Annotated in this window: 55 protein-coding genes and 1 pseudogene; 20 read left to right on the forward strand and 36 right to left on the reverse strand. The window is 72.8% G+C overall.

Annotated elements, in window-relative coordinates; genetic code table 11:
* Positions 1-390 precede the first annotated feature (390 nt).
* Together OP18_RS41965 and OP18_RS53865 are read right to left on the reverse strand one after the other, a co-directional pair.
* The gene (locus OP18_RS41965) at positions 391-630 is read right to left on the reverse strand and encodes a hypothetical protein (protein WP_033364874.1); all 240 of its coding nucleotides are present in this window, start codon (positions 628-630) and stop codon (positions 391-393) included.
* A gap of 139 nt (positions 631-769) precedes the next feature.
* A complete protein-coding gene (locus tag OP18_RS53865; protein WP_162189903.1) occupies positions 770-2,605 on the reverse strand; it encodes a CHASE3 domain-containing protein in 1,836 nt (611 codons plus the stop codon).
* A 131-nt stretch (positions 2,606-2,736) separates the two neighbouring features.
* Between OP18_RS53865 and OP18_RS41975 the strand changes: the two genes are divergently transcribed.
* Positions 2,737-3,396 (forward strand): response regulator transcription factor, encoded by a 660-nt coding sequence (locus OP18_RS41975; RefSeq protein ID WP_081971576.1) that lies wholly within the window; start codon positions 2,737-2,739, stop codon positions 3,394-3,396.
* Here the strand turns inward: OP18_RS41975 and OP18_RS41980 are convergent.
* The 7 genes from OP18_RS41980 to OP18_RS42010 all read right to left on the reverse strand — a co-directional run bounded on the left by OP18_RS41980 (position 3,382) and on the right by OP18_RS42010 (position 10,731).
* On the reverse strand, positions 3,382-3,747 hold the full coding sequence (locus OP18_RS41980; protein ID WP_033364876.1) for a response regulator: 366 nt from the start codon (positions 3,745-3,747) through the stop codon (positions 3,382-3,384). The genes OP18_RS41975 and OP18_RS41980 overlap by 15 nt on opposite strands.
* Positions 3,748-4,333: 586 nt before the next feature.
* Positions 4,334-5,344 (reverse strand): hypothetical protein, encoded by a 1,011-nt coding sequence (locus tag OP18_RS41985; RefSeq protein ID WP_033364877.1) that lies wholly within the window; start codon positions 5,342-5,344, stop codon positions 4,334-4,336.
* Between the two features lie 63 nt (positions 5,345-5,407).
* Positions 5,408-7,444, reverse strand: a complete 2,037-nt coding sequence (locus OP18_RS41990; RefSeq protein ID WP_052388155.1) for an ATP-binding protein — start codon at positions 7,442-7,444, stop codon at positions 5,408-5,410.
* Positions 7,441-7,803, reverse strand: a complete 363-nt coding sequence (locus tag OP18_RS41995; RefSeq protein ID WP_033364878.1) for a response regulator — start codon at positions 7,801-7,803, stop codon at positions 7,441-7,443. Before OP18_RS41995 ends, OP18_RS41990 begins: the two co-directional genes overlap by 4 nt.
* 59 nt (positions 7,804-7,862) lie before the next feature.
* A complete protein-coding gene (locus OP18_RS53870) occupies positions 7,863-9,218 on the reverse strand; it encodes a hypothetical protein (RefSeq protein WP_156090160.1) in 1,356 nt (451 codons plus the stop codon).
* Complete coding sequence (locus OP18_RS42005) at positions 9,215-9,436, reverse strand: hypothetical protein (RefSeq protein WP_156090161.1); 222 nt, start codon at positions 9,434-9,436, stop codon at positions 9,215-9,217. Before OP18_RS42005 ends, OP18_RS53870 begins: the two co-directional genes overlap by 4 nt.
* 59 nt (positions 9,437-9,495) lie before the next feature.
* Positions 9,496-10,731: an MFS transporter gene (locus OP18_RS42010; RefSeq protein ID WP_052388157.1), complete on the reverse strand. Its 1,236-nt coding sequence runs from the start codon at positions 10,729-10,731 to the stop codon at positions 9,496-9,498.
* 12 nt (positions 10,732-10,743) lie between these two features.
* On the opposite strand from OP18_RS42010, the gene OP18_RS42015 reads away from it, so the two are divergent.
* Positions 10,744-11,340, forward strand: coding sequence for a DedA family protein (locus OP18_RS42015; RefSeq protein WP_033364880.1), 597 nt, complete (start codon positions 10,744-10,746; stop codon positions 11,338-11,340).
* Positions 11,341-11,419: 79 nt separating this feature from the next.
* Entirely contained in the window at positions 11,420-12,427 is a 1,008-nt protein-coding gene (locus OP18_RS42020) for a coiled-coil domain-containing protein (RefSeq protein ID WP_245635712.1), read from the forward strand.
* Here the strand turns inward: OP18_RS42020 and OP18_RS42025 are convergent.
* Both OP18_RS42025 and OP18_RS42030 read right to left on the reverse strand, forming a co-directional pair.
* A complete protein-coding gene (locus OP18_RS42025) occupies positions 12,421-13,497 on the reverse strand; it encodes a branched-chain amino acid aminotransferase (protein ID WP_033364881.1) in 1,077 nt (358 codons plus the stop codon). The genes OP18_RS42020 and OP18_RS42025 overlap by 7 nt on opposite strands.
* 68 nt (positions 13,498-13,565) lie before the next feature.
* A complete protein-coding gene (locus OP18_RS42030; protein WP_033364882.1) occupies positions 13,566-14,411 on the reverse strand; it encodes a spermidine synthase in 846 nt (281 codons plus the stop codon).
* 120 nt (positions 14,412-14,531) lie between these two features.
* Here OP18_RS42030 and OP18_RS42035 point away from each other — a divergent pair, with 120 nt between their 5' ends.
* The 7 genes from OP18_RS42035 to OP18_RS42065 are packed head-to-tail and all read left to right on the forward strand — an operon-like array spanning position 14,532 to position 22,110.
* Positions 14,532-15,422 carry an FAD binding domain-containing protein gene (locus tag OP18_RS42035; protein WP_033364883.1) on the forward strand — a complete coding sequence of 297 codons (891 nt, stop codon included), beginning with the start codon at positions 14,532-14,534 and terminating at the stop codon, positions 15,420-15,422.
* A gap of 2 nt (positions 15,423-15,424) precedes the next feature.
* Positions 15,425-15,901, forward strand: a complete 477-nt coding sequence (locus tag OP18_RS42040) for a (2Fe-2S)-binding protein (protein WP_033364884.1) — start codon at positions 15,425-15,427, stop codon at positions 15,899-15,901.
* Positions 15,898-18,267 carry an aerobic carbon-monoxide dehydrogenase large subunit gene (locus OP18_RS42045; protein ID WP_033364885.1) on the forward strand — a complete coding sequence of 790 codons (2,370 nt, stop codon included), beginning with the start codon at positions 15,898-15,900 and terminating at the stop codon, positions 18,265-18,267. Before OP18_RS42040 ends, OP18_RS42045 begins: the two co-directional genes overlap by 4 nt.
* A complete protein-coding gene (locus OP18_RS42050) occupies positions 18,264-19,175 on the forward strand; it encodes an XdhC family protein (RefSeq protein ID WP_033364886.1) in 912 nt (303 codons plus the stop codon). Before OP18_RS42045 ends, OP18_RS42050 begins: the two co-directional genes overlap by 4 nt.
* Positions 19,172-20,038: an AAA family ATPase gene (locus tag OP18_RS42055; RefSeq protein ID WP_033364887.1), complete on the forward strand. Its 867-nt coding sequence runs from the start codon at positions 19,172-19,174 to the stop codon at positions 20,036-20,038. The genes OP18_RS42050 and OP18_RS42055 overlap by 4 nt, the downstream gene beginning before the upstream one ends.
* Positions 20,025-21,188, forward strand: coding sequence for a vWA domain-containing protein (locus OP18_RS42060; protein ID WP_033364889.1), 1,164 nt, complete (start codon positions 20,025-20,027; stop codon positions 21,186-21,188). Before OP18_RS42055 ends, OP18_RS42060 begins: the two co-directional genes overlap by 14 nt.
* Entirely contained in the window at positions 21,172-22,110 is a 939-nt protein-coding gene (locus OP18_RS42065; RefSeq protein WP_033365021.1) for an SRPBCC family protein, read from the forward strand. Before OP18_RS42060 ends, OP18_RS42065 begins: the two co-directional genes overlap by 17 nt.
* 82 nt (positions 22,111-22,192) lie before the next feature.
* Here the strand turns inward: OP18_RS42065 and OP18_RS42070 are convergent, their stop codons facing one another.
* Together OP18_RS42070 and OP18_RS42075 are read right to left on the reverse strand one after the other, a co-directional pair.
* The gene (locus tag OP18_RS42070) at positions 22,193-24,688 is read right to left on the reverse strand and encodes a glycoside hydrolase family 9 protein (RefSeq protein ID WP_052388181.1); all 2,496 of its coding nucleotides are present in this window, start codon (positions 24,686-24,688) and stop codon (positions 22,193-22,195) included.
* 161 nt (positions 24,689-24,849) lie between these two features.
* Positions 24,850-25,299: a DUF6328 family protein gene (locus tag OP18_RS42075; RefSeq protein ID WP_033364890.1), complete on the reverse strand. Its 450-nt coding sequence runs from the start codon at positions 25,297-25,299 to the stop codon at positions 24,850-24,852.
* Between the two features lie 105 nt (positions 25,300-25,404).
* Between OP18_RS42075 and OP18_RS42080 the strand changes: the two genes are divergently transcribed.
* The gene (locus OP18_RS42080; RefSeq protein WP_245635714.1) at positions 25,405-25,728 is read left to right on the forward strand and encodes a DUF6401 family natural product biosynthesis protein; all 324 of its coding nucleotides are present in this window, start codon (positions 25,405-25,407) and stop codon (positions 25,726-25,728) included.
* Between the two features lie 11 nt (positions 25,729-25,739).
* On the opposite strand, the gene OP18_RS42085 is transcribed toward OP18_RS42080, so the two are convergent.
* From OP18_RS42085 to OP18_RS56120, 3 genes are read right to left on the reverse strand one after another with little or no spacing between them, the layout of a single operon-like run.
* Positions 25,740-26,930 (reverse strand): esterase-like activity of phytase family protein, encoded by a 1,191-nt coding sequence (locus OP18_RS42085; protein ID WP_033364891.1) that lies wholly within the window; start codon positions 26,928-26,930, stop codon positions 25,740-25,742.
* Positions 26,931-26,963: 33 nt separating this feature from the next.
* Positions 26,964-27,482: a hypothetical protein gene (locus OP18_RS42090; protein WP_156090162.1), complete on the reverse strand. Its 519-nt coding sequence runs from the start codon at positions 27,480-27,482 to the stop codon at positions 26,964-26,966.
* Between the two features lie 20 nt (positions 27,483-27,502).
* Positions 27,503-28,174, reverse strand: coding sequence for a CAP domain-containing protein (locus tag OP18_RS56120; protein ID WP_245635715.1), 672 nt, complete (start codon positions 28,172-28,174; stop codon positions 27,503-27,505).
* 218 nt (positions 28,175-28,392) lie between these two features.
* On the opposite strand from OP18_RS56120, the gene OP18_RS42100 reads away from it, so the two are divergent.
* Both OP18_RS42100 and OP18_RS42105 read left to right on the forward strand, forming a co-directional pair.
* Positions 28,393-28,593, forward strand: a complete 201-nt coding sequence (locus OP18_RS42100; RefSeq protein ID WP_033364893.1) for a PspC domain-containing protein — start codon at positions 28,393-28,395, stop codon at positions 28,591-28,593.
* A 65-nt stretch (positions 28,594-28,658) separates the two neighbouring features.
* Positions 28,659-29,006 carry a DUF6401 family natural product biosynthesis protein gene (locus OP18_RS42105; protein WP_052388182.1) on the forward strand — a complete coding sequence of 116 codons (348 nt, stop codon included), beginning with the start codon at positions 28,659-28,661 and terminating at the stop codon, positions 29,004-29,006.
* 774 nt (positions 29,007-29,780) lie between these two features.
* Here OP18_RS42105 and OP18_RS42110 read toward each other — a convergent pair.
* The 13 genes from OP18_RS42110 to pdxH form a co-directional block, all read right to left on the reverse strand.
* On the reverse strand, positions 29,781-31,346 hold the full coding sequence (locus tag OP18_RS42110; protein ID WP_052388160.1) for an MFS transporter: 1,566 nt from the start codon (positions 31,344-31,346) through the stop codon (positions 29,781-29,783).
* Positions 31,347-31,350: 4 nt separating this feature from the next.
* Complete coding sequence (locus tag OP18_RS42115) at positions 31,351-32,070, reverse strand: LppX_LprAFG lipoprotein (protein WP_052388161.1); 720 nt, start codon at positions 32,068-32,070, stop codon at positions 31,351-31,353.
* 62 nt (positions 32,071-32,132) lie between these two features.
* Positions 32,133-33,608 (reverse strand): glycoside hydrolase family 3 protein, encoded by a 1,476-nt coding sequence (locus OP18_RS42120; protein ID WP_033364894.1) that lies wholly within the window; start codon positions 33,606-33,608, stop codon positions 32,133-32,135.
* An 86-nt stretch (positions 33,609-33,694) separates the two neighbouring features.
* Positions 33,695-34,159, reverse strand: coding sequence for a DUF4442 domain-containing protein (locus OP18_RS42125; RefSeq protein ID WP_033364895.1), 465 nt, complete (start codon positions 34,157-34,159; stop codon positions 33,695-33,697).
* The gene (locus OP18_RS42130) at positions 34,156-34,626 is read right to left on the reverse strand and encodes a hypothetical protein (RefSeq protein WP_156090163.1); all 471 of its coding nucleotides are present in this window, start codon (positions 34,624-34,626) and stop codon (positions 34,156-34,158) included. The genes OP18_RS42125 and OP18_RS42130 overlap by 4 nt, the downstream gene beginning before the upstream one ends.
* 43 nt (positions 34,627-34,669) lie before the next feature.
* Positions 34,670-35,998, reverse strand: a complete 1,329-nt coding sequence (locus OP18_RS42135; RefSeq protein ID WP_033365028.1) for an ABC transporter ATP-binding protein — start codon at positions 35,996-35,998, stop codon at positions 34,670-34,672.
* 164 nt (positions 35,999-36,162) lie between these two features.
* Positions 36,163-37,023, reverse strand: a complete 861-nt coding sequence (locus OP18_RS42140) for a DUF4230 domain-containing protein (RefSeq protein WP_081971578.1) — start codon at positions 37,021-37,023, stop codon at positions 36,163-36,165.
* A 68-nt stretch (positions 37,024-37,091) separates the two neighbouring features.
* Positions 37,092-38,258 carry an acyl-CoA dehydrogenase family protein gene (locus OP18_RS42145; RefSeq protein ID WP_033364897.1) on the reverse strand — a complete coding sequence of 389 codons (1,167 nt, stop codon included), beginning with the start codon at positions 38,256-38,258 and terminating at the stop codon, positions 37,092-37,094.
* 250 nt (positions 38,259-38,508) lie between these two features.
* Positions 38,509-38,799 carry a type II toxin-antitoxin system VapB family antitoxin gene (locus tag OP18_RS42150; protein WP_033364898.1) on the reverse strand — a complete coding sequence of 97 codons (291 nt, stop codon included), beginning with the start codon at positions 38,797-38,799 and terminating at the stop codon, positions 38,509-38,511.
* 67 nt (positions 38,800-38,866) lie between these two features.
* Complete coding sequence (locus tag OP18_RS42155) at positions 38,867-39,484, reverse strand: nitroreductase family protein (RefSeq protein ID WP_033364899.1); 618 nt, start codon at positions 39,482-39,484, stop codon at positions 38,867-38,869.
* Entirely contained in the window at positions 39,471-40,409 is a 939-nt protein-coding gene (locus OP18_RS42160; protein ID WP_033364900.1) for an aldose 1-epimerase family protein, read from the reverse strand. The genes OP18_RS42155 and OP18_RS42160 overlap by 14 nt, the downstream gene beginning before the upstream one ends.
* 16 nt (positions 40,410-40,425) lie before the next feature.
* Positions 40,426-41,661 carry an MFS transporter gene (locus OP18_RS42165; RefSeq protein ID WP_033364901.1) on the reverse strand — a complete coding sequence of 412 codons (1,236 nt, stop codon included), beginning with the start codon at positions 41,659-41,661 and terminating at the stop codon, positions 40,426-40,428.
* Positions 41,658-42,257 (reverse strand): pyridoxamine 5'-phosphate oxidase, encoded by a 600-nt coding sequence (pdxH, locus tag OP18_RS42170; RefSeq protein WP_033365030.1) that lies wholly within the window; start codon positions 42,255-42,257, stop codon positions 41,658-41,660. Before pdxH ends, OP18_RS42165 begins: the two co-directional genes overlap by 4 nt.
* A 204-nt stretch (positions 42,258-42,461) precedes the next feature.
* On the opposite strand from pdxH, the gene OP18_RS42175 reads away from it, so the two are divergent.
* From OP18_RS42175 to OP18_RS42190, 4 genes are all read left to right on the forward strand, one after another.
* The gene (locus OP18_RS42175; protein ID WP_033364902.1) at positions 42,462-43,559 is read left to right on the forward strand and encodes a citrate synthase 2; all 1,098 of its coding nucleotides are present in this window, start codon (positions 42,462-42,464) and stop codon (positions 43,557-43,559) included.
* Between the two features lie 106 nt (positions 43,560-43,665).
* Positions 43,666-44,784 (forward strand): phosphoserine transaminase, encoded by a 1,119-nt coding sequence (gene serC / locus OP18_RS42180; protein ID WP_033364903.1) that lies wholly within the window; start codon positions 43,666-43,668, stop codon positions 44,782-44,784.
* Between the two features lie 161 nt (positions 44,785-44,945).
* Positions 44,946-46,058, forward strand: coding sequence for a septation protein SepH (sepH, locus tag OP18_RS42185; protein WP_033364904.1), 1,113 nt, complete (start codon positions 44,946-44,948; stop codon positions 46,056-46,058).
* 21 nt (positions 46,059-46,079) lie between these two features.
* Entirely contained in the window at positions 46,080-47,066 is a 987-nt protein-coding gene (locus tag OP18_RS42190) for an aldo/keto reductase (RefSeq protein ID WP_033364905.1), read from the forward strand.
* Between the two features lie 9 nt (positions 47,067-47,075).
* Here the strand turns inward: OP18_RS42190 and thpR are convergent, their stop codons facing one another.
* The 5 genes from thpR to OP18_RS42215 all read right to left on the reverse strand — a co-directional run bounded on the left by thpR (position 47,076) and on the right by OP18_RS42215 (position 51,929).
* Positions 47,076-47,630, reverse strand: a complete 555-nt coding sequence (gene thpR / locus OP18_RS42195) for an RNA 2',3'-cyclic phosphodiesterase (protein ID WP_033364906.1) — start codon at positions 47,628-47,630, stop codon at positions 47,076-47,078.
* Positions 47,627-48,214, reverse strand: coding sequence for a hypothetical protein (locus OP18_RS53875; protein ID WP_052388163.1), 588 nt, complete (start codon positions 48,212-48,214; stop codon positions 47,627-47,629). Before OP18_RS53875 ends, thpR begins: the two co-directional genes overlap by 4 nt.
* Before the next feature lie 1,150 nt (positions 48,215-49,364).
* Positions 49,365-50,141: a maleylpyruvate isomerase family mycothiol-dependent enzyme gene (locus tag OP18_RS42205; RefSeq protein WP_033364907.1), complete on the reverse strand. Its 777-nt coding sequence runs from the start codon at positions 50,139-50,141 to the stop codon at positions 49,365-49,367.
* A 34-nt stretch (positions 50,142-50,175) separates the two neighbouring features.
* The gene (locus OP18_RS42210; protein ID WP_052388164.1) at positions 50,176-51,489 is read right to left on the reverse strand and encodes an MFS transporter; all 1,314 of its coding nucleotides are present in this window, start codon (positions 51,487-51,489) and stop codon (positions 50,176-50,178) included.
* Positions 51,486-51,929: a MarR family winged helix-turn-helix transcriptional regulator gene (locus OP18_RS42215; protein WP_211273848.1), complete on the reverse strand. Its 444-nt coding sequence runs from the start codon at positions 51,927-51,929 to the stop codon at positions 51,486-51,488. Before OP18_RS42215 ends, OP18_RS42210 begins: the two co-directional genes overlap by 4 nt.
* Positions 51,930-52,034: 105 nt before the next feature.
* On the opposite strand from OP18_RS42215, the gene OP18_RS42220 reads away from it, so the two are divergent.
* Both OP18_RS42220 and OP18_RS42225 read left to right on the forward strand, forming a co-directional pair.
* A complete protein-coding gene (locus OP18_RS42220) occupies positions 52,035-52,268 on the forward strand; it encodes a hypothetical protein (protein WP_052388183.1) in 234 nt (77 codons plus the stop codon).
* Positions 52,269-52,278: 10 nt separating this feature from the next.
* On the forward strand, positions 52,279-52,671 hold the full coding sequence (locus tag OP18_RS42225) for a VOC family protein (protein ID WP_033364910.1): 393 nt from the start codon (positions 52,279-52,281) through the stop codon (positions 52,669-52,671).
* Here OP18_RS42225 and OP18_RS42230 read toward each other — a convergent pair.
* Both OP18_RS42230 and OP18_RS42235 read right to left on the reverse strand, forming a co-directional pair.
* Entirely contained in the window at positions 52,661-53,353 is a 693-nt protein-coding gene (locus tag OP18_RS42230; RefSeq protein WP_052388165.1) for a helix-turn-helix domain-containing protein, read from the reverse strand. The two genes, OP18_RS42225 and OP18_RS42230, sit on opposite strands and share 11 nt — an antisense overlap.
* Positions 53,340-54,191 carry a DUF3027 domain-containing protein gene (locus OP18_RS42235; RefSeq protein WP_033364911.1) on the reverse strand — a complete coding sequence of 284 codons (852 nt, stop codon included), beginning with the start codon at positions 54,189-54,191 and terminating at the stop codon, positions 53,340-53,342. The genes OP18_RS42230 and OP18_RS42235 overlap by 14 nt, the downstream gene beginning before the upstream one ends.
* Before the next feature lie 71 nt (positions 54,192-54,262).
* Between OP18_RS42235 and OP18_RS42240 the strand changes: the two are divergent.
* Positions 54,263-55,777: pseudogene (locus OP18_RS42240) on the forward strand (MFS transporter); the annotation flags it as partial.
* Positions 55,778-55,985: the final 208 nt, after the last annotated feature.

Below are 55,985 nucleotides of genomic sequence, written 5' to 3' on the forward strand. Positions count from 1 at the left end.
ACTGGTGTGGTAACCGAATCCAACCCCGACGAGGCCAACTCATTGGTACGCCGATCAATCCGGGCGAGTTACGGACATAACTATTGGACAGGCGCTTAGCCCAGCCCGCCACGCCTCGCAGGGGCCCGCCCGCCGCCACGGGTGGGCCCCTGCGCGTGCTTCCCAGGCGGTTGCCGACGTCGCCGGACCGCGCTGCCAGGCACGGCCACGATCGTCGCTGCCCGCGACCCATCGGGAGCGGGGCGACCGGTAGCAGGGGCGACAGCGTGAGCAGCGGCTCGACGCCCGATCAGCCCGACGGCGGACAGCAGGACGGCCAGCCGCCGTCGAACTGACGGGAGCTGGCCGGCGCGGTGTTGGGCGGGCGGGCGACTGACGGGCGGGTATCGGTCAGACCTCGGCAAGGGCCCGGCTGCACAGGGTGCGGGCCCACTGGATGCGGTCGAGCGCCACCTCGGGGCGGTCACCGAAGACCTCGGCGGCACGGGCGTAGCACTCGTCCGGGCCGAGCTGGTCGAGAGTCCGGTCGACGGTGTCACGGACGGTCGCGTCGTCCAGGTCGGCGTGGTTCGGCGCGTCGGAGACGAACAGGGCCATGCACAGGACCGGGTCGACCAGGCAGGTCGTCATGGTGGCTCACCTCTCACAGAGGTTCATCTGGTGTCCTGTCCACCGTCGCTCGGGTGAGGGGGCAGGGCATCTGCGCCAGCATGCGTCCGGCCCTGCGGGTTTTCCGACCCGGACATACCCGTTGGCCGCCACCGGCGTCTCAACTGGCATCACCCCCATCGGGTGCGTCCTCGAGAGGGATCTTGATCTCCAGTTTGGTGCCCTTGCCGGGCCGGCTGACGATGTGCAGCGCGCCGCCGAGCGCGGCCACCCGGTCGCCCAGGCCGATCAGGCCGCTCCCGCCGTGCGGGTCGGCGCCGCCGATCCCGTCGTCCTCGACCGAGAGGTCCAGCACCCGGCCACCGTCGTCGCCGTCGACGATCGAGGCGCGGATGCAGATGAGCGTCGCCTGCGCGTGCCGGATCGCGTTGGTGAGCGCCTCCGCCACCACGTAGTAGGCGCCGACCTCGACCTTCGTGTCGAGCCGGGTCGGCAGCGCGAGGCGCAGCTCCACCGGCACCGGCGACCGGCGGCCGAGCGACTTGACGGCCGGCACGAGACCGCCCTCGGACAGAATCGCCGGGTGGATGCCGCGGGCCAGCTCGCGCAGCTCGTCGATGGCCTCCGCGAGGTCGGTCCCGATCGTGTGCAGCCGCTCCCGTACCCCGTCGTCGACCTGGGGCTCGGTCGCCCGCAGCTGCAGCAGCAGCGCGATGAGCCGCTGCTGGGTGCCGTCGTGCAGGTCGCGTTCGATCCTGCGGCGGCCCTCGTCGGTCGCGGCGACGATCCTCGCCCGGGAGGCGGTCAGGTCGGCGCGGGCCTGCGAGTTGGCGATCGCGCTGGCGACCAGGTCGGTGAACTCGGCGGCGCGGGTGGCGTCGTGCTGCAGCAGCGGCCGGGCACTGGTCGACAGGGCCTTCAGCACGCCCCAGGTCCGGCCGGCCACGAGGACCGGCGCGCCGACCGCGGAGCGGATCGTGCTGTCGCCGAACTCGCGGCCGAGGAAGCCGGCGCTCTCCGCCCCCTCGAGCCGGACCGGCTTGCCGGAGCGCCGGACCCGCCGGCTGACGCTGCCGTGCTCCAGGCTGACCTTGCCCAGCGCGATGCGGTGCGCGGCGTCCCAGCTCCAGCTCGCCACGACGGTGGCGCCGCCGTCGGGTTCGAAGCGCAGCAGGGCGGTGGCGTCGGCGCCGAAGAGCTTGCCGGCCTCCTCGGTGACGGCGCCGAACACGGCCTCCGCCGGCCTGCCCTTCGCCGCGACGGTGGCCACCCGGCGCAACGCCGCCTGCTCGGCGGCCACCGACCGCAGCGTGGCACGGCTCTCCTCCAGCACGCTGACCATCGAGTTGAACGTGCGCTGCATGATGCCGATCTCCACCGGGCCGTCGGTGGCGACGCGGACGCTCAGGTCGCCGCGGGCCACCTTGTCTGCGGCGGCCACCAGCCGGTGCAGCGGGCGGACCACCATCACCGCCAGCGATCTGGTGAGGATGGCGACGCCGAACAGCGAGGTGGCGAACCCGGCGATCCCGGCGATGAGGGCCCGCTGGCCGGCGATCATCGCCTCCTGCCGCCCGCGCTCGACGATCGTGCGCTGCGCGGCGGCGAAGTCGTCGAACTGCTGCCGCAGCGCGGAGATCTGCCGCTGTCCGGCGAGGATCGACTCGGCGTTGATGTTCCTCGGCACCGCCCCCTCCTGCATGGCGATCGACGGGTCCGCGTAGTCATCGAGGTAGGAGGTGATGTCCTCATTGATCTGGGCGATCCGGGCGACCTGGGCGGGATCGCCGGCGACGGCCGCCTCCAGCTCCTCCTGCCGGGCGGGGACCTGCTCCTGCGCCGCCTTCCACGGCACCAGCAGCGCCGGATCGCGGGTGAGCGCGAACCCGCGCCGGCCCGCCTCCACGTCCAGCAGCAGCCGCTCCAGGGTCGTCGCCGCCGAGACCGCGCGTTCGGCCCGGCTGACCGCGAGCACGGACTCACGGAGCTGGAACACCGACAGCAGGATGGCCGCGAACGCCGTACTGATCAACAGTGTGAACAGCGCGCATATCACCCCCAGGCGGAGCGTCAACCCCCCGTGCATAAGGGTGTCCTACCCCCTTCTGCGGGGATATGTTGGCTTTAATGACATCTGTGGTGGTCGCTGACGACGACGTACTGCTCCGCGAGGGACTGGCCAGCCTGCTCGACCGGCACGGCTACACCGTGGCCGGCGTCGCTGACGACGGGACGCACCTGCTGCAGCTGGTCGAGGAGGTAGGTCCCGACCTGGCGGTGGTGGACATCCGCATGCCCCCGACACATACCACCGAGGGGCTGGCCGCGGCGCGGGAGATCAGGCTGCGGTTCCCGTCCGTGGCGATCCTCGTGCTGTCGGCGTTCGTCGAGGTGGAGCACGCGATCGAGCTGCTGGCCAGCGGCGAGCGCATCGGCTATCTGCTCAAGACCCGGGTGACGGACGTCGAGGAGTTCCTGGAGACCCTGCACCGGGTCCAGGACGGCGGGACCGTGGTCGACCCGGCCGTCGTGCAGGAACTGGTCGCCGCGCACCGGCGCAAGGATCCGCTCGACGTGCTCAGCCCCCGCGAGCGGGAGGTGCTCGCGCTGATGGCGGAGGGCCGCTCCAACGCGGGGGTGGCCAAGCAGCTGTGGGTGACGGAGGGCACCGTCGAGAAGCACGTCCGGTCGATCCTGACCAAGCTCGACCTGCCGGAGACCGACGAGACGCACCGCCGGGTCCTCGCCGTGCTCACCTTCCTGGAGGCCGCGTCAGCAGGTGCCTGATCCCTGCAGCCGGGACAGCAGGCACTTGATCGCGGCCGCGGACAGGTGCTCCTTCGGCAGGAAGCCGATGGCCCGGCTCTCCGCGAGCAGGTCCGCGATCTCCTCCGCGCCGAACGCCGACACCATGATCACCGGGCTGGAGTCGATGCGCGCCGCGAGGTCGAACCCGCTCTCCTCACCCAGGCCGACGTCCACCAGGACCACGTCGGGGTCCTGCTCGTCCACCGCGCGCATCGCCTGCTCGCTGTTCGCCGCGTCGGCGACGACCGCGATGCCCTGGGCGGTGAGCAGGCGCTTGGCGCCCGCTCGGAAGCGCTCCGAGTCGTCGACGATGACGCAGCGGATCGTCATACCGTGAACGCTGCCAGATTGTTCGCCCGCCGGCCTTGCGGCTAGCCGGAAAGAGCAGACCTCACCCGCTCGCGACCGCCCGGCGGGTCACCCCGCGGCGACGATCGGCGGGCGGTCCGCTCCTGCCGAGCGCCCGGCGGGCCGCCGCTGGCGGCGCCCCTCGGGGGCGGCCCGCGCCGCCGGGCGTCCGTCGCGCGCCACCGCGCCGCCGGGCGTCCGTCGCGCGCCGCGATGCCCGGACGGCCGGGTCGGCTCGGCCGGGACCGGGTGGCGCGCGCTTCCCGCCGGAACCGCGAGGACCGGGCCGAGCGCGGCCGTTGTCGTCGTGGCACGGCGCTCGCCGGCGATGGCCCCGGTCGCCCGCGACGCCGCCCGGACGGCTGGCCCGCGCGTCGCGCCGGACGCCCGGACGGCTGGCCCGCGCGTCGCGCCGGACGCCCGGGCGGGGCCGGGTCAGCCGGTGACCCGTGCGGCGGCCGGGCGGCCGGGCCAGACGGTGACCCGCGTGGCGACCGGGCGACCGGGCGACCGGGCGGCCGGTGACCCCCGCAGCGGCCAGGCAGCCGGTGACCCCCGCGGCGGCCGGTCAGACGGTGACCGGCTCAGCGGACGGCGCGGCGGCCGGCTCAGCCGCGGCGGGGCGGCGCGTGGCGCGCACCCCCGCCAGGCCCGCGAGGACCAGGCCGAGGGCCACCCAGCCGAGCAGCACCCAGGCGTGCGGCGCCGCGGCGTGGCCGTCGAAGAACGCGGTGCTGCGCAGCAGCGAGCCCGCCGCCCCCGGCGGGAGGTACTGCCCGAGGGTGCCCCAGCCCGACGGCAGCATCTGCGGGGCGCTGGCCAGCCCCGACAGCGGGTTTCCCAGCAGCATCATGGTCGCCGCGCCGAGGCCCAGGCCAGCCGCGCCGAGCAGCGACTCCAGGCCGAGGATGGTCAGCGCGGTGGCGGCGATGCCCAGGGCGACCGCGCCGGCGTTGAGCCAGTACGAGCCCTCCAGGGAGCCGAGCCAGAACTGCAGGATCGCGGTGAGGGCGAGCCCGCCGGTGACGCTGAAGGCGACCGCCCCGGCGAGTCGGCGGGCGAGGCCGACGACGAGGCTGGTGAGCAGCCCGGCGGCGGCGATCCCGCCGAGGACGAGCGGCAGCGCCCCGGCGGCCAGGCCGGCGCCGCGCGGGTCGTCGGCGGGCAGGGGGACCAGGTCGCGGACCGGCACGCCGGCGTCGGTGCCGCCGAGCGCCTGGGCCACCTGCTGGAGCGCCTGCGCGACGACGGGGCTGGCGGCCGAGGCGACGATCAGCTGCGGGCGGCCGGTGGAGAGGTCGATCGCGCCGTACACCTCCCGGTCGAGGATGAGCCGCTCGGCCGCGGCGGTGCCGTCCACGACGGTCACGTCGAACGTGCCGGGACGCTTGGCCGCCAGCTGCTGGGTGACCTGCGCGGTGGCCGCGGGCGGTCCGGCGACGGCGATCGGGATGTCGTGCACGCTCGAGCGGGCGGCCGGCCAGGCGAACGCGACCATGATGACGCTCAGCAGCGCGGTGAGCAGGAGGACGATCGCGCCGACGCGGGGCCATGGCGACCGTGGTGCGGTGGGAGCCATCGGAGTCTCCTAAAAAGAACGTTCGTTCACTGAGATCGAGCATGCGACCCGGCCGGCACGGCGTCAAGAACGAACGTTCGCTTTTACCGCGTGGTGTACGACACGTCCCGCCGCCGGCATCGTGAAGACGAACCGGGAGCCGCCGCCCGGGTTGTCCACCACGGCGATCGAACCGCCGTGCCGCTCCACGATCCGCTTGCAGATCGCCAGGCCGAGGCCGGTGCCGGCGTACCCGGCGGAGCGGTGCGCCCGGTGGAAGTTGTTGAAGATCGCCTCGTGCTGCCCGGCCGGGATCCCGATGCCGTTGTCGGAGATCTCCACCCGGACGAAGCCGTCGCCGGCCGGCGCGGAGCCGATCTCGATGCGGGGGACGACACCCGGCGCGGTGTACTTCACCGCGTTGCCGACGAGGTTGTCGACGAGCTGCCGCAGCAGCACCGGGTCGGCGTGCACGTCGTGCAGCCGGCCGAGCACGAACACCGGCGCCGGGGTGCCGGCCGCCGCCGCAAGGTCGGCCCGGGCCGCCGTCACGTCGCCGACCAGATCGCGCAACGGCAGGTCCACGGGCGCGATGACGGCGTTGCGGGTGGTGGTGTACGCGAGCAGGTCGTTGATGAGGTGCCGCATGCGCCCGGAGGCGCGCACGATCCTGCTGAGGCTGTCGGCGGCGTCGCGCTGCTCGGCGGTGTCCGGCATGCCGCGCAGCGTCTCCTCCAGGTTCTCGGCCCATCCGTCGATCGTGGTGAGCGGGTTGAGCAGGTCGTGCGCGACGACCCCGGCGAAGGACGCGAGCTCGTCGCGCTGCCGCCGCTCGGCCGTGATGTCGTGGAAGACGACCACCACCCCGTCGTCGCCGTGCAGCCGCCGCGCGCTGACGCTGAGGATCCGGCCCTCCGGCGTGCCGCCGTTGCGCACCAGCAGCTCCATGCCGTCCACGTCCTCGCCCGCGAAGGCCCGGGCGTGCGCCATCTCCGGCACCGTCAGCTCGGTGCCGTCCGGGTGGAACAGCCCGTAGTGGCGGGCGCCGGCGACGGCGCCGGTGCCGCTGGTCACGCCGCCGAGCAGGGCGACCGACGCGGGGTTGCGCATCGCCCAGGTGCCGTCGGCCCGGATCACCGCCACCCCGTCGTTCATCGAGTCGACGATCGTGGTGAGCAGCCGGGCCTGCGCGGCGGCCGCCCGGCCGGTCTCGGTGAGCCGGCGCAGCAGCTCGGCCCGCTCGTCGCGGCCCAGCGCGATCGACAGCCCGACGATGGCGACCATGCCGACGAACGCCTGCGCGACCAGCGCCCGTGCCTGGTGCGACGCGATGGTGGCGAACGGCCCGTCGCCGTGCAGCGTGAAGAGCACCGCGATGGTGCCCAGGCACAGGTCGTGCACCGCCACGAACGTGGTGTGCAGCCGCAGCGCCGCCCATACCGTCACCGCGAGCAGCGGGAACGCCAGCGGCAGGCCGTGGTTGAGGGCGAAGCCGACGGTGTACGCGCTGATCGAGCCGGCGATCAGCGCCACGTACTCGGCGAGCCGCAGCGGCGCCGGCCACCGAGGCCGCCCGCCCTCCCGCCAGTGGTGGCCGACGCGCAGCCCGACGGCCATGATCAGCAGGATGCTCACCACGTTGCGGGTGAACCAGATCGCCGCGTCCAGCCACTCGACGTGCCCGGAGACCAGCCACACCGCCGGCGGCCCGATCGCGCCGCCGGCCAGGGCACCGGCCGTCGTGGCGAGCAGCAGCCGCCACAGGTCGGCGGCGCGGGTCAGCGGCGCGTCACCGCCGGCGCCCCACAGGTGCGGGCTGATCCGGGCGTGCACCTTCAGGAACACCGCCAGCTGCGTCAGGTTGGCCGCGACGAACCACAGCGCCAGCACCAGCGGGGCGCCGGTCGCCGTGTTCACCGCCACGGTGATCGCGGCCAGCACGACCGGGTCCACCCAGCGCAGCCGGGCCCGGCGCTGCATGCTGAACCACAGCACGGTGACCCCGGCGGCCGGCCAGACGAGGCTCAGGCTGGTGCCGTCCATGATCGTCAGCCGGCCCGCGAACGTGGCGAGGACGCAGAGGGCGGACCAGGCCGCGGTCCGCGCGAGGGAGCGCGTCATCCAGGCACCAGCACGAGGTCGAGCGCGGTGCGCAGGCTCTGCGTGGTGAACGGTTTGCGCATGTACAGCGCCCCGGTGTCGCGCACCCGCGCCACCGCCGTGCCGTCCCACAGCACGGTCAGGAACATGGCGGGCAGATCGGCCCGGATCCGGCGCAGCTGGTCCAGCAGCTCGACGCCGTCCATCCCGGGCAGGTCCACGTCGAGGATCGCCGCCTCCGGCAGCCCGTGCCGGGCCACCGCGGCGAGGGCCTCCGCCCCGCTGGCCGCGGCCAGGACCTCGTGCCCGTCGGCCCGCAGCCGCTTGACGAGCAGCTCCAGGACGTCCTGCTCGTCGTCCACGACCAGAATCCGCGCCATGCCGGCCCCCTCGCCTGTCCTCCTTGCTGATCGACAGGCGAGGGACCGTGTTGAGCGAGTTACCGCTTCGTGGGCACGACGTCCTGCAGGTGGCGGCCGTTCACCGAGGACCGGCGGCCGGCGTCGACCTCGCGCTTCCAGGTGCGCACGTAGTTGGAGGCGGTCAGCCGCTCCACGTCGTTGAGCTCCAGGAGGTCGCCGACGAACGTGGTGAGGGCCATCGTGTCGCGGGGATCGTTGTCCGGCACGTGCTCGTGCAGCGCGGCGTGCACCTGGCTGCGCAGGGAACCCTCGCGAATGGCCCGGGTCGGGGTCAGGGTCGGCTCGTCGCCCAGGTCGGCGGCGGCGGCCGTCTGCTCGGGGCTGACCACCTTCGACTGCCCGCGGGCCCGGCGCGGCGCCGGCGGCGGCAGGATCTCCGCGATCTCGCCGCGCCACTCGCCCAGCGGCGACACGACCGGCTCCGGTGCGGGCGCCGGGACCGGCCCGGCGGCCGGGACCGGGGCGGGCGCCGGGGCCTCGGCGGCCTCGGGCAGGGTCAGCTGCTCCTCGACCGGCTCCTGGGCCGTCTCGGTGATCGCGGGCCGCGGCGCCGGCTCGTCGACGACCGAGATGACCCGCGCGTCGGAGGCGAGGCGGGCCGGGGCCAGGTCGGCGGCGATGAGGGCGGTGAGACCGTCGTAGTCGGCGCCGTCGGCGAGGCGGACGGCGATCTCGTCGAGGTCGTACACGGCGACCGCGATGTCGGCCGTCGTCGGGTCGACCGCGGCGCGGATCTTGCGATGCAGCACCTTGGCGATCGCCTTGGTGCGCACCTCCTTGCGCTTCTCGGCGCGGGCCGCGGCGAGGGAGCTGTAGAGGCCCAGGCGGGCGTCGGCCTTCGCCAGGTTCTTCGCGCGCAGGGTGATCCACGGGTGCCGGATCCAGTGCCCGACCACCTCGTACGCCGGGGTGGTCGGCGGCAGGTCGCCGGTGGCCCGCAGCCGGTCGCGGCGCTGGTTCTCCGTGTGCATCAGCCACACCAGGTAACCCAGCGCGGACATGCCGGCGAAGAAACCGGCCATGAGCTTGTTCTCGTGCGCCATCCAGTTGAACGCGACCGCGAAACCGGCGATGGCCGCGGACAGGACCCGCGACGCGGTCGCCCGCTCGCCGAGCCGGCGCCGGACGTCGGCGTTGGCCAGGACCACGATGCCGCCCAGCTCCAGGGCGCCGACGGCGGGCACCGCCCACAGCAGCGGGATGCCGAGCGCCTCGACCGCGCCGGAGACCTGCCCGGCGAGGGCGACCAGCAGCACGACGAAGTAGAACAGCTGGCGCATGTACGAGGTGCGGCGGACGGTCCGTTGCAGGTCCGCGTCGAGTTGGCCGATTCCAGGTTGTCCGTTGCTGTGCGCACTGCCCGGCGAGGTCACCGGCTTCTCCTGTCATCCGTTGCGGGCAACGGGTAGCCCCGTGCCGCGAGGAACTCGGCCAGCGCGAGGTCCACCGAGCTCTGCACCGTGGTGTTGTGGTCTTCGACGAAGCGCTGGAGCGTCTGCTCGATCTCCACCCGGACCCGCGTGTTGAGCTGCACCCGCTCGAACCGTGGCCGCTGCGGCGGCATCGCCACCGCGTTGTCTGTCGCTTCCAACCCACACTCCTGCTAGCCGTTTGCTAGCGGGGACGCTAGCAAAGGACGCGTCGATGTCGTCAATCGACGCGCCGGGCACGCAGTGCCGCACCGGTGAGCAGGGCGCAGACCACCCCGCCGGCGCCGGCGGCGACCAGGGTGGCGGGGGCGCCGGCGGCGTCCAGCAGCAGGCCGCCGAGCACGTAGGAGAGCGCGGCGGCCGCCCCGACCGCGCCGTACAGGTTGGCGAACACCCGGCCGAGCAGCCCGTCCGGGACGAGCCGCTGCAGCAGGGTGTTGCTGGCCACGTCGATCGCGGCGATGCCGAGCCCCCGGCCGGCCTGCATCGTGAAGACGACGGCGGCGGCCCAGGCGACGTGCGCGACGGCGCCGGTGAGCAGGTTGCCGGCCGAGCTGACCGCGAGCCCGGCGGCGAACAGCACCGGCATGCCGAGCCGGTCGCCGAGCCGGTCGCCGCGCCGCGACAGCAGCGCGTAGCCGGCGGTGAGGCCGAGGCCGACCGCGCCGAGCAGCAGCGCCGCCACCGCATCGCCCGTGCGCAGGTCCTGCTGCGCCAGCACGACCAGGGCCACGTCGTCGACGCCGGTACACAGGACGACCGCGCAGAACCCGAGCGCGACGACCCGGACCGTCCGGTGCCCGGCCAGATAGCCGAGGCCGGTCCGGGCGCCCTTCCAGAGCGACTCGACGGACAGCGCCGCGGGTGCCAGTCGCGGCAGGCCGGTGAGCAGCGCCGCGGACACCACGAACGAGGCCGCGTCCACGGCCAGCACGCCGCGGGTGCCGAGCCACGGCAGCAGGGCGGCGGCCAGCAGCGGCCCGGCCAGCTCCGCGACGTTGGTGACCAGCCCGAGCCGGGCGTTGCCGGCGGCGAGCCCGGCGGCCGGCACCAGCGACGGCACCGCCGCCCGCGATGCCGGCTGGAAGACCTGGCCGGCGACGGCCCGCACGGCGACCAGCCCGAGCAGCGGCCACAACGGCGGCAGGGCCAGCGCGATGACGGCGACGGTGAGGGCCTGGACGAGCTCGCAGCCGATCATCAGCCGGCGCCGGTCGAAGCGGTCGGCCAGGGCCCCGGCGAACGGCGCGACGAGCGACGGCACGAAGTCCCCGGCGAGCAGCAGCGCGGACACCGCCAGGGCCTGCCCGGTCGAGGAGGCCACGTGCAGCATCAACGCGACCATGCTCAGCGCGTCGCCGGCGTACGAGATGCCGCGAGCCCCGAGCAGCAGCCGGAACCCCCTCGGGGTTGTCTCGGGGTCGCTCCCTGATGCGTCTCTTACGCGCTCGGCCATAGCTTCAACGTCATGACCGAGTGGCTCGAACCGCTGTACAGCCTGCCCGCCGCCCTGCTGGGGCTGGCGCTGGGGCTCGTCATGCTGCTCGACTCCATCCCGCTGCTCGGCATCCTGATCCCGGCCGACGTCGCCATCCTGACGACGGCCGGCGCGACCGACCCGTTCAGCAGCCTCGGCTGGATCGTCGCAGGTTGCCTGGCCGGTTGGTCACTGAGTTTCCTGGCCGGCCGGGCGTTCGGGCAGCGGCTGCGGGAGGGCCGGTTCGGCCGCTGGATCGGCGAGGCGCGCTGGGCGAAGGCCGACCACGTGGTGCGCACCGGCGGCAGCCGCATCCTGGTGACGGCGCCGTTCCTGCCGTTGCTCAACACGCTGGTGCCGCTCGCGGCCGGCGGGCTGCGGATGCCGTACCTGCGGTTCCTGCGCTCGGCCGCGCTCGGCTCGGTGCTGTGGGGCGGGCTCTACGTCGGGCTGGGCGTGCTCGCGACCCGGCTGTCGGGGCTGCTGCCGACGGGTGACCTGACGACGGTCGCGACGGTCGGCCTGGGCCTGACGTTCGGCTGGGTGGCGCTCTTCACGACCCGCCGCGTGGCTACGGTCCGTAGCTGACCGGACGCGTTCTCGGTCCTGTGCATCCGGGTGACAGTCGGTAATCTGACGGCTGGTCCGCCTCCCGGAAGGGACTCCGTTGCGCAAGCGCCTCATCGCCTCGCTCCTCGCGGCACTCGTCGTGCTCGGCGCCTGGGCGGTGCCGGCCGGCGCGGCGCCCGGCGACCCGACGGCCGCACCGGACGAGGGCTCGGCCAACATGACCCTCGGTGAGCTGCTGGACAAGGCCAACGGTGAGTTCCTGGACGCGCAGGGCATCCTGGAGGTCTCCAAGCAGCGCCAGGCCGAGCTGACCACGAAGATCGCCGGGATGCAGCGCCAGCTGGACGTGATCCTGGCCGAGGTCAACGTCATCGCCGGCGCGGCCTACCGCACCGGCGGGGTGCGCACCGCGGCGGCGCTGATCCAGAGCGAATCGACGGAGGCGTTCATCGAGCGCACCATGATGGTCAACACCGTCGCCCGCTACAACGACCGGCAGATCGGGCAGCTGACGAAGCTGCAGAAGGAGCTCGGCGAGGCGAAGAAGGCCGTCGACGCGGAGGTCGCCCAGCAGCAGGCGCAGGCCGACATCATGGCCAAGAAGAAGAAGGACGCCGAGGCGGCGCTGGTGAGGATGGGTGGCCGGGCCAACGGCTACGTCAACGCCAACTCGCCCCTGGCGACCCCGGCGCCGCGCAACGCCAACGGTTCGTGGCCGAAAGAGAACTGCATCATCGACGACCCGACCACCACCGGCTGCGTCACGCCGCGCATGCTGCACGCGGTGAAGGAGGCCCAGAAGGCCGGCTTCACGCGCTACTACTCGTGCTTCCGGCCCTCCGGACCGTATGAGCATCCGAAGGGCCGTGCGTGTGACTTCGCCGCCCAGGCCAACGGCTTCGGCGGGGTGGCGACCGGCGGGGACAAGACCTACGGCGGCAACCTGGCGGCGTTCTTCGTGCGCAACGCGAGCGCCCTGGGCGTGCTCTACGTCATCTGGTTCCGCCAGGTGTGGACGCCGGCCGCCGGTTGGCACGCCTACAGCGGCGGCAACGGCGACCCCTCCAGCGACCACACCAACCACGTGCACCTGTCCGTCTACTGAACGGGCACCCGCCAGCCGAACGGGTCCTCCACCGTGCCGCGCTGGATGCCGACGAGCTGGTCGCGGATGCGGCCGGTGACCGGCCCCTCGACCGCGCCGGCGATGCTGAACCCGCCGTCGGCGGTGCGGGCGGTGCCGATGGAGCTGATGACCACGCCGGTGCCGGTCGCGAAGGTCTCCTTGAGCCGGCCGGAGCGGGCGTCGTCGCGCCACTCGTCGAGGCTGTAGGGGCGCTCGGTGACGGTGAGCCCGAGGTGGGCGCCGAGGCGCAGCACCGAGTCGCGGGTGACGCCGGGCAGGATCGAGCCGTTGAGCGGCGGGGTCACCAGCTCGCCGTCGTAGACGAAGAAGAGGTTGTTGCTGCCGGACTCCTCGATGTAGCGCCGCTGCACCGCGTCGAGGAAGACGACCTGGTCGCAGCCCGCCTCCTGGGCCTGGGCCTGGGCGCGGAGGCTGGCGGCGTAGTTGGCCGCGGTCTTCACCGCGCCGGTGCCGCCGGGCGCGGCCCGCGAGTACTCCTGGGACACCCACATGGTGACCGGCTTCGCGCCGCCGGCGAAGTAGGCGCCGGCCGGGGAGGCGATGACGGCGAACAGGTACTCCGAGGACGGCCGCACGCCCAGGAACGGGTCGGTGGCGATCATGAACGGGCGCAGGTAGAGGCTCTGCCCCTCGCGGGTCGGCACCCAGTCCCGGTCGGCGCCGACGAGGACCTCCAGGGCGCGCAGGAACAGCTCCTCGGGCAGCCGCGGCATGGCCATGCGGTCGGCGGTGGCATTGAGCCGGCGGGCGTTGGCGTCCGGCCGGAACAGGGCGATGCCGCCGTCGGGCTGGGCATACGCCTTGAGCCCTTCGAAGATCTCCTGGCCGTAGTGCAGGGCGGCGGTGGCCGGGGACAGGCTCAGCGGGCCGAAGGGCTCGAGCCGGGCGTCATACCAGCCCTTGCCGTCGGCGTAGCGGATCGTGACCATGTGGTCGGTGAAGACGCGACCGAAGCCGGGGTCGCTCATCAGGGCCGCACGCTCCGCCGCCGGGCGGCGCGGCGCGGAGACGGTTGCAAAATCGAGCATCCCGCGACTCTAAGCGCACCCTGAACGATCCCTAAGCTCCTTCCCGAGAACTGGGCGGTAGCAAGGGTTCAGAACAGCTCGCGCGGCGGGGCGGGCGACTCGGTGGCGGTCGCGTCCGTGACGATCCGGGCGCCGGCGACCAGGCGGTCCAGGTCGCCGCCGTGCACCAGCCGGGCCGGGAACGGGTCCGCGGCGCCGGCCCGGGCGAACCCGGCGACCGGCAGCGGCACCGCCGACGCGGCCAGGATGACGTTGCCGAACCGGCGGCCGCGCAGGACGGCGGGCTCGGCGAGCAGGCACACGTCGGCGTACAGCTCGCGCAGCGTCGCGACCTGCCCGCGGGCGAAGGCCAACCCGGCGCCGTCGGCGAGGTTCGCCGCGTAGATGCCGTCGGGGCGCAGCAGGCCGGCCGCGGCGGTCAGGAACTCCAGCGACGCCAGGTGCGCCGGCACGCGGGCCCCCCGGTACACGTCGGCGATGACGAGGTCGAAACGGGCGCCGGACATCGACTCGACGGCGGCGCGGGCGTCCATCGCGCGGACCCGGATGTCGGCGTTGCGCGGCAGCGGCAGCACCCGGCGCACCAGCGCGATGAGCGCCGCGTCGAGCTCCACCACCCGCTGCGAGGAGCCGGGCCGGGTCGCGGCGACGTAGCGGGCCATCGTCAGCGCGCCGCCGCCGAGGTGCAGCACCGACAGCGGCGCGCCCGGCGGGGCGGCGCCGTCGACGATCGAGGCCAGGCGGCGCATGTACTCGAAGTCCAGCCGCCGGGGATCGGCGAGGTCGACGGCGGACTGCGGGTACCCGTCGACCAGCAGCGTCCACCGGCCCGGCCGCCCGTCGTCGGGGCACAGCTCGGCGACCCCACCGTCGATCTGCTCGACGATCCCGGCGACACGCTTCTGACGACCCATGACCCCAACCGTAGTGACACGGTGTGTGAAGAATTTTTGTCAACGGGTGTTGTCCAATGTCGCCTTTAGGACGAACATTCTCCCGTTGGAGACCGAACGAACTCCTCACGCGGAGGCGCGATGCAAGTACCCGCCGCATTCGAATATGCAAAGGCGACGACGGTGAGCCAGACGCTGGACCTGCTGGCCCAGTGGGGCGAGGACGCCCGCGTCATCGCCGGCGGTCACAGCCTGATCCCGATGATGAAGCTGCGTCTGGCCAGGCCGACCGCGCTGATCGACATCAACGACGTCAGCGAGCTGTCCTACATCAGGGTCGAGGGCGGTGAGCTGCGCATCGGTGCGCTGACGCGGCACGCGGAGCTGCTCGAGTCGGCCCTCGTGGAGGAGCACTACCGCATCTTCCGCGACGCCGAGCGGGTGATCGCCGACCCGATCGTGCGCAACCGCGGCACCGTCGGCGGCTCGCTCTGCCAGGCGGACCCGGCCGAGGACCTCTCCGCCGCGTTCGCCGCCGTCGACGCCTCGGTGGTCATCCAGGGTGCGCGGGGGTCGCGCACCGTGCCGCTCACCGAGTTCCACGTCGGCCCGTACGAGACGGTCGTCGAGCCCGGCGAGCTGCTCACCGAGGTGCGGGTGCCGATCCGCCCGGGCGGCGGCTCCGCGTACACGAAGGTCGAGCGCCGCGTCGGCGACTGGGCGGTGGCCGCCGCCGGCGCCGCGATCTGGATCGACCCCGCGGGCACCATCACCAACGTCGGCATCGGCCTGGCGGCCGTCGGCGCCGAGCACTTCCGGGCGGCGCAGGCCGAGGCGTACCTCGTCGGGCGGCCCGCCACCGAGGAGAGCTTCGCCGAGGCGGGGCGCATCGCCGCCGAGCACAGCAACCCGGTCGCCGACCAGCGCGGACCGGTCGACTACAAGCGGCACCTCGCCGGGGAGCTGACCGTGCGCGCGCTGCGCGCCGCGGCCGCCCGCGGGCGTGGGCTCGACGCGAGCGGAGAGGCCTGATCATGCAGATCACCGTGACGGTGAACGGCGAGAGCCACACCCGCGACGTGGAGCCCCGGCTGCTGCTGGTGCACTTCCTGCGCAACGAGCTCGGCCTCACCGGGACGCACTGGGGCTGCGACACGTCCAACTGCGGCGTGTGTACGGTGACGCTCGACGGCGTGCCGGTGAAGTCCTGCACCGTGCTGGCCGTGATGGCCGACGGCAAGCAGGTCGGCACGGTCGAAGGGCTCGAGCGCGCCGACGGTCTCGACCCGGTCCAGCAGGGCTTCGTGCAGTGCCACGGCCTGCAGTGCGGCTTCTGCACGCCGGGCATGATGATCACCGCCCGCTGCCTGCTGGACAAGAACCCCGACCCGTCGGAGCAGGAGATCCGTGAGGCGATCTCCGGTCAGCTCTGCCGGTGCACGGGCTACGAGAACATCGTGCGCTCGGTGCGCTGGGCGGCCGAACACGAAGCGGCGGAGGCGAAGGCATGACCGTGACTGAGACGCCCATGGGCTTCGGCCGCATGCACCGCAAGGAGGACGCGCGGTTCGTCCGGGGTCAGGGCAACTACGTCGACGACGTGAACCTGCCGGGCATGCTGCACGGGTCGTTCCTGCGCAGCCCGTACGCCCACGCGAAGATCGTCTCGATCGACACCAGCGCGGCGGAGGCGCTGCCCGGCGTCAAGGCCGTCATCACCGGGGCGGTCCTGGAGACGCTGAAGCTGGCGTGGATGCCGACGCTGTCCTACGACACGCAGGCCGTGCTGGCGACCGACAAGGTGCGCTTCCAGAACCAGGAGGTCGCGTTCGTCGTCGCGGAGAGCCACTACATCGCGCGCGACGCCCTGGAGCTCATCGAGGTCGAGTACGAGCCGCTGCCCGTCGTCGCCGACGCCAAGCAGGCGCTCGCCCCCGGCGCCCCGGTCATCCGGGACGACAAGGAGGGCAAGACCGACAACCACATCTTCGACTGGTCCGCCGGTGACAAGGAGAAGACCGACCGGATCTTCGCCGAGTCCGAGGTCGTCGTCGCGGAGGACATCCTGTACCCCCGGGTGCACCCGTCCCCGCTGGAGACGTGCGGCGCGGTCGCCGACTTCGACAAGGTCAGCGGCAAGCTGACGATCTACTCGACCACCCAGGCGCCGCACGCGCACCGGACGGTCTACGCGCTCGTCGCGGGCCTGCCGGAGCACAAGATCCGGGTCATCTCCCCCGACATCGGCGGCGGCTTCGGCGGCAAGGTCGGCATCTACCCCGGCTACGTCCTGGCGATCGTCGGCTCCATCGTCACCGGCAAGCCGGTGAAGTGGATGGAGGACCGCAACGAGCACCTGACCGCCACCGCGTTCGCCCGCGACTACCACATGCGCGGCGAGATCGCGGCGACGAAGGACGGCAGGATCCGGGCGCTGCGGGTCGACGTGCTCGCCGACCACGGCGCGTTCAACGGCACCGCCCAGCCGACCAAGTTCCCGGCCGGCTTCTTCCACATCTTCACCGGGTCCTACGACCTGGAGGCGGCGTCCTGCAACGTCACCGGCGTCTACACCAACAAGGCGCCCGGTGGTGTCGCGTACGCCTGCTCGTTCCGCATCACCGAGGCCTCGTACCTGGTCGAGCGCATGATCGACGTGCTGGCGTTCGAGCTGAAGATGGACCCGGCCGAGCTGCGGCTGAAGAACCTGCTCAAGCCGGAGCAGTTCCCGTACACCACGCCGACCGGCTGGGAGTACGACTCGGGCGACTACCCGAAGGCGCTGCGCCTGGCCATGGACATGGTCGGGTACGAGAAGCTGCGCGTCGAGCAGGCCGAGAAGCTGCAGCGCGGCGAGTACATGGGCATCGGCATCAGCTTCTTCACCGAGGGTGTCGGGGCCGGGCCGCGCAAGCACATGGACATCCTCGGCCTGGGCATGGCCGACGGCGCCGAGCTGCGGGTGCACCCGACCGGCAAGGCGGTGCTGCGCCTGTCGGTGCAGACCCAGGGGCAGGGGCACGAGACGACCTTCGCGCAGATCGTCGCGGAGGAGCTCGGCATCTCCCCCGACGACATCGACGTCGTGCACGGCGACACCGACAACACGCCGTTCGGCCTCGGCACCTACGGCTCCCGCTCGACCCCGGTGTCGGGTGCGGCGACCGCGATCGTGGCCCGCAAGGTCCGCGACCGGGCGAGGATCGTGGCGTCGGCGATGCTCGAGGTGTCCCCGGACGACCTGGAGTGGGAGAAGGGCAAGTTCTTCGTCAAGGGCGACCCCGACCAGGCCAAGACGATCCAGGAGATCGCCATGGCCGCGCACTCCAGCCTGGAGCTGCCCGAGGGCGTCGAGGGCCACCTGGACGCGACGACGGTCTACAACCCGCCGAACCTGACCTACCCGTTCGGCGCGTACATCTGCGTCGTCGACGTCGACCCGGCCACCGGCCAGGTCAAGGTCCGCCGGTTCATCGCGGTCGACGACTGCGGCGTGCGGATCAACCCGATGATCGTCGAGGGCCAGGTCCACGGCGGTCTCGCCGACGGTATCGGCATGGCGCTCATGCAGCTCATGGCGTTCGACGAGGACGGCAACCACCTCGGCGCGTCGCTCATGGACTACCTGCTGCCCACGTCGCTGGAGTGCCCCTCGTGGGAGCTCGGCGAGACGGTCACGCCGTCGCCGCACCACCCGATCGGCGCCAAGGGCGTCGGCGAGTCCGCGACGGTCGGCTCCCCGGCCGCCGTGGTCAACGCCGTCCTCGACGCGCTGAAGCCCCTCGGGGTCCGGCACGCCGACATGCCGCTCACCCCGTCCAACGTGTGGCGCGCCGCTCAGGGCCGCCCGATCCGAACGGACCTCGCCATCTCATGACGAACCTCCTTCATCGTGCCGACCGGCTGCGCGCGGACCGCACCCCGTTCGTCCTCGCGACGGTGGTCCGGGCCGAGCGCCCGACCAGCGCCAAGGCGGGCGACCGCGCCCTCGTGCTGCCGGACGGCACGATGGAGGGGTTCGTCGGCGGCACCTGCGCCGAGTCCACCGTCCGTCTCCAGGGGCTGCGGCTGCTGGAGACGGGCGAGTCGACGCTGCTGCGCATCACCCCTTCCGGCGAGAGCGCCGAACGGGAGGGTCTGCTCACCGTCGCCAATCCCTGCCTGTCCGGGGGCACCCTGGAGATCTTCCTGGAGACGATGATCCCGGCGCCGCTGGTGTACGTGCACGGCGAGGCCCCCGTCGCCCGCGCGCTGGTCGACGTGGCCCGGGCGGTCGGCTGGGAAGGCGCCCGCGGACCCGCCGACGCGTTGCCGCTGGACGCCGCCGCGGTCGTGGTCGCCTCGCACGGCCGGGACGAGATCGAGGTGCTCACCGCGGCGGTCAAGGCCGGGGTGCCGTACGTCGCGCTCGTCGCCAGCCGGAAGCGGGCCGCCGCGGTGCTCGCCGAGCTGCCGCTGACCGACCTGGAGAAGGCGCGCATCCACGCGCCGGCCGGGATGGACATCGGCGCCCGGACCGCGCCCGAGGTCGCGCTGTCCATCCTCGCCGAGATCATCTCGCGGCGGCCGCGGCAGACCGCCCCGCCGCCCGGGCGGATCGAGCTGCCACTGCTGCAGCCCGTCCGGCCGGTGACGCAGGTGGCGGTCGCCAAGGACGTCGTCTGCGCGATGGACGTCGCGATCTCGCCCGACGCGCTGCAGTACGAGCACGAGGGCACCATGTACTACTTCTGCGGCTCCGGCTGCCGGCGGGCGTTCATCGACAACCCGGCCCGGTACCTGTGACGGCGTCGATCGACGAGCTGACCGACGGGCTGGGCGCGCAGGGCTACCTGGCCGACCAGGGCCTCGCCACGGCGCTGTTCCTGGCGGTGCGGCTCGGCCAGCCGATCCTGCTGGAGGGCGAGCCGGGGGTCGGCAAGACCGCCGCCGCGGGCGCCCTCGCCGCCGCCCTGGACACGCCGCTCATCCGGCTGCAGTGCTACGAGGGGCTCAGCGCCGCCGAGGCCCTCTACGAATGGAACTACCCCCGGCAGCTGCTGGGGATCCGGCTCGCCGAGGCCCGCGGCGAGGTGCCCCGCGAGGCGGACCTGTTCGCCCCCGAGTACCTGCTGCGCCGCCCGCTGCTCGCCGCGCTCGAGCACCCCGGGCCGCGCCCGGCGGTCCTGCTCATCGACGAGGTCGACCGGGCCGACGACGAGTTCGAGGCGTTCCTGTTCGAGCTGCTCGCCGAGGGGTCGGTGACGATCCCGGAGCTCGGCACCCGCACCGCGACCGTGCCGCCCGTCGTGGTGCTGACCAGCAACCGGACCCGCGACCTGCACGACGCGCTGCTGCGGCGGTGCCTGTACCACTGGATCGGCTACCCCGAGCCGCACCGGGTCGCGGCGATCATCCGGCAGCGGGTGCCGGGCGCCGACGAGCTCCTCGCGGCCCGGGTCGCCGGCGCCGTGTCCCGGCTGCGCGGCCTCGACCTGACCAAGCCACCCGGCGTCGCCGAGGCGATCAGCTGGGCCAACGCGCTGCGGCTGCTGGGCCTGCCGCTGGAGGAGAAGTCCGCCGGCGCCACCCTCGGCGCGGTGCTGAAGTACCGCGAGGACGAGGAACTCGCCCGCCGCACGGGGCTGGCGGACCTTGTCGAGGGGTGACTTAGCCGGCCTCGTCGCGGCGTTCGGCGCGGCGCTGCACGACGCGGGCCTGCCCGTCGGGCCGGACCGCAGCGAACGCTTCGCCCGCGCCGTCACCCTCCTGACCCCGACCACGACCGCCGAGCTGCACCGCTGCGCCCGGGCGACGCTGACCTGCCACCCGGAGCAGTTCGAGATCCTCGACCGGGTCTTCGACGCGGTGTTCCGCGGCTACGCCGACGACCCGGCCGACTTCCGCGGCGACCCGAACGCCACCGGCACGTCGACCACGACGACCAAGCCGGGCGGGTCGCCGACCGCGGGCCCGCCGTCGGCGTCCTCCTCGCCCGAGGCGACCGCCCGGGAGATCGAGATCCCGGTCGCCACCGTCGGCAGCGCGGCCGAGCGCCTGGCCTCGCGGGACTTCGCCACGCTGACCCCGGAGGAGCTGGCGCTGCTCACCGACCTGATGCGCCGGCTCACCCTGGCCACCCCGGTGCGCCGGACCCGCCGGATGCGCCCGACGGTGTCCGGCGGCGGCACCGACCTGCGGGCCACGCTGCGCCGGGCCAGGCGCACCGGCGGCGACCCGCTGCGGCTGATGCGCCGCGAACCGCGCGAGCGGCCCCGGCGGCTGGTCGCGCTGTGCGACATCTCCGGCTCCATGGAGCCCTACGCCAGGGCCATGCTGCAGCTGCTGTACTGCGCCGCCGGCACCTCCCGCGCCGAGGTCTTCACCTTCGCCACCAGGCTGACCCGGCTCACGAAGGTCCTCGCCCGCACCCGCCCCGCCGTCGCCCTGGCCCGCGCCGGGCAGGCCGCCCCCGACTGGTCCGGCGGCACCCGCATCGGCGCCGCGCTGAAGGCCTTCAACGACGGCTACGGCCGGCGCGGCATGGCCCGCGGCGCGGTCGTCCTCATCGTCTCCGACGGCTGGGAGACCGGCGACCCGGCGCAGGTCGGCACCGAGATGGCCCGGCTGTCCCGGCTCGCCCACCGCATCGTGTGGGTCAACCCCCGCACCCAGAGCCCGCGCTACCGGCCGCTGGTCGGTGGCATGGCCGCCGCGTGGCCGTTCTGCGACGCGGTGGTCAGCGCGCACTCCCTCACCGCCCTCCACCCCCTGCTTGCCGCACTCGAAGGACGTGACCGTCATGCTGCTCACCAATGAGTTCGTCGTCCACCGGCCCCTCGAAGAGACCTGGACGGTCCTGACCGACCTGGAGCGGATCGCGCCGTGCATGCCCGGCGCCCAGCTCACCTCGGTGCAGGGCGACGAGTACCACGGCAAGGTCAAGGTGAAGGTCGGGCCGATGACCGCCCAGTTCTCGGGCGTGGCCACCTTCAAGGAGCGCGACGCCGCCGCGCACCGGGCGGTCATCGACGCCCGCGGCCGCGACGCGACCGGCAAGGGCCGCGCGTCCGCGCTGGTGACGGCGGTGCTCGCGGCCGAGGGCGACGCCACGAAGGTCACCGTCGAGACCGACCTGACGATCGCGGGGCCCCTCGCGCAGATGGGGCGCAGCACGATCGGCGACATCAGCACCCGGCTGCTGGGCCAGTTCGTGACGAACCTGGAGGCGCAGCTGGCCGCCTCGGACACCGCGCCCGCCGCCGGTGCCGCCGCTTCGGATGCCGCCGCTTCGGGTGCCGCCGACTCCGGTGCGCCCGCCGCGGCCGCTGCTCCGACCGCCGCCGCCGCGACCGCCGCCACCGCCGCTCCGACCGCCGAGGCCGCGACCGCCGTCGCTGCTCCGACCGCCGAGGCCGCGCCCGCCGCTGCGCCGGCTGCCGCCGCGTCCGCTGCCGCCGCGCCCGCTGCCGCTTCGCCGGCCGCCGCCGCGGCGCCGGTGGAGGCGGTCACCGACGGGCAGGTGGCCGAGGTCGTGGCGATCCTGCCGCCCGGCAACGTCCCCGACGCCAACGGCGTCACCACCGCCCCCGCCGAGCAGGCCGTCCGGATCATCGAGGGGCCCGAGGCGGAGCCCGTGGACCTGCTGCAGACCGCCGGCACCACCAACCTCATCAAGATCGCGATCCCGGTCGTCGTGCTGATCGCGGTCGTCGTCGGGCTGGTCATCTGGCTGGCCTGACCCCGCACGTGCCGAGGGGCACCGACCGGGTCGCGGCCGATGCCCCTCGTCTTTCCTCACCCCATCCGATGCGGCCGCCCTATCAACCGCAGGTGAAGACCGCCGGGGCCGCGTTCGGGCCCCACTGCACCTTGCCGAGCAGCAGAATCGTCGTCGACTCGCCCGGCTTCAGCCGGGTCTGCCCCGGTTTCACCTGCACCGAGGCGCCGGCCTGCGTCGCGGTGCCGTTGACCGCGAGCTCGACCTTCTGCGTGCCGGTGTAGGCGAACCCGAGCGTCCAGTTCGACAGCGTCGTGCGGGACGTGTTGCGGACCGTCACCGACGCGATGTAGACGCCGCCGAGGTCCAGGACCTTGGTGTAGGACACGGTGCACGGCGACTTCGGCGCCGCGCCGCCCTCACCCTGGTCGGCCAGGAACGACGCCACGAACGACAGCGCCGAGTTCCAGTTGATGGTGATCTCGTTCGTCGACCATGACTCGATGTCGTCGATGTAGCAGAACTGCGGCTTGCAGCCCGCGAGGATCTTCGACGCGACCGGGTCCTGGATCGAGGAGTTCGGCCCACCGGCCAGCGAGCCCGCCGGCGGGCTGGGCAGCGCCGGGTTCAGCTGGTGGGCGTACATCCGGGAGTGCTGGTTGTGCGAGGCGCGCTCCCCGTAGCCGGTCACGTAGGACTGGTTGAGCGCGTTGCGGCCGAGGATGTAGTCCATGCCCGTCAGGACCCCGTCACGGAACGCGGTGTCGCCGCTGATGTCGTACGCGGTCGCGAGCACGGCCAGGTTGTTCACCACGAGGGCGTTGGAGCCCCAGTCGAACTTCCCATTGGCTGGGTTGTAGGCGATGTTGTACGCGTTGCCGCGCAGCGTCGCCAGGTAACCCTTGGCGCCGTCGACCACGGACTGCCGCACCCGCGCCCGGTCGGGCAGCGCGTTGGGCACGGTGGCCAGGTCGAGCCGGCCGGCCGCCGCGGTGAACTTCCAGTCGAGGCCCTCCGGGCGGAACACGTCGGCGGTGTGCCACGGCGAGGCGACGACCGCGTCCTGGTATGCCTTCTCGCCGGTGCTGATGAACAGCTCCGCCGCGGCCCAGTAGAACTCGTCGGTGACGTTGTCGTCGTCGTACGCGCCGCCGCCGGTGCCGTCGGTGACCAGCGCGTAGCGGGTCGGGTTGGCCACCGCCGCCGCGTAGGCCGTGCGGGCCGCGGCGAGCAGCTTCGCGGCGAACGCCTTGTCGTACGGCTGGAACAGCCGGGCACCCTGCGCGGCGGTCGCGGCGAGGTTCAGCGTCGCGGCCGTCGACGGCGCGTGCAGCTCCCGCGGCTGCGGGTCGGCGGCCGGGTCGAGCGGCAGGCCGGTCCAGGCCGCGTCGTGCACCTTGTGGTGGACCATGCCGGCGAGCGGCTTGCCGGCCGGCACCTGCATGCGCAGCATGAACTCCAGCTCCCAGCGGGCCTCGTCGAGGACGTCTGGCACCTGGTTGCCGTGCTCGGGGATGCGCAGCGACCCGTCGCCGAGCTTCTCCGCGCGGGCGCCGGCGGCGACCTTGGTCCGCTCGAAGGTGCTCAGCAGCTGGTACACGGAGATGCCGCCGTTGACGACGTACTTGCCGTGGTCGCCGGCGTCGTACCAGCCGCCCCGCACGTCGAGGCGGTAGTCGCACACGCCGGGCTGGCACGGCACGTCGGTGTCGCCCTGGTTGGGCGCGACGCCCAGGTGCCCGGCGGCGCGGCCGTAGCCGGGGGCGATGCTGTCGAGGATCTCGATGCCGCTGCGCTGCGTGTAGTACCACGACAGCGAGTCGGCGCGCAGCTTCTCGTAGGCGGCGTTGATCCCGATGTCGAAGGGCACGCTGGTCTCGCCGTCGGCGGTGAGCGTGTAGCCGGTGCCGGCGACCTTGTACGCGCTGAAGTCGGCCGTGTGGACGTTCTGCCCGGACGTGGCGTCGACGCCGGCGGGGCTGGTCGTGCCGCTGGCGACGACGGTGCCGGCGGCGTTGCGCAGCTGCCACGGCAGCGCGGCGGTCGCCTCGGTGACGACGGTCGCGGCCTTCGGGCCGTTGGTGAGGTAGCCGACCTGGTTGACCCGCACCCGCGGGCCGGTGTCCGGGACGTACACGGGCGGCGGTGCACCCCCTTGCAGCGAGATGTCGTCCAGGCACAGCGTCCAGGCGACCGGGCTGCCGCCGACCTGGAACGCGACCTGACCCGCGTCGGTGTCCGCGGCCGCGGTGAAGGTGTAGCTGAAGGACTGCGGCGCGGCGGTGAGCGCCGGCGCCGCCGAGAGCTCCTGGGTGTACGGCGGGGCGGCGAGCTGGACGTTGGCCCGCACCGTCACCGGCGTGGTGGCGCTGGCGGTGAACGACAGCTTGTAGGACTCGCCGGCCTGCAGCTTGACCGCGTTCTGGCCGATGATGGCGTCCCACGGGTTGGTGGTCCCGGCGGGGATCGCCGCGCACAGCCGGCCCTCCACGACGGACGCCGGCGCGTTGCCGGTCCACCACCACGGGTCGGTGCCGCTGTCGAAGGTCCCGTTGACGATCTGTTCGGCCGGTTCGGCGAAGGCGGCGGACGCGGTCATCGGCACGACCAGCACCGCCGCAACTAAGGCAAGCGAGAGTTTGCGCTTCACACAGACACCCCTTGTGGCGGAAGGGAATTGGGAGCGCTCCCACTGTGGCCCACGGCACAGGGAGTGTCAATACCTCCGTTCGCTGACTATCTCGCCCGGGGGCGGCGCGTTCACCGCTTCATCGTCGGGAACACGTACCAGACGACGATGAAGGACACGCCGAGGGCCACGCCGACGGCGATCGCCCACGACATGGCGACCACGACCTCGAACACCAGGAACACGGCGCCGACCACGGACAGCCACAGGAACACCAGGCCGACCATGGCGAGGTTGCTGCTGCCGTCGACGAGCTCCTTCTTGCGGCCGCGCCGGAACAGGATGCGGTGGTGGCTCACCGGGGCGATCAGGCACAGCGTCGCGAGAGCGGTCAGCAGCAGCGTCACGATGTACGTTGCACGCTGCACGTCGGTGATGTGCTCGAAGCGCTGGTTGAACGGGATGGTCAGCAGAAAGGCGAACAGGATCTGCACGCCGGTCTGCGCCACGCGCAGCTCCTGGAGCAATTCATTCCAGTTCCGGTCGAAACGCTCATCGGGGGTCTCGTCGCGATCGGCCATGCGGGTTCATTTACCCAGCGGGTCGGCGAAGCGAACTTGGCGATCGGCCCAAACCCGGCGCGTCGGGGCTGCGACCGATTGCATGCTGGGCTTATGGTCGCGAACGTGAGCGCACCCTTCGATGAGTTGACGTCCGGCCGGCGCGCATGGATCGCCCGGGCGGGACTGGCCGAGCTCGCGTCGGCCGTCGGGCGGCCCGGCCGGGTGGCCGTGTCCACCCGGCCCGACCTGCTGGCGCGCGTCGATCAGCACGCCGCCGCGATCCGCGAGTCGCTCGGCGGCACGCTGCTCGATCCGGTGGCCCTCGCCGGTTACGCGGCGGCGATCCGGGACGCCGCCAGGGACGCGGGCGAGACCCTCGACGACTGGTCCCGCCCGACCTGGGCGATGCTCCGCCTGCTGGCGGTCTGCTCGCTGATCCCCGCCTGACGCCGCCGCCGTTACTTCAGGAACCGCTTGTCGGCGTGCAACGGGTCGGCCAGCCGGATGGTGATGAACTCGTTGTCGTCGGCCTTGCCGGGGGTACGCCCGTTGGAGAACGGGAAGTTGTTGTCGTTGACCACGCCGAGCGTGCGGTCGTCGAGGATCACGACGTCCTCGATGGTCTGGAACGGGAACGTGAACGTGTCCGCCCCGCCGCCGAGGTGGCGGGGGTCGGCGATGTCCATCAGGTCCGCGACGAGCGTCTTGTCGAGCTTGCCGTCGCGGTTGCGGTCCCGCTTGTCGGCCAGGTAGATCCGCTTGAACTTCGCGGTGGCGCCCTGCCCGTTGTCGCGCTCGATGATCAGGAAGCGGTCGTCGTCGACGGCGATGGCGTCACCGATCGCGTTGGCCGGGTCCTCCAGCTGGTAGATCCAGCGCTTGCCGGTGTACGAGCGCGACGCGATGTCGAACTCGTTGAGCCGCAGCCCACCCGCGGCGTCGCCGGCGACGACCCCCTCCAGCAGCGCGTAGAGCCTCCGCCCGTCCGGCGACTGCGCCAGACCCTCGAAGCCCTTGCTGCTGTTGAGGTTGGGGTTGCCGGCCGGGTTCTCCGGCGCGCGGACCCCGTCCAGCGGGATCGGCGCCCCCAGCAGGCGGCCGGCCCGGTCGAAGTGCAGCAGGTACGGGCCGAACTCGTCGCCGATCCAGTACGTGCCGTCCTTGGCCCGCTGGATCGACTCGACGTCGAAGTCGGCGCCGGTCAGCACCCGGTCGGGGCGGGTCAGCGCGAACGGCACGTACCCGTTCGGGTCGGTGAGGTTGATACCGCCGACGACGTCCACGGTGCGGCTGCCGTAGTCGGGCGCGACCCGATGGACGCGCAGCACGAAGTCGGCGCTGTTGGCCTTGTTGCCGTACCCGTTGTCGGACAGCACCTCGAACGTGCCGTCGCCGTTGCGGACGATGCCGCTGAAGCCCTGGACCGGCTGGTCGGCGAACGGCGGGGTGATCCCGTTGGACGGCGTGCCGCCGAGCAGCGAGCCCGACGGGTCGCTGGCGGAGACGAACGTGGCCGCCGGCAGGACGGCGAAACCGGTCAGGGTGGCGCGGCCGTCGGACTTGGACGCGGCAACGGCGCTGGGGGCGGCGAGTGCCATCGTCAGCATGCCGATGCCCACGCCGACACCGGCTCGTCGGAGATTCCTCATGGCCCGCGACGCTAGGAGCCCAGGGTGAACCGCCTACGTTTTCCTGGTGATGGCCCCGAGAAGCGTGTGCAGCCGGCCGACGACGGCCGGGCCGTCGGTGATGCTGCCGCCGTCCTGGTAGTACACCAGCGACACCCGCACGACCAGTTCGCCGTTGGCGGTCTCGACGTGCGCCTCGCCGTCGCTGACCGACGAGAACGTCGTCGCGTCGATCGACTTGGCGTCCTTCGCCGCGTTCTTGTCGTAGGCGACCTGCTGCGCGGCGCCCATCGACGGGCGCACCAGCACCATGAACAGGTAGAAGTCGCCGGAGGCGCCGTCGACGGCGCACGCCTTGAGCGAGTCGGTGTCGCGGCGCTCCTTGGTGCCCGGCGCCTCGCCGAGGGCCGCCTTGAGCTGGTCGTCGGTGGCGAGGCCGCACACGTCGACGGCGTCGTAGAGGCCGCCGTTGCGTTTCGTCTCCGCCTGCTGCGCCTGGCCGGACGGGTCGTCACCGCAGCCGGCGAGCGCCAGCAGGACGCTCGCCGACAGCACGGCTGTACGTAGGGTCACACGGAGTTTCTACAGGGTTTTCAGACCCGACCGAAGTCCTGGGTCCAGTACGGGGTCCCGTCGGCCTTGTACGCGACGCCCACACCGACCGCGACGCTGCCGCAGTTGAGGATGTTGGCGCGGTGTCCGGCGCTGTTGATCCAGCCGTTGACGACCTCCTGGGGGGAGCGGTAGCCCCAGGCGATGTTCTCCGCGGACGCGCCGGTCGTGTACCCGGCGGCCACCTCACGCTGCACGAACGTGCTGCCGTTGGAGCCGGTGTGGCTGAAGAAGCCGTTCGTCACCATGTCCGTGCTGTGCGCCCGGGCGGCGGCGACCAGCCGGCTGTCGATGCGCAGCGCGCCGCAGCCGTTGGCGGTGCGGTAGTTGTTCGTCAGCGTCACGACCTCCGTCTCGAACGAGCTGCTCTCCACCGGCTTGGCGGCCGGGGCGGTCGGCGCGGTCGTCGGTGTGGTCGGCTTGGTGGTCGGCGTGGTGGCCGGCTTCTTGGCGGTCGTCTTCTTCTTTTTCTTTTTCTTCTTCTTCGACACCGCGGCGGCGACGTCGGCGCCCGCGACCGCGTCACCCGCGGCGCTGACGGCCTGGACGGCGGCGGGGGCGGCCGTCGCCGCGGTCGCGGTGATCGTGAAGCCGAGGGGCGCCGCGAGCAGCAGGGCGGCGAGGACAGTGGCACGGCGAGGGAACCGGGTCACGGTGTGGAACCTTCCGTCGGTGAGCTTTGACGCAGTTGGTATCGGGCCGCTCACACCCCTCATGAGCAGGTCAACTGCCCCGCAACGGTCGGCAACCGAGCGGCTACCCGTGCGGGTGGGTCCCTAGTGGACCGCGTCTCGAAGTTCCGTCAAAGGTTGGAGGGCGCCGCCCCCGGGCATCCATACCGTTGAGCTACACACCGATCGAAGGAGCAGCAATGTCCAGTCTGGTCAGGCCCCGGGACAACCGTTGGATCGCGGGCGTCTGCTCCGGCCTCGCCCGCCGGTTCGGCATGTCGCCCAACGTCATGCGGCTCATCTTCGTGCTCTCGTGCCTGCTGCCGGGCCCGCAGTTCGTGGCCTACATCGTGCTGTGGGTCCTGATGCCCGACGAGTCGCGGGCGCCCAGGTACAACTGAGTTCGGCAGGGGTGCGCTCCGGGTTCACCGGTCAACCGCCGGGCCGGCCGGTCGAACTCGGAGGCATGTTCAAGGACCTCGCCGAAGCCACCCGTCACACCGCCGCCCGCTCGACCCTCAACGGGTTGATGACCTGGCTCGGCGAGGCCGGCCTGGCGGCCGCCACCTCCTGCGCCGGCCTGCAGGCCGAGGTGGACCAGCACGCCGCCGCGGTCCGTGACGCCCTCGGCGACCCGGAGCGCGGCCCGAACGCGGTCGCCCTGGCCAGCTACGCCACCGGCGTCCGCGACACCCTCATCGAGGCCCAGTGGCAGCTGCCACCCACCTCGGAGCTCGACTGGTCGAAGGCCGAGTGGCCGACGCTGCGGCTGATCGCCATCTGCGCGCTCGCCCGCGCGGGCGGCCACGTCTGACCCCTCGCCCACCCACCGACGACCGACGGCGCTGCGTCACCCTGCCGCCGCCCCCGCCGCGACGGGGACCACCGCCGGTTCGCTGCGACAGGACCGCCACCGGCCCTGCCGCGACAGGGACCGCCGCCGGCCCCGACGCGACAGGACCGCCGCCGGTTCGCTGCGACAGGACCGCCGCCGGCCCCGCCGCGACAGGGACCAGCCCGGGCAGCGACCAGGGCGGCACGTGACCGGCAGCTGGGCTTCACGCTGCCACGGCCCGCCGCGACAGGGACCAGCCGGACAACGACCAGGCCGGCACCCAAGCCGACGGCGACCGGCCGGGTGGAGGTCTGCCGGACTCCGAACAGGCCACCACCCACTCGGTGGACACCACGCCGCGACGAGACGATCCCGGCGGCGCCGGACACCGCAACGCGCCCGTCCCCGGCAACACCGGACACGGCGACGCGGCCAACGTCCGCGGCACCGCGACGCGAGCGCCTCCGGCGGCGCTGGACACCGCGACGCGACCGTCCCCCGCGGCGCTTCCTAGCGCAGCGCGGCCGTCCCCCGCGACACCACATGCCGCGGTGCGGCCGTCCCCGCGGCACCGGACACCGCGACGCGCGCGTCCCCCGCGGCGCTTCCTAGCGCAGCGCGGCCGTCCCCCGCGACACCACATGCCGCGGTGCGGCCGTCCCGCGGCACCGGACACCGCGACGCGAGCATCCCGGCGGCGCCGGACCTGCGGTGCCGCCGGCTCGCGGCCTGGTCCGGTCGCGGCGCCGGCGGTCAGCGCCGGTCGGAGCCCGGGGCCGCGGCCGGAGCCGGGCGGCCGAGGAAGGCCGCCGCGACGGCGCCCGCCACGCAGACCGCGGCCGTGATCAGGAAGATCTCGCGGTACTCGGTGCGCAGGGCGGACTGCAGGGCGTCCGCATATGCCGCCAGCAGGCGCCTCTGCTCGTCGGCCGGCTTGCCGAAGACCAGCGGGAAGTCCAGCTTCGCGGTCAGCTCGTGGAACCGGTGCAGCCCCCACGCGGTCAGGGCGGCGACCCCGACGAGCATGCCCATCGTGCGGGCCACGACCACGGCGGAGGAGGCCACGCCGTGCTGGGGCGGCGGGGTGGCGCGCAGCGCCGCCGCGGACAGCGGGGCGATGACCAGGCCGAGACCGAGGCCGGCGAGGGCCAGGTCGGTGTCGAGCCGGGGCAGGACGCCCGCGTAGCGGGCGGCGAGCACGTCGGCGGGCCAGGCGGCGATGAGCAGGTAGGCCACCGCCGCGAGCAGCAGGCCGCCGACGCTGACGACCCGCTCGCTCAGCCGGCGCGAGCGCAGCAGCAGGCCGCCGAGCACCGCGCCGACCGGCAGGGCGACCAGGAAGCGGGTCAGCACCAGGGTGGCCTCGGCGCCGGACCGGCCGAGCAGGGTCTGGGCGACCAGCTCGACGTCGACCAGGGTCACCATGAGCGCGACCCCGGCGCACCAGCTCGCGGCGAGCGCGGCGACGAACGGGCCCTTCGCCGCGCCGGTCAGGTCCAGCAGGCGGATCTTCGCCCGGCGCTCCCACAGCGCGAACAGCACCGCCACGACGGCGGCGGCGGCGAGGACCGGCCAGCCCCAGCCGGGCAGGACGGACCGCTCCGGGTCGGGGTTGTAGAGCGCGACGACGACGGCGCCGAGGACGGCGGCGAGCAGCAGCCCGCCGACGACGTCGGTCCTGCGGGGTGCGGCGGCCGTGGGCGGGCCGCCGGGCACCGCGCGCCAGACGAGGACGATCGCCACGGCGACGAGCGGCAGGTTGACCCAGAAGATGCCGCGCCAGGTGCCGAGCAGGGCGGCGACGGCGACCCCGTACAGGGGACCGAGGACGCTGCCGAGCTCCTGCGCCGCGCCGACATTGCCCAGCACCAGGTGCCGGCCGCGGTCCGGCCACAGGTCGCTGACCAGGGCGACGGTGACCGGCAGCAGCGCGCCGCCGGCGATGCCCTGCAGGGTGCGGCCGGCGGTGAGCAGCCAGAGCGAGTCGCCGGAGGCGGCGGTCAGCGCGGAGCCGACGCCGAAGCCGAGCAGGCTCGCGACGAGCAGCGCGCGGCGGCCGTAACGGTCCGACAGGGAGCCGAGCAGCGGCATGCCGGCGACGTAGCCGAGCAGGAACCCGGTCACGACCGGCGTGACCCGCTCCAGCCTGGTGTCGGCGATGTGCAGCGAGTCCATGATGTCGGTCAGGACCCCGACGACGACGTAGGCGTCCAGCGCGGCGAGCAGCACCGCGAGGCCGCCGACGCCGATGGCGAGCCGCCGCCGGGGCGGTGCGCCTCCGGCCGCCGGCGACACGGTCGTGGGCTGCGTCGACGTCATCGCACTACTTCGGCGCGGTGATGCTGACCGGGGCGTCGAACTCCTTGAACGTCACGGTGACCGTGCCGCCCTTGGCCTCGCCGACGGCGGGCAGCGTCCAGGCGGCCTTCAGCAGCTTCTTGCCGTCCTTGGCGATCCAGAACTTGCCGGGCACCGAGCCGGTCACCCCGGGCACGACGTTGACCAGCGTCTCGGAGGAGGAGTTGGCGGCGACGCGATAGGTCTCCTGGCCGTCGACGGCCTCGGTGGCCTCGGTCTTGCCGCCGGAGGCGGTGCCGAGGACCTTGGCGATGCCGCGGTCCGGGTCGAGGATCGCCGACGGGTCGTAGACCGAGGCGGCGAGGGCGAGCGGCAGCTGCTGGTAGTCGCCCGTCGGGCCCTTGAGCCACATGGTCTGCCCCACGATGGTGAACGCCAGCTCCACCGTCGCGCCCATCTGCTCGACCTGGGCGGTGCCCTGCGCGTTGCCCTCCTTGGTCAGCACGCCCTCGGCGCGCTTGAGGGCGACCCCGGCGATGGTGCCGTCGGCGGTGATGAGGAACTTCGCCGACTTGATGCCGCCCATCGCGGTGGCGGACTCCTTGAGCAGCCCGTCAGCGGCCGGCAGGTTGGGGTCCGCCTTGCCGGCATCGTCCTCTTTGGACTTGCTGGTGCAGCCGGTCAGGGCGACGAGCAGTGCGGTGGCGGCCGTGGCGCCGGCCAGCAGGGCGCGGGTGCGGAACATACCGGCACTCTAGTGCGAGCGACGAGCGAGCGGGCACGCCGTGACCGTGAGCGACGGCGATGTCACCGGCCGGCGAGCAGCTCCGCGACCGCCCGGCCCGAGGCGGCCGTCGCGCCGAACGTCGCGATGTGCAGGTCGCCGCGCGGTGCGGCGGGCACGCCCATCTCGACCACGATCGCGTCCGGCCGCACCGCGAGGGAGGCCCGCAGCGCGTCGGTGATCCAGGCGTACCGGTGCGGGTCGCGCACCACCAGCACCAGCGGCCGGCCGAGGGACGACTCCAGCGCGTCGGACAGCCCTTCCCCGGACGACAGCCGGATGCCGAGCGTGTCGGGCACCAGCTCGGCGAGCGGCGCGATGAGGCCCCACGGCGTCTCGGGCGCGATCGCGAAGTTCAGCTCCGGCTGGAACTCGATCACGTACGCCGGCCCGGTGAGCGGGAACGTGGCGTCCGGCGCCGTGATGCGCAGTGCCCGGCGGGCCGCGGACAGCCCCAGCGCGGCGGCCTTCGGATCCACCGGTACATGGGAAGCGGCGGCGGACCAGGCGGCGAGCCGGGCGACCCGGGCGGCCGCGTCGGCGAGCCGCGACTCGGGCAGCTCGCCGGAGCGCACGGCGGCCACGACGGCGTCGCGCAGCAGGTTGGCGGTGTCCTCGTCGGCGTGGTCGCCACCGACGCAGATCGCGTCGGCGCCGGCGGCCAGGGCCAGGACGGTGGCGTGGGCGAGGCCGAAGCGGTCGGAGATCGCCCGCATCTCGATGCCGTCGGTGACGATGAGGCCCTGGAAGCCGAGCTCGTCGCGCAGCAGCTCGGTCATGATCCGCCGGCTCAGGGTGGCCGGCAGCTCCGGGTCCAGCGCGGGCACGCGCAGGTGGGCGCTCATGACGGCGCGCACGCCCGCGTCGATGGCGGCCCGGAAGGGCACCAGCTCGGTGGCGTCGAGCTCGGCCCGCCCGGCCTTGATGATCGGTACGTCCAGGTGCGAGTCGACGCTGGTGTTGCCGTGCCCGGGGAAGTGCTTGGCGCACGCGGCGACCCCGGCCTCCTGCAGGCCGGTGATCCACGCCGCGGTGTGCCGGGCCACGCGCTCGGGCTCGGCGCCGAACGCGCGCGAGCCGATGACCGGGTTGTTGGGGTCGGAGTTGACGTCGGCGTCGGGCGCGTAGTCGAACGTGATGCCGACCGAGGCGAGGTCGCGGCCGATGTGGCAGGCGACCTCACGGGTCAGGGCGACGTCGTCGATGGCGCCGAGAGCCAGGCTGCCGGGCCACGGGCTGCCGTTGTGCGCGTCGATGCGGGTGACGTCGCCGGCCTCCTCGTCGATGGCGACGATGACGTCGGGACGCTCGGCGCGCAGCGCGGCGGTCAGCTCGGCGACCTGGTCACGGTCGACGACGTTGCGGGCGAAGAGCACGACGCCGCCGAGCCCTTCGGCGAGGCGGCGACGGACCCACGGCGGGGGCTCCTTGCCCACGAATCCCGGCTGGAGCACGGCATTCGCCATGCTCACCAGGTCGTCCCCCGTGCTCGCATCCATGCGTCAACCACCCTTCGCGCTTGGCGAGAATGGTCACATCACAGCTCAGTAATAGTCAAGAAACCTTCCAGTAGTTAACGGTGCCGTCATCGATGAGGGCGGATGGTCCAGACGACCGTCATCTCGGTGGTGACGGCCCCGTCGGCCCGTGTGACCTCGATCGATACCGGGAACTCGGGGCGCTCGCCGGCGGTCAGCTCGGCCAGGACATCGGCCACCGGACGGCCGAGCCGCGCGACGGCCCGGACCGGTCCGGTGGCGAGTTTGCGGTACGCGATCTCCGCCCGCACCGCGAGCGGGGTGCCCAGGGCGAGGTGCTCACCGAACGCCGCCATCACCACGGCGCCGGAGGCGGTCTCGCCGAGCGCGAAGATGGCGCCCGCGTGCGGTCCGGCGACGTGGTTGTGCAGCCGCTCCTCGTCGGGGAGCGTGGCGGTGGCGCTGATGTCGTCGCCGTCCACACGCACGTCGGCGATCGTGATGCCGACGGTGCGCGCGAACGGTACTGCGGCGGTCAGATTCTCGGCCAGGGCCTTGGCGTCAACGGTCATGCGCCGATGTTACCGACGAGTAGCAAGTCGTAGAAGAGGTCGCCGATCGGGTGGATGATGTTGACCTGGAAGTTGCCCTCGATGGGCCGGAACACCTGGAACTTCTCGTGCGGCTCGCCGACGAACGGGCGCGGCGTCCACGCCAGCTGGCGCGAGGGGGCCGGCCCGGCCGACACCGACGCGGCCGGGACAGCCGCACTGCCCGCGTCCGCCTCCTGCTGCTCGCGCTTGGCCGGCGCGGCGGCCGCCGTGCGGGCGTCCAGCGCGTGCATGCCACTGGTGAGGAACTTCAGCCCCACGAACGCGGTGACCATGACGGGGCGAGCGCCTGCCGCACCAGGTTGCACAGGTACAGCGTCGGCAGGCAGCTCGCCGGCGTCATCAGGAAACGGCAGGGGCGGCTTCAGCGCCGACAACCCCGCCTGGGCGAAGCTGTGCGCCGCGCCGTAACAGGCGAGGGCCAGCACCGCTGGAGGGCCGGATCGCCGCAGGCTAGAGCAGCCGCGTCACTCAGCGCCACCCCACGTCGATGCGTTGTCCCCTTTCGTCGAAGAAGTGCAGCGCTTCCATGCGCACAGCGACGGTCAACGGGTGACCATGCGTAACCGCCGGGTACGGGGCCAGCCGCACCGCCAGCTCCGCCGGACGCCGGTGGTGCCGGCCCGGGTCGCTCAGCACGCTGTCGCGCTGGGGCGCGCGGCGGCCGCCGCCCCGGCCGTTGCCGGCGCCGACCAGCTCCAGGTCGTCGACGCCGCCACCGCTGCGGCCGGTGAGCTTGCTGACGAACCGGCGCAGCCCGCCGCCGTTGATCGGGATGTCGGTCGGCGGCGCGCCGATCTCGTCGACGATCACGGCGGTCGCGCCGATGTCGAGGAACGCGAGCGACTCGTGGCCGTGGTGCTCCAGGTACCGGATGCGGCCGCGCAGCACGTCACCGCCGGTGGTGTCCGGCACGGGGGTGAGCGCCTCGGCCCGCACGCCGATGACGATGCGCTCGCCGTGGAAGTGCGCGACCTGGCGGGAGCGCAGGTCGTTCCACGGCAGGTGCAGCACCTGGTCGCCCATGTGCAGCGCGATGTGCCGGTCGAGGTGCACGTAGACCTCGGCCTCGAGCAGGTTCATCCGGGGGCTGCCGAGGAACGCGGCGACGTAGAGCGTCGCGGGCCGCCCGTACACCTGCGTGGGGGTGCCGACGTCCTGCAGGACGCCCTTGCGCAGGATCGCGACCCGGTCTGCCATGGTCAGCGCCTCGGCCTGGTCGTGCGTCACGTAGATGGTGGTGACGCCGAGCTCACGGACCAGGCCGGAGATCTCGGCGCGCAGCTCCGCCCGCAGGCCGCTGTCCAGGTTGGACAGCGGCTCGTCCATGAGGAAGAGCTTCGGCCGGCGCACGATGGCGCGACCCATCGCGACCCGCTGGCGCTGGCCACCGGACAGCTGCCCGGGCTTGCGGGCCAGCACGTCACCGATGCCCAGCGCGCTGGCCACCTCGGCGACCTGCTCGGCCCTCGGCTCCGGCTCCACACCGGACAGCCGCAGTGGGAAGCCGATGTTCTCCCCCACGGTCATGTGCGGGTACAGCGCGAAGTCCTGGAAGACCATCGCCACGCCGCGCTCCCGTGGCGGGAGGTCGTTGGCCAGGTCGCCGTCGAGCATGATCGCGCCCGAGGTGGGGTCCTCGAGCCCCGCGACCATGCGTAGCAGGGTCGACTTCCCGCAGCCGCTGGGACCGAGGAGCACCATGAACTCGCCCTGTCCCACATCGAGGTTCACTCGGTCGACGGCAACCGTGCCGTCGGCGAAAACCTTCATCACATCTTTGAGTGCGACGGTAGCCACCGTCACCTCCGCCCCAGGTCAGCAGTGCAGTTCGCGGATAACTCAGTTACCCCGAGTCAAGTACTGTGACGAGGGGCACGCAAGTTGGTCCATCGGGTAAATGACCAGTGTTCAGCGTGTTACTGCACAACTACTGGTAGGGAAGTTTGCAGTGCACGCCGCCGCTATGACGCGGGGAAGTTTACGGTCACCGACGTGTACCCGAGTGCCCCGAGGAACTGCTGCAGCATCTTGCGGGTGTTCTCCTCCGCCCGCTTGCTCAGGCCGGCCTCCTTGGCCGCCGTGCCGATCTTCTCCTCGGCGAGCTTGTAGACCTCCTGGAGCCGGTTCGGGTCGGACTTGAACGCGTCCGCCAGCCGGTTGAACAGGCCGCGGTCCTCCTGGTAGACGTAGCTGCGGTCGTTGTTGATCCGCACCGGGCGCAGCTGGGGCGCCGGCAGGGTGATCTCGACCGTGCGCCGGTCGTCGGACTCCTTCACCGCGCCCTGGCCGATCCCGGCGAAGTCCACGTAGACCTCCACCGACCCGGCGGCCACGAACAGGATCCGCTCGTTGACCAGGAAGTCCGGGATGTACTTGCGGTCCTTCTGCACGTCGACGATGACCTCGAAGTTGCCCTCGGCCGCGACGTACTGGCTCAGGTCCTGCACGGACTTGAGCAGAGCGGGGCCGCTGCGGTCGGTCTGCTCCTTCGCGAACGGGTTCTTCAGGTCGGGGAACAGCCCGATCGTCTTGGCGCCCAGCACCAGCGCGACGATCAGCCCGATCGTGGCGACGAGCCAGAACAGGCCGCGCATCGCGCCGCCGCCGGCCTTCACGATCACCGGCGCGTCCCGCTCGGGGCGCTCGCGCGGGTCGATCCGGTCACCGATCTTCGGCGACCAGCCCGTGCCGGAGGTCGGCGCGGGGTCAGCGGGCCCGGACGTGATCTCGGGGTATTCGGCGGTGTTCGGGTCGGGTCCGCGCCGTTGGGTCGGCACGTCGTCCGAGTCTTCGGGGGTCGCGGTGTCGTCGTTGCGGGCCATGCTGACTCCTCCGGGAGGATCTTCTGCCTATCACGGTAGAGGGGTCCGCAAAGGGCCGCGAATCGATCTCAGCCGAACGCGGCGAGGCCGGTCAGCTTCTGCCCGATGACCAGCTGATGGATCTCCGAGGTGCCCTCGTACGTCAGCACCGTCTCCAGGTTCGCGGCGTGCCGCATCACCGGGTACTCGGCGCTGATGCCGTTGGCGCCGAGGATGGTGCGGCACTGCCGGGCGATGGCCAGGGCCTCCCGGACGTTGTTGAGCTTGCCGACGCTGACCTGCTCCGGCCGCAGCACCCCGGCGTCGGCCCGCCGGCCGAGGTGCACCGCCAGCAGGTACCCCTTCTGCAGCTCGACGGCGGCGTCGGCGAACTTCGCCTGGGTCAGCTGGAACCCGGCGATCGGCCGGCCGAACTGCTCCCGGGCGCCCGCGTAGTCCAGCGCGGTGTGCAGGCTGTCGCGGGCGGCGCCGAGCGCGCCCCACACGATGCCGTACCGCGCCTCGGTGAGGCACGACAGCGGCGCCTTCAGCCCTCTCGCCGCCGGCAGCAGCGCGTCGGCCGGCAGCCGGACCCCGTCCAGGACGATCTCGCCGGTGCACGACGCACGCAGCGACAGCTTGTGCTTGACCTCGCGGGCGGTCACGCCGGGCGTGTCCATCGGCACGACGAACCCGTTGACGCCCGCCTCGGTGCGCGCCCAGACGACGGCCACGTCGGCGACCGGCGCGTTGGTGATCCACATCTTGGTGCCGTCGAGGATCCAGTCGTCGCCGTCGCGGCGGGCCCGGGTGGTCATGGAACCGGGGTCGGAGCCGTGGTCGGGCTCGGTCAGGCCGAAGCAGCCGATGAGGTCGCCGGCGGCCATGCCGGGCAGCCAGCGGTCCTTGTGCTCGTCGGAGCCGTACTTCCAGATGGCGAACATCGCCAGGGAGCCCTGGACGCTGACCAGGCTGCGCACGCCGGAGTCACCGGCCTCCAGCTCCAGGCACGCCAGCCCGTACGCGACGGCACTGGCACCGGCGCACCCGTGCCCGGGCAGGTGCATGCCGAGCAGCCCGACGGAGGCGAACTCCTTGGCCAGGTCGCGGACCGGCACCTGGCCCCGCTCATACCACTGCGCCACGTTGGGCCGCACGTGGTCGTCGACGATGCGGCGCACCACGGCGCGGATCGCCAGCTCCTCTTCGGAGTGCAGCGCGTCGACGTCAAGCAGGTCCAGCGGCCGGGTCGTCACAACTAACACTGTAAGTCAGTGTCCGCGCGAGGTGCGCCCGGCGCCGCGGATGAACCAGGGAATACCCGAACCCGCCCGTCGCCGGCACGCGCCACTGCGGCGCGCCCGGCCGAGCAGCGAACCGGCCGGCAACGGTTCAGCTAGCGGCAATCCGGCCAGCAGCGAACCGGCCGCCAGCGGTCCAGCTAGCGGCAATCCGGCCAGCAGCGAACCGGCCGGCGGGCAGAACGCCCACCGGCCGGATCCTTCGTCACGCCTGCAGCACCCTCGCGTGGATCGACGTGCGCTGCTGCAGCGCCGCGCGCAGGGCGCGGTGCAGCCCGTCCTCCAGATACAACCCGTTCTCCCACTGGACGACGTGCGGGAACAGGTCGCCGTAGAACGTGGAGTCCTCGGCGAGCAGCTTGTCCAGCGCCAGCTCCCGCTTGGTGGTGATGAGCTGGTCGAGCCGCACCGGGCGCGGCGGGATCTCGGACCACTGTTTCAGCGTCAGCCCATGTTCCGGATAAGGCCGACCGTCGCGGACCGCCTTGAAGATCATGAACGTTTCACCCCCCTGACGCTGCCAGGGTACCGACCCGGTGCGACAGAACCGACGCCGAGCGTTGTCACAAATCGGCGCTGGCGCCCCAGTGTCCTCGGTGGGTGACGGTCTGCGACTCCCGGCGGCCGCGTTTGAGCGACGGTGACTTCGCGTCCGGGGCCCGGTAGCCGATCGTGATGGCGCCGATCGGCGTGTACTGCGCCGGGACGCCGAACGCCTCCCGGTACGCCGCGTCGGACGCCGGCGGGATGCCGAAGAAGCACGCGCCGAGCCCTTCGTCGACCGCGCCGAGCAGCACCAGCAGGCTGGCCATCCCGGTGTCGATGTGCCAGTAAGGCACCGGCCAGCGGGCCTCGTCGCGGTCGGTCCAGCCCTTGTCGGGCTCGGCGTACCGGTCCAGGTACGCGTCGCGGTGGCTGTGCGGCACGACGATCACCGGTGCCCGGCTCATGCCCTCCAGCCAGGAGGTCAGGCCCGACTCCGGGGGCGTCGTCGCCGCCCAGAACTTCGCCCGCTCCTCCTCGGTGGTCAGGACCAGGAACTCCCAGCCTTGCGAGAACCCGGCCGAGGGGGCGTGCACCGCATACCCCAGCAGCTTGTCCACGAGCGCCGGGTCGACCGGACGCGACGCGTCGTAGTTGCGCACCATCCGCCGCCGGCGGATCGCCTCAGACAGTTCCACGGATCCCCCATACCCCGTGCCAGGACGCTCCCGGCTCCAGGGTCACCACATCACGGCCGGACCGGAACGCGTCCGGCGGGCACGTCATCGGCTCGATGGCGAGCGCCTTGCGCAGCCGATCGGCAGGCAGCGTGTCGGAGGAGTACACCTGCCACCAGCCGAACGACGAGTCTGCCCAGACCGTGACGCCGCGGCCGTCGGGAGCGGTGATCGTCACCTTCGAGCCGCCGTCGGCCTCGGACTCCACCTCGCCGAACGCCGTGTCGAGGATCGTGGCGCCGAGCCGGCGGCCCTCCACGAAGTCGAACTCGCTGCCGGCGACCCGGGCCGCGCCGATCGGCAGCAACCGCGCGTCGACCAGCAGGCGGCTGCGGGCCGGCACCTTCAGCGTCAGCTCGTCCACCGGCACGCCCGGCACCAGCACGTACGGGTGCGTCGCCAGCCCGAACGGGGCCGGCTCGGCGCCGACGTTGGTGGCCTCGTGCTCGGCGCGCAGCCCGTCCTCGCCGACGGACCAGGTGGTGCGCAGGCGCAGCGGCCAGGGGTACCCGGGCTGCGGCACCAGGTCGTGCTCCAGGGTCACGCTGTCGGGCGCGGCGTCGACGAGCCGCCAGCGGGCCCAGTTGACCAGGCCGTGGATCGCGTTGTGCCGCTCGGGCTCGGTGAGGGGCAGCTGCAGGTGGTCGCCGCCGAACGCGAACTGCCCGTCGCGGATGCGGTTGGGCCACGGGGCGAGGACCTGCCCGGCGGAGCCGACCGCACGCTCGTGCTCGGCGTAGCCGGCGATCACGTCCGCCCCGTCGACGGTGTAACTGCGCACCCCACCGCCGACCTCGACGATGACGGCCTCATGGCCGCCCGACGTGATCGTCCACTGTGTACCGGAAGGGGCGTGCGAAAGCTGCGCGGCGGCGGCGGTGTCCATGGCCGCGACAATATCGTCAGTCCGACCGGTCGGTGTACCGAAGGAGGACGGGAAATGTCAGGCCGAGCAGGACGGCCACCACGGCGGCGGCGATCCCGCCGCTGACCCAGGAGAAGGTCGCGCTGGTCGCGTCGGCCACGGACCCGGCGCGAAGGTCACCCAGACGTGGACCTCCGGCCACCACGGCGAAGAACACACCCTGCAGCCGGCCCCGCATCTCGTCGGGCGCGCTGAGCAGCACCGTCTGGCGGTACACGCCGCTGATCATGTCGGCCGCCCCGGCCACGGCCATGAAAGCTACACACGCCCACAACCACGGCACCGCGCCCGCGGCCGCGACGGCGAGGCCCCAGCCGACGACGGCGAGGACGAGCGCGACACCCTGCCGGTGGACCCGCCCGATCCACCCCGAGGTGAGCCCGGCGAGGGTCGAGCCGATGGCGATCGACGCGTACAGCCAGCCCAGCGACGCCGGGCCGTAGCGCTGGTCGGCGACCACCGGGAACAGCGCCTTCGGCATCGCCAGGACCATCGCGGCGATGTCGATGGCGAAGGTCAGCAGGATCAGCTTCGAGCCGGCGAGGAACCGCAGGCCGTCGCGGATGTCGCCGAGCCCGCCGGTCGCCTTGGCCACCCCCGCCGGCGGCAGCGGCGGCAGGCGCAGCGCCGCCCACAGCACGATCGTGAAGAGCACCGCGTCGATGGCGTACGCGACGGAGAACTCGGCCGAGGCGATGACCAGGCCGGCGCCGACCGGCCCGAAGATCGAGGAGACGCTGGAGGCGGTGAAGCTCAGCGTGTTGGCCGCGGCGACCTCGCCCTCGCCGATCAGCGCGGGGATGATCGCCTGCCGGACCGGGCTGTTGACGCTGAACGCCGCCGACTGCGCCGCGATCAGGGCGAGCATCAGGTACGGGTTGCCGACGTGCAGCACCGCCTGCGCGAGCAGCGCGAGCGTGGTCAGCCACATCAGCGTCGAGCTGGTGAGCAGCACCTTGCGCCGGTCGAACGCGTCGGCGATCGCGCCACCCCAGATCGAGAACACGATGAGCGGCACGAGGCCGACGAAGCTGGCCACGCCGACCCACAGCGCCGACCTGGTGATGTCGTACACCTGCACCGGCACGGCGACCGCGGTGAACTGCACGCCGAAGAACGAGACCGCGTTGCCGACGAAGAGCCGCCGGTAGGCCACATGCCGCAGCGGCCGGACGTCGATCACATGCTTGCGCAGCTGCTCCTGCAAGCTCAAGGCGCGAGTCTTTCCACGGTGCCGCCGGTGTACCGCAGCCGGTCGTGCAACCTGCTCTCCCGCCCCTGCCAGAACTCGACCTCGTCGGGGCTGACCCGGTAGCCGCCCCAGTGCGGCGGCGCGGTCAGGGGACCCGGGCGGGCCTCGATCTCGGCGACCCGTGCCCGCAGCTCGTCGCGGGAGCCGATGACCCGGGACTGCGGGCTGGCCCACGCGCCGACCTGCGCGCCGTGCGGCCGGACGGCGAAGTACTCCTCGGTCTCCTCGCGGGAGACCTTTTCCACAGTGCCGTTGACGATCACCTGGCGGTGCAGCGGATACCAGGGGAACACCAGCGACGCCCGCGGGTTCGCCGCGAGGTCCTGGCCCTTGCGCGACTCGTAGTTGGTGAAGAACGTGAATCCGCGCTGGTCGTACCCCTTGAGCAGCACCGTGCGCGCGCTCGGCCGGCCGGTGCCGTCGGCGGTCGCCAGCAGCATCGCGTTGGGTTCGGGCAGGCCCGCCTCGACGGCGTCGGCGAACCAGGTGGCGAACTGTTCCAGCCAGGTCCCGGCGAGCCCCTGCTCGCTCAGCTCCCCGGTGTACTCGTTGCGCATCCGCGACAAATCTTGCGGCGATGTGCTGGGTCTCACGCTCACATCCTTCCTCCGGCGATCACAGATGCGTGAAGATGTGTCACGTAGGACACATTTGAGCCCCCGTTCAGTCGGTACCGGCACCCCAGCGGGGCGAAGATGTCAAAGGGAACACCGGCGGGTAACAAACCTAGTCAGACACCCCCGAAACAGCAGGAGTGCGAGATGTCCGATTTCAAGCCGGGACTCGAGGGTGTCATCGCCTTCGAATCCGAGATCGCGGAGCCCGACAAGGAAGGCGGCGCGCTGCGCTATCGCGGCGTCGACATCGAGGATCTCATCGGCCAGGTCTCGTTCGGCAACGTTTGGGCGTTGCTGGTCGACGGCAAGTTCGGTCCGGGCCTGCCGCCCGCCGAGCCGTTCCCGGTGCCGGTGCACTCCGGCGACATCCGGGTGGACGTGCAGTCCGCCGTAGCCATGCTGGCCCCCTACTGGGGCCTCGGCCAGCTGCTGGACATCGAGACCACGCAGGCCCGCGAGGACCTCGCCCGGGTCAGCGTCACCGCCCTGTCGTTCGTCGCGCAGGCCGCCCGCGGTCTGGGCCTGCCGGCCGTGCCGCAGAAGGAGATCGACAAGGCCGACACGATCGTGGAGCGGTTCATGCGCCGCTGGCGCGGTGAGCCCGACCCGCGGCACGTCAAGGCCGTCGACGCGTACTTCATCTCCGCCGCCGAGCACGGCATGAACGCCTCCACGTTCACCGCCCGGGTCGTCGCCTCCACCGGCGCGGACGCCGCGGCCTGCATCTCCTCCGGCATCGGCGCGCTGTCCGGCCCGCTGCACGGCGGCGCGCCCTCCCGCGTGCTGGGCATGATCGAGGCCGTGGAGCGAAGCGGCGACGCCGAGGGCTACGTCAAGAGCGTCCTGGACCGCGGCGAGCGCCTCATGGGCTTCGGCCACCGCGTCTACCGCGCCGAGGACCCCCGCGCCCGCGTGCTGCGCCGCACCGCCAAGGAGCTCGGCGCGCCGCGCTTCGAGATCGCCGAGGCGCTGGAGAAGGCCGCCCTCGCCGAGCTGCACGCCCGCCGCCCCGACCGGGTCCTGGCCACCAACGTCGAGTTCTGGTCCGCCGTCGTGCTCGACTTCGCCGAGGTCCCGGCGCACATGTTCACGTCGATGTTCACCTGCGCCCGGGTCGCCGGGTGGAGCGCGCACATCCTCGAGCAGAAGGAGCTGGGCCGCCTGGTCCGGCCGTCCGCCAAGTACGTCGGTCCCGCCCCCCGCAAGCCGCAGGACGTCGAGGGCTGGTCCGCCCTGATGTGACGCTCATCGCCCTGGATGAGTAATCGCCCCGGATGACGGCGGCGGAAGTGGCAGGATTCGCGGGGTACCCGCACCTGCCCGCCCGCCGCCGCATCCCGGAGTACCCATGGTCGACATCCGCATTCCCGATGAGCTGAAGCCCGCCGACGGCCGCTTCGGCTCAGGCCCGAGCAAGGTCCGGCCCGAGGCCGTGCAGGCCCTCGCCGGTGTCGCGACCTCCTACCTCGGCACCAGCCACCGGCAGAAGACCGTCCGCGACGAGGTCGCCCGGCTGCGGCGCGGCTTCGCCGAGCTGTTCAGCCTCCCCGACGGCTACGAGGTCGTCCTGGGCAACGGCGGCAGCACCGCGTTCTGGGAGATCGCGGTCTTCGGCCTGATCCGCGAACGCGCGCAGTTCGCCAGCTTCGGCGAGTTCGGCGCGAAGTTCGGCAGCGCCGCGAAGAAGGCGCCGTTCATCGGCGAGCCCACGATCGTCAAGGCCGACCCCGGCACCGCCGCGTTCCTGCGCGCCGAGGCCGGCGTCGACACGTACTGCTCACCGCAGAACGAGACCTCGACCGGCGTCTCGGTGCCGGTCCGGCGGGTCGACGGCGCCGACGAGGGCGCGCTGGTGCTGACCGACGCCACCTCCGGCGCCGGCGGCCTCGACGTCGACGTGTCGCAGACCGACGTCTACTACTTCGCCCCGCAGAAGTGCTTCGGCTCCGACGGCGGCCTGTGGATCGCGATCATGTCGCCGGCCGCGATCGCCCGCGCCGCGGAGATCAAGGAGTCCGGCCGGTACATCCCCGACTTCTTCGACCTGCAGACGGCGATCGACAACTCGCGCCTCGAGCAGACCTACAACACCCCGGCGCTGTCGACGATCTTCCTCACCGCCGAGCAGGTCGACTGGATGCTCGCCGGCGGCGGGCTGTCCTTCGCCACCAAGCGCAGCGCCGAGTCCGCGTCCATCCTGTACGGCTGGGCCGAGCGCTCGCCGGTCGCGACACCCTTCGTGACCGACACCACGGTGCGCTCCAACGTCGTCGGCACCATCGACTTCGCCGACTCCGTGGACGCCACCGCCCTGGCCAGGGTGCTGCGCGCCAACGGGATCGTGGACACCGACCCGTACCGCAAGCTCGGCCGCAACCAGCTGCGCATCGCGATGTTCCCGACCGTCGACCCCGCCGACATCGAGGCGTTGACGGCCTGCATCGACTACGTCATCGAGCGTCTCTGATCCGTGCCACCGGTCGCCCGTCACCTGTTTGCTCAGGTGGCGGGCACCGCTGTTTGCCTTTCTGTCGGCGCGGCACGCTTCGTTCCAGCTAGGGTTACGCGTACTGTGACCGAGTGGTGCCGGGAAAGTCGGCGCCGATGCGGGTGGGACGGAGGCACGCTATGCGGCCTGTGCGATTCGTCGCCCTCTCCGAGGACGGCCAAGCGTTCGTCCTCGCCGATGAGGTCGGCCGACTGCTCGCGCTCCCGATCGACGAGCGGGTGCACAGCGCCCTGCGTCCCGACCAGAGCCACCCGGCCGCGACGATGGAGACCGCCGCGTCGCAGCTCGCGCCGCGTGACATCCAGGCCCGCATCCGCTCCGGCGAGTCCGCCGAGGAGGTCGCCCGGGTCGCCGGCGTCCCCGTCGACCGCGTCCTGCGCTACGCCGGCCCGGTCCTGCAGGAGCGGGCCATGCTCGCCCAGCACGCCCGCCGCACCCGGCTGAAGACCTCCGAGAAGGGCTCGTCCCTGGCGGAGGTCGTCGACGCGCGCCTCGGCCAGCACGGCATCGACACGGAGAAGATCTCCTGGGACGCGTACCGGCGCGAGGACGGCACCTGGCGGATCACCGCCACCTGGCCGAGTGGCAAGGCCACCGCGCAGGCCGTGTGGGAGCTCGACAAGGCCCGCCAGCAGGTCGCCCCGCACGACGACATGGCGCAGTACCTGTGCACCGAGCGGGCCCCGCACGTGCTGGGCCAGGAGCCGCCGACGCCGGACCGCACGCTGCCCAGCCGCGGCGAGACCAGCCGCGGCGACCTCGGCGCACGCCCCGACCCGCTGCGGCACGGCAGCGGCGGCCACGACCTGATCCGCCCGTCGAACGTCCAGCCGGAGCGCCGCCCCGGCGGCCGCGGCCTGGGCGGGCTGACCAACGACCCGATCCGGGCCGGCCGGGACGCGCTGCTCGCCTCGCTCGACCGCCCGCTGGGCGCCGCCCCCGGTGACGAGCCGGCACCGGCACCCGCCCCGGTCGTGCAGGGTGAGAACCGGGCCCGCGGCGCCGCCGCGCTGATCGGCCGCTCGCCGTTCGACGACGACAGCGACCAGAGCAAGGAGATCCCGGCGGTGCCGTCGCTGGCGGTGCTCCGCCCGCGGCGCAACACGCCGTCGGCCGCCGGTGGCGCCTCCGACCAGCCGGCCGCGGCCGACAACAAGCCCCGCAAGCGCCTGCCGAGCTGGGACGACGTGCTCTTCGGCGGAGCCCCGTCGGCGGCCCGCGAAACCAGCTGAAACCGGGATAGGTTGGGGTACATGGAGTACACCAACCTGGGCCGGACCGGCCTGTCGGTCAGCCGCCTGTGCCTCGGCACCATGAACTTCGGCCCGCAGACCAGCGAGCCCGACAGCTTCGCGATCATGGACCGGGCTCTGGACCACGGCATCAACTTCTTCGACACCGCCAACGTCTACGGCTGGAAGCTGGGCGAGGGCGTGACCGAGCAGATCATCGGCCGCTGGATCGCCCAGGGCGGCGGCCGGCGCGAGAAGGTCGTCCTCGCCACCAAGGTCTACGGCAAGATGCAGGAGTGGCCCAACGGCCAGGGCCTCTCCGCGCGCCACATCATCGCCGAGGCCGACGCCTCGCTGAAGCGGCTCCAGACCGACCACATCGACCTGTACCAGATGCACCACATCTCCCGCAGCACACCGTGGGAGGAGATCTGGCAGGCGATGGAGGTCCTCGTCGCGCAGGGCAAGGTGCTCTACGTCGGCTCGTCGAACTTCGCCGGCTGGCACATCGCGCAGGCCCAGGAGTCCGCGAGCCGGCGGCACTTCCTCGGCCTCGTCGCCGAGCAGTGCATCTACAACCTGATGGCCCGCACCGTCGAGCTGGAGGTGCTGCCCGCCGCCCGCCAGTACGGGCTGGGCGTCATCCCCTGGTCACCCCTGAACGGCGGCCTGCTCAGCGGCGCCATCGCGAAGGCCGCCGCGGGCACGGGCGGCCGCTCCAGCGAGGGCCGCGCCGCCGAGGGCCTGGAGAAGCACCGGGCCTCGATCGAGGCGTACGAGAAGCTCGCCGCCTCCATGGAGGTCGACCCGTCCAACCTGGCGCTGGGCTGGCTGCTGGCCCAGGACGGGGTGACGGCCCCCATCATCGGCCCGCGCACGATCGAGCAGCTCGACTCGACGCTCGGCGCGCTGGAGGTGCGGCTGGACGAGGCGACGCTGCAGCGCCTCGACGAGCTGTTCCCGCCGGTCGGCAACGGCGGCCCCGGCCCCGAGGCGTGGGCCTGGTAGCCGCACCGTTCACTGCCCGGTTCGGGCCGTGGCCAGCACCTCGTAGGTGGGCCGCGGCCCGAGCTCGCTCTTCATCAGCCGGATGTCGTCGACGGCCCACTCCGGTCCCCGGTACCCGCGGAGCACCTCCAGGTCGGCGGCCACGTCCACGGCGGGCAGCCGGTCACCCGGCCGGGCGATCGTGACGTGCGGCTGCAACGGCCGCCGGTCGAACGGCAGCCGGCGCCGCTTGAGCAGCCTGCGCACCGTGTCCCCGAGCGGGGCCACGTCCCCGTCGACCTTCGCGACCAGCGTGGTGAACTTCCCCCGCCCGAACGTCCCGCCCCCGGCGATCCGCACCACCGGCCGGTCCACCGGCACCGCGTCCATGACCTCGACCGCGTCGTCCTGGCGGGCGTCGTCGACCTCACCGAGGAACGCGAGCGTCATGTGCCACTGCTCCGCCGGCGCCAGCCGCAGCGACCGCCCCTCCGGCATCGGCCTGGCCACCGCGAGGGTGCCGACCAGCCGCGCGAAGTCCCGCTCGGCCGCCGCCGGCAGGTACGCCGCGATGAACAACCTCACCGCAGCCCGGTCTTCGTGTCCCGCAACGCCAGCCCCGCCCGCTGCAGCGCCCCCTCGACCCGCAGCCGCTCGACCTCCAGGTCGACCCCGCTCACCTCGTCAAGGTACTGGTCGATCCCGAGCTGCCCGCACGCGACCCGCAACGCTTCGTCATACGCCCGCTGCACCGCGTTGAACCAGACCGGCGACCTGGTCGCGACTCCCATCCGCAGCCGGTTGAGCCGCCGCAGGTCCCCGGCCAGCTGCTCGATCGGCGGCCCGCTCGGCACTGGTGGCGGCGCGGCGGCCACGGTGTACAGCGCCCGCCCGACCCAGCTCATGTGCCACCACCGCCGCAGCGGCCCGTCGCGCCAGCCGCCTTCGGCGGTGCCGGCGCTCGCGCTCTTGGCCGCCTCGGCGCCCGTGACGCTCCCGGCGACCATGGCCTGCCTGCGCCGGACGATCTTCCTGCCGACGCGCCTGATCGCCCGCCCCACCCACTCGATCCCCTCGTCAGCGGAGATGAGCAGCAGGCAGACAAGACACGGCGCCACGGCGATCAGCCCTATGGCGCCGACGACCAGCAGGCCGTGCAGCACGCCCACATCCTGAGGCTAAGCCCGCACGGACAGCGACCGCCACCGATCCACCCAACTTCGGCACCGACTCGCAACCAACCTCACCCGCCGCGGAGGACCCCGGCAGCGGACCAGACCCGGACGCCAGGACGGCTCGCGGAGCACGCCGACGGCGGAGCGGGCAAGGACGATCGCGGCCACGCCGACAGCGACGGAGACGGCAACGGCGGAGCACGCCGACGGTGGCGCAGACGGCAACGGCGGAGCACGCCGACGGTGGCGCAGACGGCAACGGCGGAGCACGCCGACGGTGGCGCAGACGGCAAGAGCGAAATCAAGGCTGACGGTGGAGCGGGCGGCACGGCGAAACATGCCGACGGTGGAGCGGGCGGCAGGCGAAGCACGGTCGACGCCGGCGCGGACGGCATACCGGAACAACACGATCACCGCCACAGCGGACACCGCCGACCGCCACTCGCAGCCGAACGCGGACCGCGTGACGGACAGTCGGACCGCGTGACGGACAGCTAGGCCCCCGACGACACGCTGATGCGGTCGAGCCGGTGGCACCCCTCGTTGCCACCGGTCCGCCCGCTGCTGTCGCAGGTGACGGCACTGTCGCCCCGGCAAGCTGCCGGCCGCAGCGTACTTCGGACGGTCGAACGTATCGCCGCTGGATCAGCCGCCCCCGTCGGCCAGCCGATCCAGCACCCGCCCCACCGACCGTCAGTCACAGCACCCCGCGCGCCGCCGCCATCGACCGACCGCCCGGACCTGCTCTGACCGGCCCAACACCCGGACCGGCCCAACCGCCCGCACGACCAGCTCAACGCCGCCCAGCCGCGCCACGACGGCACCCCCGGACGCTCGCCGTGGCAAACGGCCGCACTGTGAGCACCCTGCAGGCCCGTCCCGCCCGCAGAGGTCCAGCCCGCTCGAAACGCACCCGGAACGTGAACCGCCCCTGACGCGCCGGACCGCGCCAGACCGCGCCGCCCGCGCCGGCAGCCTCGCTCGAGAGAAGACGCTGGTGAAGGCCGCCGCAAGATCCACCGTTCGCACCACCCCCGCGACCGCCCGATCCATCCGACCGCCACCGCCGACCGCCACGCAGCCCGACCCTCGACCAGCCCGACCGAACCCGGCTGCCCGAGCCCCCGCCGAACCAGCCCCAGGGTTACTGCGTCGAGGCGACCAGCAGATTGCGCAGCTCGGTCAGCGTGGCCTCGTCGCCCTCGACCACGGCGTCCGAGACGCCCGGCGACTCGCGGGTCCACAGCCACCGCAGCACCCCCGTGGCGCTGCCGCTGACCGTGGCGTCCACGGGGGTGGAGGCGGCGGTCGCCGGGTTGGCGTCGCTGACCTCGACGCCGGTCGTCTCGGCGCGCAGCAGCCAGCCAGGCCCGCCGTCGACGCCGACGATCACCGTGCGGCCCTTCGCGCCCGCCAGGACCGGGGTGAAGTCCTCCAGCCAGGCGCGCGACCCGTAACCCACGAAGAGCTTCAGCACCTCGTCGATCCCGTCGATCGCCAGGTCCTCGGGGATCGGGGCGACCGGCACCCCGAGGGCCAGCTCGGCGTCGATGCGGTGGATCACGGTCTCCTGCGCCATCCGCCGGATCCAGAAGCCGACGGTCTGGTCGGGCTCGTGCCAGGTGCGCGACGGGGCGGCGGCGTCACGGGCGGCGAACTCGCCGGTCAGCTCGGCATAGCCACGGTTGAGCAGCTCGATCGGGCCCTCCGCCGCCAGCTCCGCCGGTGGCCAGGGGTCCGGGAAGGCGTTGAGCCGCATGCACTCGACCTTGTGCAGGTAGACCTCGGCCACGTGCCTGACCAGGTCGGCCACGGTCCAGCCGGGACAGCTCGGCACCGCGGCGGTCAGGTCCGACGCGCCGACCTCCCGAAGCCTCGCATAATCGGCCGCAAGACATTCCAGCAATCGCGATCGCTCCATGCCCGCGACCTAACCACATGGGTACGACAAAAAATCAGCGAACGGCGGGCACCCGGAGCTCGAACGCGGGGGCGTCCTTGCGGGCCGGCTCGAACACGTGCAGGTGAGGGCTGGGCCGCAGGTGCACGCGCACCTTTCCGCCCACCTTGTGCAGCTGCATCGCGGCCATGATCAGGGTGGCCACGACCGAGACGAGCCCGCCGACCCAGATGCCGGAGCGCGGTCCGAACCGCTCGGCGCACCAGCCGATGATCAGCGAGCCCAGCGGCGTGCTGCCGAGGAAGACCAGGACGTACAGGGCCATCACCCGCCCGCGGAACTCCGGGTCGGTGCCGAGCTGGACGCGCTGGTTGGCGGCCTGCGCGAAGTAGATCATGAAGAAGCCGGTGGGCAGGAGCAGCGCCACCGCCGTGGCGAACGTGGGCGCGAACCCGACCAGCGTCTCGAACCCGCCGAACAGCACGGCGGCCGCGAGCACCGCGTAGGCCGACGGGCGCGACCGGCGGCGGGAGCTGGCGAGGGCGCCGGCCAGGGCACCGACGGCGAGCGCGGTGGTGAGCAGGCCGAAGTAGCTCGCCTCGGCGTTGAACTCGACCTTCGCCAGCACGGCCAGGGTGAGCTGGAAGTTGAAGCCGAAGAGCCCGACGACGAGGACCAGCAGGATGGCCAGGCTGAGGTCCGGCCGGCGCTGCACGTAGCGGAGTCCGTCGACGGTACGGGCATCGCTGGCCGCGACCGGCGGCCGCTCGACGCGGAACAGCTCGGCGGTGCGCATCCGCGACAGCCCGACCAGCGGCGCCAGGCACAGGCCCGCGGTGATGAGGAAGATCGGGCCGGTGCGGTCGTGCAGCAGCGCGATGACCAGCCCGGCGATCGCCGGACCGACGATCCGTGCGGTGTTGAACGTGGCGGAGGACAGCGACAGCGCGTTGGGCAGCAGCTCCGGGCCGACGAGCTCGGAGACGAACGCCTGCCGCACCGGCGTCTCGATCGCGCTGATCACGCCGAACAGCGCCGCCGTGACGAACACCCACCACAGGGTCACGACGCCGGCCACCACCAGGCCGCCGAGCAGGCCCGCGACCAGGGCGGATCCGGTGTTGGCGATCAGCAGGAGGCGGCGCTTGTCGAACCGGTCGGCGAGCTGCCCGCCGTACAATGTCAGCAGCAGCACCGGCGTGAACTGCAGTGCGGTCACGATGCCCAGCGCGGTGGGCGAGTTGTCGGACAGCTGCAGGACGAGCCAGTCCTGCGCGACGACCATCATCCAGGTGCCGAGCAGCTTGACGAGCTGTCCCGTGGTGAAAAGCCGGTAGTTGCGGACCTTCAGCGAACCGAAGACGGTCATGCGTTGCGGCCTATCCGGCCGAGGATCTCGGCCGCCTTTCCGAGCGTCTCGCGCTCCTCCGGGGTCAGCGCGGCGAGCTGCCTGGCCAGCCACTCGTCGCGGGCGCGGCGGTGCTCGACGATCACGGCCCGGCCGGACTCGGTCGCGGCGAGGATGACCTGCCTGCCGTCGGTCGGGTGCGGGGTGCGCTGGACCAGGCCGCGCTCCTCCAGCTTCGCCACGATCTTGGTCAGGGTGGGCGGCTGCACCCGCTCCGCGTCGGCCAGCTCGCGCGGGGTGAGCGCGCCGTTGAGTTCGAGGCTGGTCAATGCGGACAGCTGGGTGATCGTCAGGTCACCGATCGGCCGGGCCTGCCGCAGGCGGCGGTTGAGCCGGGTGATGCTGTCACGCAGCGCCGCCGCGAGCTGCGCTCCGGTGATCTTCGAGGCACGGACCATCATCACAATCGTTAGCCTATCTAATAAGCTTGGCTAACGACCTGTGTCCGTGATCACGGGAGTACCGTGTGCGGCGTGAACAGCCAGCCGAAGCCGCTCGACCCGCCGATGGTGCCGTTCGCCCTCGCCGGGATCGGTCTGTGGATCATCGCGGTGCTCGTGATGCTGCCGTTCCGCGACGAGCTGGCCGAGGCGGGCCACGGCAACTGGTTCGGCATCGCCGTCGCGGGCGTGCTGTGGGGCATCCCGGGCGGGCTGACGATGGTCGTGCACGACCGCAACCGCCGGCGGCGGCGGGCGGCGTCCGAAACCTTCAAGACCGGGCCGGCCGGCGGCGCCTAGCCTTCGGGGTATGGCACCCACACTGAACTACATCGGCCTCGTGGTGGCGGACATGCCCAGGTCACTGGCCTTCTACCGGCTGCTCGGGCTGGACATCCCGGCCGAACAGGACGCTGAGCCGCACGCGGAGTGCACGCTGCCGGGCGGCATGCGGATCTGCTGGGACACCGAGGACACGATCCGCTCGTTCGACCCCCGATGGACGCCGCCGGCCGGCGGCGGGCGCTCGGCCGTCGGCTTCGAGTGCGACACGCCCGCCGAGGTCGACAAGGTCTATGACGTGATGATCTCCGCGGGGCACCACGGCCACCTGGCGCCCTGGGACGCCTTCTGGGGCATGCGGTACGCCGTGCTGCACGACCCCGACGGCAACGGGGTCGATCTCTACTGCACTATCCGATGACCTCGCGCAGCGGCGCGCCGGCCAGCGCCCGCACCTCGCGGGAGAGGTGGGCCTGGTCGGCGTAGCCGGTGCTGGCCGCCACCGCGCCGAACGGCATCCCGCCGCGGGCCAGCTCGAGGGCCGCGTTGACGCGCAGAATGCGGGAGAGCGTCTTCAGCCCGTACCCGAAAAGAACCAGGCCACGGCGGTGCAGCTGCCGCTCGCTGAGACCGACGTCGGCGGCGATCCGCGCGACCGGCAGACCGGCCCTGACCCGCTCGACCACCGCACGGACCCACGACTCGTCCGGTTTGTCGTTCCTGGCGAATACCGTCTCCAGGAGTGCGGCGGGTTCCGCGGCCTCGTCGAGCTGCTCGGTGAGCCGCCTCACCCGCGCCGACGGCCACAGCGCCGACAGCGGCACCCGCTGGTCGCGCAGCTCGTCGGCGGGGACTCCGAGGACGCCCGGCGCCGTGCCCGGTCCGAAGCGGATCGCCGTGTACGTGCGACCGACCGGACTCATGCCCAGCTGGGCGGTCGTGTCGGGACCGGCGACCAGCAGCCGCCCGCCGTAGTGGATCACGTCCATGCAGCCGTCGGGCAGGACCCTGACCTGCTCGCTGACGGCGGCGCGGCGCCGCCACACCGTCGCGCCCGGAATCCGCGACGGCCGCTCCCGGTAGCCGGACTCAGCCGTGACCATAGGGCTCGGCGGGCTCGGTCTCGTCGACCGACCCGTGCGCCCGGCTCACCGACACCGACTCGACCTCGCTGTCGTCGAACACCGTCGGCAGCTCGTCGACCGCCTGGACCTGCTCGACCAGCACCTCGGAGTGCGCGCCGCAGCCGTGGTCGACCGAGACGACCTGCGCGTCGTCGGGCGCGTACTCGTTGCCGCACACCCCGAACGACTGCCGCAACGACCCGGCCAGCTGCAGGTAGAACCCGCACGAGCCGCACCGGGCGGACGACGGCGCCGCGACGGAGATCGGCGCGTTGGGGCCCCGGTCGCCGTCATACCAGCGCTGGGCGGCGTCGAGACGGCCTTCGCGCGACAGCACCCGCACCCGGCCGAGGCCGAGCTCCCAGTTGGTCTCCTCGACCGCCGGATCGTCCGACTGTACGTAACCCGGCGCCAGCCTCGGATCGTCCGGCGGCGTCGGCAGCAGATCGCCCACGCCCAGGTCACCGGGCTGCAGGCGCTCCTGCCACGGCACCCACTCGGGTGCGCGCAGCGCGTCGGGGCCAGGCAGCAGCGTCGACTCGCAGATCGTCACCTGCTTGCTGCGGGGGATCCGGGTGACGCTCACCGCCCAGCGCCACCCCCGGTAGCCGGGCAGGCCGCAGGCGAAGAAGTGGGTGACGAGCCGCTCACCTTCGGCGACCACGCCGAGATGCTCACCGACGTGATCGGGGTCGACGACATCGAGACCGCGGCGGGCGATCTCCACGGCGTCCGCGCAGACCTGGTCAGGCTTCCCCGCGCGGCCGCTGGAGCGGGTCGGGGCAGTCGAGGCTGTCACCCCTCCATTGTTCCTCATCGCCACGCCCGATGAGCACGGCGGGCCGGGCGTGGCCGGAAACTGTCGCACCCATGGTTCAGGATGGGTGCATGTCGGTGATACGAGGCGTCGCGCAGACCGTGGTGACCACCGTGCGAGCAGCGCGGGTCGCCACCGTCGGCGGTGCCCGCGCCGGCCGGTTCGTGGGGCGCAACCTGCTGCGGGTCCGCGAGCGCGGCGCCGGCGGCGAGACCGGCATGCTGCGCCTGCTCGACCTGCACGCGGCGTCCTGCGCCGGCGACACCCTGGTCGCGCTCGGCCTGGCCGGCACGATCTTCTTCTCGGTGCCGGCGGGCGAGGCCCGTGACCGGGTCGCGCTGTACCTGATCGTGACGATGCTGCCGTTCGCGCTGCTGGCCCCGATCGTGGGGCCGGTCCTCGACCGGTTCCGGCACGGCCGTCGCTACGCGCTCGCCACGACGATGCTCGGCCGGGCGTTCCTGGCGGTCCTCATCTCCGAGCACCTGACCGGGTGGGCGCTGTATCCGGCCGCGTTCGGCATGCTCGTGCTCTCCCGCGCCTATGGCGTGGCCCGCAGCGCCGCCGTGCCCCGTGTGCTGCCCAAGGGGCTCGGCCTGTCCGAGGCCGGGGCGCGCGCCTCCGTCTTCGGCACCTTCGCCGGCGCCATCGTGCTGCCGATCGGCCTGGCCGCGGCCCACTTCGGACCGCAGTGGCCGCTGCGACTGTCGGTCGTCGTGTTCTTCTACGGCATGGTCACCTCGCTGCGACTGCCGCCGCGCGCCGACTCGGACCCACCCGAGCAGGTCCCCCGGGTGCTGCAGCGGCCGAGCCACCGCGGCGCGAAGGTCCTGTCCGGCCGGCTCGTCGTCGGCGCCCTCATCGGCAGCGCGACGCTGCGGGCGTTGTATGGCTTCCTGACCCTGTTCCTGGCGTTCGCGATCAAGGAGAAGGCGCTGCCGGTCGGGCTCGGCCCGTGGCAGCTGTCGGAGCAGGTGGCGGTCGTGGTCGTGGCCGCCGCGCTCGGCGTCGGCTCGTTCCTGGCCACCGCGATCGGGACCCGCCTGCGCATCCACCGCCCGGCGCTGCTGCAGGCGGTCGGCATCGTCCTGGTCACGCTCGTCGCCCTCATCGCCGCCGACCGCGGCTCCCTGGGCACCGTCGCCCTGCTCTGCCTGGTCACCGCGGTCGCCAGCGGCCTGGCGAAGCTCGCCGTCGACGCGTCGATCCAGGAGCGGGCCGACGAGCAGGTCAGGGCCAGCGCGTTCGCCCACTCCGAGACGCTGCTCATGGTCGCCTGGGTGGTCGGCGGCGCCGCCGGCCTGATCCCGTTCGGGCCCGACTGGGGGCTGATCGTCGCCGCCGTCTTCATGGCGCTCGGCGCGGCGCGGGCGGTCTGGTCGGCGGTCACCCTGCGCAAGGAGCGGCTGCGCGGCGCCCCCCTCGACGACAGCGAGCAGCCGACCGACCCAGTCGCGGCGACCTCCGCCGCCGGCGCGCCGGGTGGCCCGGCGGGCGGCGGCTTCGACCCACGGCGCGCGGGCGGCGGCTCGGCGAGCGGCGGCTTCAGCGGCGGCTCGGCGGGTAGGGCCTCCGGGAGCGGTCCGGCGGGTGGGGCTCGGGGACGCGGCGGCGACGACGCGACGACCGTGCCGCGGCCGGCGGGTGCCGCCGGGCCGAGGCCGACCGCCGGAGCCGCCACCGCCGGGGCCGCCGCGGGAGCCGCCCAGGGCGGGGCCGGGGCGACCCGGCGGATGCCGTCCCAGTCCCGCAGCGGCGACGAGTCGCCGGCGGCCGACCAGGGTTCGGGGGGTG

The organism is Dactylosporangium aurantiacum (assembly GCF_000716715.1).
Lineage (GTDB): Bacteria > Actinomycetota > Actinomycetes > Mycobacteriales > Micromonosporaceae > Dactylosporangium > Dactylosporangium aurantiacum.

Coding starts and splice junctions, on each gene's coding strand:
- sepH (WP_033364904.1), top strand. CDS start 44,946: ATGCGGCCTGTGCGATTCGTCGCCCTCTCCGAGGACGGCCAAGCGTTC.
- OP18_RS42075 (WP_033364890.1), bottom strand. CDS start 25,299: ATGGCCGATCGCGACGAGACCCCCGATGAGCGTTTCGACCGGAACTGG.
- OP18_RS41975 (WP_081971576.1), top strand. CDS start 2,737: ATGACATCTGTGGTGGTCGCTGACGACGACGTACTGCTCCGCGAGGGA.
- OP18_RS41980 (WP_033364876.1), bottom strand. CDS start 3,747: ATGACGATCCGCTGCGTCATCGTCGACGACTCGGAGCGCTTCCGAGCG.
- OP18_RS42160 (WP_033364900.1), bottom strand. CDS start 40,409: ATGGACACCGCCGCCGCCGCGCAGCTTTCGCACGCCCCTTCCGGTACA.
- OP18_RS42235 (WP_033364911.1), bottom strand. CDS start 54,191: ATGAGGAACAATGGAGGGGTGACAGCCTCGACTGCCCCGACCCGCTCC.
- OP18_RS42220 (WP_052388183.1), top strand. CDS start 52,035: ATGGTGCCGTTCGCCCTCGCCGGGATCGGTCTGTGGATCATCGCGGTG.
- OP18_RS42190 (WP_033364905.1), top strand. CDS start 46,080: ATGGAGTACACCAACCTGGGCCGGACCGGCCTGTCGGTCAGCCGCCTG.
- OP18_RS42175 (WP_033364902.1), top strand. CDS start 42,462: ATGTCCGATTTCAAGCCGGGACTCGAGGGTGTCATCGCCTTCGAATCC.
- OP18_RS42215 (WP_211273848.1), bottom strand. CDS start 51,929: ATGATGGTCCGTGCCTCGAAGATCACCGGAGCGCAGCTCGCGGCGGCG.
- OP18_RS42120 (WP_033364894.1), bottom strand. CDS start 33,608: ATGGATGCGAGCACGGGGGACGACCTGGTGAGCATGGCGAATGCCGTG.
- serC (WP_033364903.1), top strand. CDS start 43,666: ATGGTCGACATCCGCATTCCCGATGAGCTGAAGCCCGCCGACGGCCGC.
- OP18_RS42070 (WP_052388181.1), bottom strand. CDS start 24,688: ATGACCGCGTCCGCCGCCTTCGCCGAACCGGCCGAACAGATCGTCAAC.
- OP18_RS42230 (WP_052388165.1), bottom strand. CDS start 53,353: ATGGTCACGGCTGAGTCCGGCTACCGGGAGCGGCCGTCGCGGATTCCG.
- OP18_RS42150 (WP_033364898.1), bottom strand. CDS start 38,799: ATGATCTTCAAGGCGGTCCGCGACGGTCGGCCTTATCCGGAACATGGG.
- OP18_RS42035 (WP_033364883.1), top strand. CDS start 14,532: ATGCAAGTACCCGCCGCATTCGAATATGCAAAGGCGACGACGGTGAGC.
- OP18_RS42210 (WP_052388164.1), bottom strand. CDS start 51,489: ATGACCGTCTTCGGTTCGCTGAAGGTCCGCAACTACCGGCTTTTCACC.
- OP18_RS42030 (WP_033364882.1), bottom strand. CDS start 14,411: ATGGGTCGTCAGAAGCGTGTCGCCGGGATCGTCGAGCAGATCGACGGT.
- pdxH (WP_033365030.1), bottom strand. CDS start 42,257: ATGCGCAACGAGTACACCGGGGAGCTGAGCGAGCAGGGGCTCGCCGGG.
- OP18_RS41995 (WP_033364878.1), bottom strand. CDS start 7,803: ATGGCGCGGATTCTGGTCGTGGACGACGAGCAGGACGTCCTGGAGCTG.
- OP18_RS42115 (WP_052388161.1), bottom strand. CDS start 32,070: ATGTTCCGCACCCGCGCCCTGCTGGCCGGCGCCACGGCCGCCACCGCA.
- OP18_RS42025 (WP_033364881.1), bottom strand. CDS start 13,497: ATGCTCGATTTTGCAACCGTCTCCGCGCCGCGCCGCCCGGCGGCGGAG.
- OP18_RS42100 (WP_033364893.1), top strand. CDS start 28,393: ATGTCCAGTCTGGTCAGGCCCCGGGACAACCGTTGGATCGCGGGCGTC.
- OP18_RS41990 (WP_052388155.1), bottom strand. CDS start 7,444: ATGACGCGCTCCCTCGCGCGGACCGCGGCCTGGTCCGCCCTCTGCGTC.
- OP18_RS42140 (WP_081971578.1), bottom strand. CDS start 37,023: ATGGCCCGCAACGACGACACCGCGACCCCCGAAGACTCGGACGACGTG.
- OP18_RS42050 (WP_033364886.1), top strand. CDS start 18,264: ATGACGAACCTCCTTCATCGTGCCGACCGGCTGCGCGCGGACCGCACC.
- OP18_RS42015 (WP_033364880.1), top strand. CDS start 10,744: ATGACCGAGTGGCTCGAACCGCTGTACAGCCTGCCCGCCGCCCTGCTG.
- OP18_RS41965 (WP_033364874.1), bottom strand. CDS start 630: ATGACGACCTGCCTGGTCGACCCGGTCCTGTGCATGGCCCTGTTCGTC.
- OP18_RS42085 (WP_033364891.1), bottom strand. CDS start 26,930: ATGAGGAATCTCCGACGAGCCGGTGTCGGCGTGGGCATCGGCATGCTG.
- OP18_RS42045 (WP_033364885.1), top strand. CDS start 15,898: ATGACCGTGACTGAGACGCCCATGGGCTTCGGCCGCATGCACCGCAAG.
- OP18_RS42125 (WP_033364895.1), bottom strand. CDS start 34,159: ATGACCGTTGACGCCAAGGCCCTGGCCGAGAATCTGACCGCCGCAGTA.
- OP18_RS42105 (WP_052388182.1), top strand. CDS start 28,659: ATGTTCAAGGACCTCGCCGAAGCCACCCGTCACACCGCCGCCCGCTCG.
- OP18_RS42225 (WP_033364910.1), top strand. CDS start 52,279: ATGGCACCCACACTGAACTACATCGGCCTCGTGGTGGCGGACATGCCC.
- OP18_RS42110 (WP_052388160.1), bottom strand. CDS start 31,346: ATGACGTCGACGCAGCCCACGACCGTGTCGCCGGCGGCCGGAGGCGCA.
- OP18_RS42010 (WP_052388157.1), bottom strand. CDS start 10,731: ATGGCCGAGCGCGTAAGAGACGCATCAGGGAGCGACCCCGAGACAACC.
- OP18_RS41985 (WP_033364877.1), bottom strand. CDS start 5,344: ATGGCTCCCACCGCACCACGGTCGCCATGGCCCCGCGTCGGCGCGATC.
- OP18_RS42205 (WP_033364907.1), bottom strand. CDS start 50,141: ATGGAGCGATCGCGATTGCTGGAATGTCTTGCGGCCGATTATGCGAGG.
- OP18_RS42040 (WP_033364884.1), top strand. CDS start 15,425: ATGCAGATCACCGTGACGGTGAACGGCGAGAGCCACACCCGCGACGTG.
- OP18_RS42065 (WP_033365021.1), top strand. CDS start 21,172: ATGCTGCTCACCAATGAGTTCGTCGTCCACCGGCCCCTCGAAGAGACC.